At 54.5% G+C, this 56,331-nt stretch carries 41 protein-coding genes and 4 pseudogenes; 27 read left to right on the top strand and 18 right to left on the bottom strand.

Translation table 11 applies throughout. The annotated features are described in order from the left end of the window. The 4 genes from ACLRGG_RS01365 to glmS all read left to right on the top strand — a co-directional run. Positions 1 to 1,784 (top strand): T6SS phospholipase effector Tle1-like catalytic domain-containing protein (locus ACLRGG_RS01365; protein ID WP_416248068.1); only part of this gene is annotated, 1,784 nt, incomplete at its 5' end. A 184-nt stretch (positions 1,785 to 1,968) separates the two neighbouring features. Further along, positions 1,969 to 2,211 (top strand): type II toxin-antitoxin system ParD family antitoxin, encoded by a 243-nt coding sequence (locus ACLRGG_RS01360; RefSeq protein WP_416248067.1) that lies wholly within the window; start codon positions 1,969 to 1,971, stop codon positions 2,209 to 2,211. A gap of 218 nt (positions 2,212 to 2,429) precedes the next feature. Further along, entirely contained in the window at positions 2,430 to 3,800 is a 1,371-nt protein-coding gene (gene glmU, locus ACLRGG_RS01355) for a bifunctional UDP-N-acetylglucosamine diphosphorylase/glucosamine-1-phosphate N-acetyltransferase GlmU (RefSeq protein ID WP_416248066.1), read from the top strand. A gap of 180 nt (positions 3,801 to 3,980) precedes the next feature. Continuing rightward, on the top strand, positions 3,981 to 5,813 hold the full coding sequence (gene glmS / locus ACLRGG_RS01350; protein ID WP_416248065.1) for a glutamine--fructose-6-phosphate transaminase (isomerizing): 1,833 nt from the start codon (positions 3,981 to 3,983) through the stop codon (positions 5,811 to 5,813). 187 nt (positions 5,814 to 6,000) lie between these two features. Here the strand turns inward: glmS and ACLRGG_RS01345 are convergent, their stop codons facing one another. Next, positions 6,001 to 7,539, bottom strand: coding sequence for an HrpF/NolX family T3SS translocon protein (locus tag ACLRGG_RS01345; protein WP_416248064.1), 1,539 nt, complete (start codon positions 7,537 to 7,539; stop codon positions 6,001 to 6,003). Between the two features lie 573 nt (positions 7,540 to 8,112). Between ACLRGG_RS01345 and ACLRGG_RS01340 the strand changes: the two genes are divergently transcribed. From ACLRGG_RS01340 to phoU, 12 genes and pseudogenes are all read left to right on the top strand, one after another. Beyond that, on the top strand, positions 8,113 to 9,666 hold the full coding sequence (locus tag ACLRGG_RS01340; RefSeq protein WP_416248063.1) for a pyridoxal phosphate-dependent decarboxylase family protein: 1,554 nt from the start codon (positions 8,113 to 8,115) through the stop codon (positions 9,664 to 9,666). A gap of 10 nt (positions 9,667 to 9,676) precedes the next feature. Continuing rightward, the gene (locus ACLRGG_RS01335; RefSeq protein WP_416248062.1) at positions 9,677 to 10,969 is read left to right on the top strand and encodes a lysine N(6)-hydroxylase/L-ornithine N(5)-oxygenase family protein; all 1,293 of its coding nucleotides are present in this window, start codon (positions 9,677 to 9,679) and stop codon (positions 10,967 to 10,969) included. Position 10,970: 1 nt separating this feature from the next. Further along, positions 10,971 to 13,325, top strand: a complete 2,355-nt coding sequence (locus ACLRGG_RS01330; RefSeq protein ID WP_416248061.1) for a GNAT family N-acetyltransferase — start codon at positions 10,971 to 10,973, stop codon at positions 13,323 to 13,325. 167 nt (positions 13,326 to 13,492) lie between these two features. Further along, positions 13,493 to 14,728, top strand: a complete 1,236-nt coding sequence (locus ACLRGG_RS01325) for an MFS transporter (RefSeq protein WP_416248060.1) — start codon at positions 13,493 to 13,495, stop codon at positions 14,726 to 14,728. Between the two features lie 74 nt (positions 14,729 to 14,802). Next, positions 14,803 to 15,886, top strand: a pseudogene (gene dsdA / locus ACLRGG_RS01320) (D-serine ammonia-lyase). Position 15,887: 1 nt separating this feature from the next. Further along, positions 15,888 to 17,009, top strand: a complete 1,122-nt coding sequence (locus tag ACLRGG_RS01315) for a serine hydrolase domain-containing protein (protein WP_416248059.1) — start codon at positions 15,888 to 15,890, stop codon at positions 17,007 to 17,009. A gap of 225 nt (positions 17,010 to 17,234) precedes the next feature. Then, positions 17,235 to 19,352 (top strand): TonB-dependent siderophore receptor, encoded by a 2,118-nt coding sequence (locus ACLRGG_RS01310; RefSeq protein ID WP_416248058.1) that lies wholly within the window; start codon positions 17,235 to 17,237, stop codon positions 19,350 to 19,352. Positions 19,353 to 19,634: 282 nt separating this feature from the next. Further along, positions 19,635 to 20,675: a phosphate ABC transporter substrate-binding protein PstS gene (gene pstS / locus ACLRGG_RS01305; protein WP_416248057.1), complete on the top strand. Its 1,041-nt coding sequence runs from the start codon at positions 19,635 to 19,637 to the stop codon at positions 20,673 to 20,675. Positions 20,676 to 20,748: 73 nt separating this feature from the next. Beyond that, the gene (gene pstC, locus ACLRGG_RS01300) at positions 20,749 to 21,711 is read left to right on the top strand and encodes a phosphate ABC transporter permease PstC (RefSeq protein ID WP_416248056.1); all 963 of its coding nucleotides are present in this window, start codon (positions 20,749 to 20,751) and stop codon (positions 21,709 to 21,711) included. Beyond that, the gene (pstA, locus tag ACLRGG_RS01295) at positions 21,708 to 22,595 is read left to right on the top strand and encodes a phosphate ABC transporter permease PstA (RefSeq protein WP_416248055.1); all 888 of its coding nucleotides are present in this window, start codon (positions 21,708 to 21,710) and stop codon (positions 22,593 to 22,595) included. Before pstC ends, pstA begins: the two co-directional genes overlap by 4 nt. Positions 22,596 to 22,638: 43 nt before the next feature. Further along, a complete protein-coding gene (pstB, locus tag ACLRGG_RS01290; protein ID WP_345829566.1) occupies positions 22,639 to 23,409 on the top strand; it encodes a phosphate ABC transporter ATP-binding protein PstB in 771 nt (256 codons plus the stop codon). Positions 23,410 to 23,425: 16 nt separating this feature from the next. Further along, positions 23,426 to 24,163: a phosphate signaling complex protein PhoU gene (phoU, locus tag ACLRGG_RS01285; RefSeq protein WP_416248054.1), complete on the top strand. Its 738-nt coding sequence runs from the start codon at positions 23,426 to 23,428 to the stop codon at positions 24,161 to 24,163. 65 nt (positions 24,164 to 24,228) lie between these two features. On the opposite strand, the gene yieH is transcribed toward phoU, so the two are convergent. After that, complete coding sequence (yieH, locus tag ACLRGG_RS01280) at positions 24,229 to 24,891, bottom strand: 6-phosphogluconate phosphatase (protein ID WP_416248053.1); 663 nt, start codon at positions 24,889 to 24,891, stop codon at positions 24,229 to 24,231. A gap of 207 nt (positions 24,892 to 25,098) precedes the next feature. On the opposite strand from yieH, the gene ACLRGG_RS01275 reads away from it, so the two are divergent. Next, a complete protein-coding gene (locus ACLRGG_RS01275; protein WP_416248052.1) occupies positions 25,099 to 26,412 on the top strand; it encodes an NCS2 family permease in 1,314 nt (437 codons plus the stop codon). 417 nt (positions 26,413 to 26,829) lie between these two features. Here ACLRGG_RS01275 and ACLRGG_RS01270 read toward each other — a convergent pair whose 3' ends face one another. The 7 genes and pseudogenes from ACLRGG_RS01270 to rpmH form a co-directional block, all read right to left on the bottom strand. After that, entirely contained in the window at positions 26,830 to 27,009 is a 180-nt protein-coding gene (locus ACLRGG_RS01270) for a hypothetical protein (protein ID WP_416248051.1), read from the bottom strand. A 299-nt stretch (positions 27,010 to 27,308) separates the two neighbouring features. After that, positions 27,309 to 28,031: a 4'-phosphopantetheinyl transferase family protein gene (locus ACLRGG_RS01265; protein ID WP_416248050.1), complete on the bottom strand. Its 723-nt coding sequence runs from the start codon at positions 28,029 to 28,031 to the stop codon at positions 27,309 to 27,311. A gap of 117 nt (positions 28,032 to 28,148) precedes the next feature. Next, positions 28,149 to 29,513 (bottom strand): tRNA uridine-5-carboxymethylaminomethyl(34) synthesis GTPase MnmE, encoded by a 1,365-nt coding sequence (mnmE, locus tag ACLRGG_RS01260; RefSeq protein WP_416248049.1) that lies wholly within the window; start codon positions 29,511 to 29,513, stop codon positions 28,149 to 28,151. A gap of 85 nt (positions 29,514 to 29,598) precedes the next feature. Beyond that, positions 29,599 to 31,245, bottom strand: coding sequence for a membrane protein insertase YidC (gene yidC, locus ACLRGG_RS01255; RefSeq protein ID WP_416248048.1), 1,647 nt, complete (start codon positions 31,243 to 31,245; stop codon positions 29,599 to 29,601). 2 nt (positions 31,246 to 31,247) lie between these two features. Further along, positions 31,248 to 31,506 (bottom strand): annotated as a pseudogene (yidD, locus tag ACLRGG_RS01250) (membrane protein insertion efficiency factor YidD). After that, positions 31,470 to 31,829 (bottom strand): ribonuclease P protein component, encoded by a 360-nt coding sequence (gene rnpA, locus ACLRGG_RS01245; protein WP_416248047.1) that lies wholly within the window; start codon positions 31,827 to 31,829, stop codon positions 31,470 to 31,472. Before rnpA ends, yidD begins: the two are co-directional and overlap by 37 nt. Positions 31,830 to 31,846: 17 nt before the next feature. Next, the gene (gene rpmH / locus ACLRGG_RS01240) at positions 31,847 to 31,987 is read right to left on the bottom strand and encodes a 50S ribosomal protein L34 (RefSeq protein WP_003849659.1); all 141 of its coding nucleotides are present in this window, start codon (positions 31,985 to 31,987) and stop codon (positions 31,847 to 31,849) included. 602 nt (positions 31,988 to 32,589) lie between these two features. On the opposite strand from rpmH, the gene dnaA reads away from it, so the two are divergent. From dnaA to gyrB, 4 genes are all read left to right on the top strand, one after another. Next, positions 32,590 to 33,984 (top strand): chromosomal replication initiator protein DnaA, encoded by a 1,395-nt coding sequence (gene dnaA, locus ACLRGG_RS01235; RefSeq protein WP_416248046.1) that lies wholly within the window; start codon positions 32,590 to 32,592, stop codon positions 33,982 to 33,984. A 4-nt stretch (positions 33,985 to 33,988) separates the two neighbouring features. Beyond that, complete coding sequence (gene dnaN / locus ACLRGG_RS01230; protein WP_416248045.1) at positions 33,989 to 35,089, top strand: DNA polymerase III subunit beta; 1,101 nt, start codon at positions 33,989 to 33,991, stop codon at positions 35,087 to 35,089. Positions 35,090 to 35,278: 189 nt separating this feature from the next. After that, complete coding sequence (recF, locus tag ACLRGG_RS01225; protein WP_416248044.1) at positions 35,279 to 36,364, top strand: DNA replication/repair protein RecF; 1,086 nt, start codon at positions 35,279 to 35,281, stop codon at positions 36,362 to 36,364. Positions 36,365 to 36,381: 17 nt separating this feature from the next. Further along, positions 36,382 to 38,790, top strand: coding sequence for a DNA topoisomerase (ATP-hydrolyzing) subunit B (gene gyrB, locus ACLRGG_RS01220; RefSeq protein ID WP_416248043.1), 2,409 nt, complete (start codon positions 36,382 to 36,384; stop codon positions 38,788 to 38,790). 61 nt (positions 38,791 to 38,851) lie between these two features. Here gyrB and ACLRGG_RS01215 read toward each other — a convergent pair whose 3' ends face one another. Continuing rightward, the gene (locus ACLRGG_RS01215) at positions 38,852 to 39,448 is read right to left on the bottom strand and encodes a helix-turn-helix transcriptional regulator (RefSeq protein WP_416248042.1); all 597 of its coding nucleotides are present in this window, start codon (positions 39,446 to 39,448) and stop codon (positions 38,852 to 38,854) included. A gap of 410 nt (positions 39,449 to 39,858) precedes the next feature. On the opposite strand from ACLRGG_RS01215, the gene yidA reads away from it, so the two are divergent. Continuing rightward, positions 39,859 to 40,668, top strand: coding sequence for a sugar-phosphatase (gene yidA / locus ACLRGG_RS01210; RefSeq protein WP_416248041.1), 810 nt, complete (start codon positions 39,859 to 39,861; stop codon positions 40,666 to 40,668). 128 nt (positions 40,669 to 40,796) lie between these two features. Then, a complete protein-coding gene (locus ACLRGG_RS01205) occupies positions 40,797 to 42,068 on the top strand; it encodes a YidR family protein (RefSeq protein ID WP_416248040.1) in 1,272 nt (423 codons plus the stop codon). On the opposite strand, the gene ACLRGG_RS01200 is transcribed toward ACLRGG_RS01205, so the two are convergent. Beyond that, positions 42,065 to 42,445 (bottom strand): YceK/YidQ family lipoprotein, encoded by a 381-nt coding sequence (locus ACLRGG_RS01200; RefSeq protein WP_416248039.1) that lies wholly within the window; start codon positions 42,443 to 42,445, stop codon positions 42,065 to 42,067. The two genes, ACLRGG_RS01205 and ACLRGG_RS01200, sit on opposite strands and share 4 nt — an antisense overlap. Positions 42,446 to 42,750: 305 nt before the next feature. On the opposite strand from ACLRGG_RS01200, the gene ibpA reads away from it, so the two are divergent. Beyond that, the gene (gene ibpA / locus ACLRGG_RS01195; RefSeq protein WP_067700519.1) at positions 42,751 to 43,167 is read left to right on the top strand and encodes a small heat shock chaperone IbpA; all 417 of its coding nucleotides are present in this window, start codon (positions 42,751 to 42,753) and stop codon (positions 43,165 to 43,167) included. A gap of 109 nt (positions 43,168 to 43,276) precedes the next feature. Here the strand turns inward: ibpA and ACLRGG_RS01190 are convergent, their stop codons facing one another. The 6 genes from ACLRGG_RS01190 to ACLRGG_RS01165 all read right to left on the bottom strand — a co-directional run bounded on the left by ACLRGG_RS01190 (position 43,277) and on the right by ACLRGG_RS01165 (position 52,081). After that, positions 43,277 to 44,524 (bottom strand): valine--pyruvate transaminase, encoded by a 1,248-nt coding sequence (locus tag ACLRGG_RS01190; RefSeq protein WP_416248037.1) that lies wholly within the window; start codon positions 44,522 to 44,524, stop codon positions 43,277 to 43,279. A gap of 237 nt (positions 44,525 to 44,761) precedes the next feature. After that, entirely contained in the window at positions 44,762 to 45,736 is a 975-nt protein-coding gene (gene ghrB, locus ACLRGG_RS01185; RefSeq protein ID WP_416248036.1) for a glyoxylate/hydroxypyruvate reductase GhrB, read from the bottom strand. A gap of 37 nt (positions 45,737 to 45,773) precedes the next feature. Next, the gene (locus tag ACLRGG_RS01180; protein WP_416248035.1) at positions 45,774 to 47,057 is read right to left on the bottom strand and encodes an MFS transporter; all 1,284 of its coding nucleotides are present in this window, start codon (positions 47,055 to 47,057) and stop codon (positions 45,774 to 45,776) included. Positions 47,058 to 47,128: 71 nt separating this feature from the next. Beyond that, the gene (locus ACLRGG_RS01175; protein ID WP_416248034.1) at positions 47,129 to 48,085 is read right to left on the bottom strand and encodes a sugar kinase; all 957 of its coding nucleotides are present in this window, start codon (positions 48,083 to 48,085) and stop codon (positions 47,129 to 47,131) included. Positions 48,086 to 48,088: 3 nt separating this feature from the next. Then, a complete protein-coding gene (locus ACLRGG_RS01170) occupies positions 48,089 to 48,838 on the bottom strand; it encodes a sugar phosphate isomerase/epimerase family protein (RefSeq protein ID WP_416248033.1) in 750 nt (249 codons plus the stop codon). Between the two features lie 195 nt (positions 48,839 to 49,033). Further along, on the bottom strand, positions 49,034 to 52,081 hold the full coding sequence (locus ACLRGG_RS01165; RefSeq protein ID WP_416248032.1) for a Tn3 family transposase: 3,048 nt from the start codon (positions 52,079 to 52,081) through the stop codon (positions 49,034 to 49,036). Between the two features lie 147 nt (positions 52,082 to 52,228). Between ACLRGG_RS01165 and ACLRGG_RS01160 the strand changes: the two genes are divergently transcribed. The 3 genes and pseudogenes from ACLRGG_RS01160 to ACLRGG_RS01150 all read left to right on the top strand — a co-directional run. Continuing rightward, entirely contained in the window at positions 52,229 to 52,822 is a 594-nt protein-coding gene (locus tag ACLRGG_RS01160; RefSeq protein WP_416248031.1) for a recombinase family protein, read from the top strand. A gap of 79 nt (positions 52,823 to 52,901) precedes the next feature. After that, a complete protein-coding gene (locus ACLRGG_RS01155) occupies positions 52,902 to 55,580 on the top strand; it encodes a hypothetical protein (protein WP_416248030.1) in 2,679 nt (892 codons plus the stop codon). 120 nt (positions 55,581 to 55,700) lie between these two features. Then, a pseudogene (locus ACLRGG_RS01150) lies at positions 55,701 to 55,927 on the top strand (Tn3 family transposase); the annotation flags it as partial. Between the two features lie 295 nt (positions 55,928 to 56,222). Here the strand turns inward: ACLRGG_RS01150 and ACLRGG_RS01145 are convergent. Beyond that, a pseudogene (locus ACLRGG_RS01145) lies at positions 56,223 to 56,315 on the bottom strand (IS3 family transposase); the annotation flags it as partial. Between the last annotated feature and the right edge of the window lie 16 nt (positions 56,316 to 56,331).

Genomic DNA, 56,331 nt, shown 5'->3' with positions numbered 1-56,331 from the left:
TGGATGCGATTATCGCGGCCGCACACCGGGCGCAGCAATCCTGTGACTACCGGCTCGGTAACTGCTCACGAATACTGCATATCGGATTTTTCTTTGACGGCGTGGGGCGCAATATCGAGCAGGACGCGCCGGCGAAACGGCTGAGCAATATTGCCCGGCTGTACCGGGGATATCCAATGCCTGAAAAAAACACCTCTACAGAATCATATCAGGCACACTACATATCCGGACTGGGCACACCCTTTCGCGAAAGAGAGGGGGAAGCACTTCAGCAGGTGATGGACGGGACCGGCAGGTCGGTACTGGAGAGTGAGAAAGCTCAGCCCGCCGATGCACTGAAAGATATCGTCAAGGCAAAACTGGGCGGCGCCAGCAATCATGACGTCCGCGATGAGATGAAAAAGAAACTGCTGACGCCCAAGGGCCAGCTAAAGATGCTGAGGGATGCCACCCTGAAAGGGGTGATCCGGGCCGGTATCGAAGCCACGCCGTGGTTACGCGACAGTGAGGTGATGGCCTACAGCATGGTGACCGGCGCAGATACGCGTCTTAACAGCGCGAAAGCGCGCTTTGAACGGTCCTTTGAGGAGGCGGTAAAAGGCGGTGATGTTCCTGTCCGACTGATTTCCGTGTCGGTGTTTGGGTTTGACATGGGGGGCACGCTGGCGCGGGAATTTATCGATATGTTGTTGGGTGAAATATGTGACAGGAATACGGGGGATAAACCCGCCTTTCGCGGCGTTCCGGTGGATATCGTGTTTGCCGGGCTGTTTGACTGCTCGCGGGATACGCCGATGAGCAGTGATAACGGGCTGGACTATGCGGGCAGTGTCCTGGAATGGGTGCCGGAAAAACGCGCTGAAATGGCGGGGCAGATCATTTCGCTGTTCGGACGGAAGTTTCTCGACCATCAGTCACCGTTACCGGCGGCCGTCAAAAAATCGCTGCATCTGGTGGCGGCCCATGAGCGGCGGCGCTGGCGGTGCGTGTACCGCACCGGGCGGGACGGTGTTGAACATCAGGAATTGCTGATGCCGGGGTGCAGTGAGGATATCGGGGGCGGGCTGAAACCGGATGTACAAAAGCCGAGCGCGGAGCTGTGCCGGGTGTCGCTGCGGAAAATGTACACTGAGGCCATGAAGGCCGCCGTACCGTTCCATGATTTGAAGTCATTGAGAGACGTATCTGCGACAGTTGCATCATATTTTGACATGCAAGACAGCGTGGAAAGTCAGTCGGCTGAGCAGTGGGTGAAATCGTACCAGAGCGCGGTTAATGCCACTGAGCTGAGTTACCGGGCGATGAACCGGCATCTTGACGGTTATTTTGAGTGGCTGGGACGGCAGTTTTACGAATACAAGAGCGAGCTGCGGCGGCTGGAGACTATTCAGTCGGGCATTCGGTTGTCTCCCGGTGCATTGATGGGTTTTGCGGGCATGACCCCGCAGGCCAGGCAGGCGTCGGATGAGGTCGCTGAAGAAATCCATATCCTGAAAAAACACTGGGGCTGGCTGTCAGATGTTGCGAATGCGGCCCATATTTTGCTGACTCAGGAGTACCACTATCCCCCTCAGCTTTATCTGGACAATATCCTTATGCCCGCCCGTGTTCGTGCTGAATATTTTCTGGAATGCGGTGTTGCTGGACACGATGGAAAAACTCCGCCGATCAAATGGTGCGTGGACGCATCGGTGCTTTATGCGTGGTTTGTGCATGATGTGCAGCGTGCTGAAGGCATCAATGACGGGTATTTTTCCGTGCGCTGGACAGAGCCACGGGGATAACAGAACTGACGACCATTTAAAGGATCTGCTTGAGATCCTTTTTTTCGCCCTTACCTACTTTATCGCTAAAAGTAAGCTAAAAACCCGGTCTGGCAGAAAGGGGCAAAAATCCGTTAGGGTGTATTAGTTGAAACCATGAGCTGGTATTCCTGTCATTGCGTTAATAGTTCACACAGGGCTCGTTATGGCCAGAACAACAAGCGTTACGATTGGCGACCAACTCGATTCGTTTATCAGTCGATTAATAGACAGTGGCCGTTACGGCTCTGCGAGTGAAGTTATGCGCTCTGCTCTGCGATTGCTGGAGCAACAGGAAACAAACGATGAAGTTGTTCGCCAGGCTGTTATTGCCGGGCTGGAAAGCGGTGAAAGCTCACTATCACTACGGGATATTGCAGCACAAAGAAAGCTGAGACATCGTGTATAAACTCACCACTGAGCGGATTCACGTTTGAATTCAGGACTAAAATTTCTTCTTTTCATTGATGCACCTGTGTTGTTCTGAGGTGAGCATATCGCCTCTGTTCAGGTGGCCAAATTCAGTAAACCCCTACAGATACGTCTAAATTCGGACCGAGAAAAATGTAGTAAACTCACGGCTAAAGCGCTTTACTTCAGTTCATTAACGGAACGATCGGAATTTCTATGTCTAACAGTTCAATGAGCGTGGTGATCCTTGCCGCTGGCAAAGGTACCCGCATGTATTCAGACCTGCCCAAGGTATTGCACCCGCTGGCTGGAAAACCCATGGTGCAGCACGTTATTGATGCCGCCAACCAGCTTGGCGCCGCCCATATTCACCTGGTTTATGGTCACGGCGGCGATCGCTTACAGTCCACGCTGACCGACCCCGCGCTGAACTGGGTGTTGCAGGCGGAGCAGCTCGGAACCGGCCATGCGATGCAGCAGGCCGCGCTGCACTTTTCCGATGATGAAGATATTTTGATGCTCTACGGCGACGTGCCGCTGATCTCGGTCGGCACCCTGCAACGCCTGCAGGCCGCGAAGCCTGAGGGGGGAATTGCCCTGCTGACGGTGGTGCTGAACAACCCAACGGGCTATGGACGCATCATTCGTGAGGCGGGCTCGGTGGTGGGCATCATCGAGCAGAAGGACGCCTCAGCGCAACAGCTGGCGATTAATGAAATCAATACCGGCATCCTGCTGGCGAATGGCGCCGATCTTAAGCGCTGGCTAAGCAAGCTGACTAATAATAATGCGCAGGGTGAATACTACATTACCGATATCATCGCCCTTGCCCACCGAGAAGGACGCACGATAGCGGCGGTACACCCTGAACGGGCTACCGAAACCGAAGGCGTTAACAACCGTTTGCAGCTGGCAACCCTGGAGCGGGTCTGGCAGGCCGAACAGGCTGAGAAGCTGCTTCTGGCAGGGGTAATGCTCACGGATCCGTCACGCTTCGATCTGAGAGGCGAACTCATCCACGGCCGCGACGTGCTCATTGATACCAACGTGATTATTGAAGGTAAAGTCACCCTGGGAAACCGCGTGAAAATCGGCAGTGGCTGTATACTGAAAAACTGCACCCTTCATGACGATTGCGAAATCAGCCCCTACAGCGTGGTCGAAGAAGCGGAGCTGGCCGCCGCCTGCACCGTTGGACCTTTCGCCCGTCTGCGGCCCGGCAGCCAGCTGGCGGAGGGAGCGCACGTAGGCAACTTCGTGGAAATGAAAAAGGCCTCGCTGGGTAAAGGTTCGAAGGCCGGGCACCTCAGCTATCTGGGGGATGCGAAAATTGGCGCGAACGTCAATATTGGGGCCGGCACCATCACCTGTAACTACGATGGCATCAATAAATCGCTGACGGTGATTGGCGATAACGTCTTCATTGGATCGGATACCCAGCTGGTGGCGCCGGTATCGGTTGCCGATGGCGCGACCATTGCCGCAGGCACCACGGTAATGAAGGATGTCATCGCTGAAGGGCTGGTGTATAACCGTAAAGATCAGAACCTGAAAACAGACTGGCAGCGGCCAGTGAAGAAGAAATAGCACCCTATCCGGGCCAGCGTTGCCCACTTTTTTTGCCGGGCGGAAAATACCGCCCGCAGTCAGGCAGTAATAAAAATAATCCCCACTCTCTACAAGGCTCGGGGAACCGGAAATTCCGGACTTATCAGGTCAGAAGACAAAGTTAATGGCCAGAACGGCCATAACGACAGGAATAACATTATGTGTGGAATTGTAGGTGCAGTTGCCCAGCGTGATATCGCTGAAATCCTGCTTGAAGGGCTGCGTCGCCTTGAGTATCGGGGCTATGACTCTGCGGGTGTTGCCGTGGTTACCGCAGAAGGTCAGGTCACGCGTCTGCGTCGGCTGGGTAAGGTGCAGAAGCTGGTGGAAGCCGCGGAAACCACCCCTCTGGTCGGCGGGACCGGGATTGCCCATACCCGTTGGGCAACGCATGGCGAGCCATCTGAAGCCAATGCGCATCCCCATATTTCTGAGCATATCATCATCGTCCACAACGGCATTATCGAAAATCATGAGCCGCTGCGTGAGCTGCTGATCGAAAGAGGCTACCGCTTTGCCTCAGAAACCGATACCGAAGTGGTGGCGCATCTGATTCACTGGGAGCAGAAGCAGCAGGGCGGTTCGCTGCGCGATGTGGTGCTGCGGGTGATCCCTCAGCTGCGCGGCGCATACGGCATGGTCATTATGGACAGCCGCGATCCTTTCGTACTGGTCGCCGCCCGCTCCGGTAGCCCGCTGGTTATTGGCCGCGGCGTGGGTGAGAATTTTATCGCCTCCGACCAGCTGGCGCTGCTGCCGGTGACCCGCCGCTTTGTCTACCTGGAAGAGGGGGATATCGCCGAAATCACCCGCCGTAACTTCACCATCGTTAACCGCGAAGGGGAAGAGGTTCAGCGCGCTGAAATTGAATCGAATGTCCAGTACGATGCGGGCGATAAGGGCCTGTATCGCCACTATATGCAGAAAGAGATTTACGAACAGCCGATGGCGATTAAAAACACCCTGAGCGGGCGTTTCAGCCAGGGTGAAGTGGATCTCGCCGAACTGGGGCCGAAGGCGAACGACCTGCTGAGTCAGGTTGAGCATATCCAGATTGTCGCCTGCGGGACCTCCTATAACTCGGGAATGGTTGCCCGCTACTGGTTTGAAGCGCTGGCTAATCTGCCCTGTGACGTCGAGATCGCGTCGGAGTTCCGCTACCGCAAATCTGCCGTGCGTAAAAACAGCCTGATGATCACCCTTTCCCAGTCGGGCGAAACGGCGGATACGCTGGCCGCGCTGCGCCTGTCAAAGGAGCTGGGCTACCTGGGTTCGCTGGCCATCTGCAACGTGGCGGGTTCTTCGCTGGTGCGTGAATCCGATCTGGCGCTGATGACCAAAGCGGGAACGGAAATTGGCGTGGCCTCCACCAAGGCTTTTACCACCCAGCTGACCGTACTCCTGATGCTGGTGGCGAAAACAGGCCGCCTGAAAGGCGTGGATGCGCAGATTGAGCACGATATTGTGCACGCTTTGCAGGCGCTGCCGAGCCGCATTGAGCAGATGCTGTCGCAGGATAAGCTGATTGAGGCGCTGGCCGAGGAGTTCTCCGATAAGCATCATGCCCTCTTCCTGGGGCGTGGCGATCAGTACCCGATTGCGATGGAGGGGGCGCTCAAGCTAAAAGAGATCTCCTATATTCACGCCGAAGCCTATGCAGCCGGGGAATTGAAGCATGGCCCGCTGGCCCTGATCGATGCCGATATCCCGGTCATTGTGGTTGCGCCTAATAATGAGCTGCTGGAAAAGCTGAAGTCAAATATCGAGGAAGTGCGCGCGCGCGGCGGCCTGCTGTACGTCTTTGCCGACCGCGATGCGGGCTTCAGCAACAGCGAAGGAATGCGAATTATCCCTCTGCCGCATGTGGAAGAGATTATTGCACCGATCTTCTACACCGTGCCGCTACAGCTGCTCGCCTATCACGTGGCGCTGATCAAAGGCACCGATGTCGATCAGCCGCGTAATCTGGCGAAGTCCGTTACGGTGGAGTAAGCCCTAAACGCTGTGTCATTTCCGGCTATCGTGCTCAGGCAGCGCGTCAGCCGGGGTTAAAGGGTATAAAACCGGCCATGCAGCAAAAGCATGGCCGGTTTTTTTGGGTATCAGACGCGGTGTTTCAGGCCGCCAGGATGATCGGCCTGGGCCATATGCCAGTGCCCCATGCCGGGCGAAAATATTCTCAGCTCTGCGCCCAAACCCGTGGGGAGTTAAGGTCAGAGGCATCGCCCGACCCATTCTGCCCGTCATGCAAGGCGTTTTTAACGCCCTCCTTAGCCGCATCCTTAGCGCCCTCTTTTACCCCCGCTTTCACGCCTTCTTTGATGGCTGCCGTAGCGGCAGCGCGTCCCGCCGTTGCGGCCAGGCCCGCAGCACCTACGCCGGGGATCAACATCGTCAGACCGCTCACGACATAGCTCAGCGCTTCGAGCAGTTTCTTAAAGCCGCCCCCTTTCTTTTTCTTCTCATCGGGCTGGGTCTCCTGCCCTTCGGCCATCTCCTGCTGCGCAGAGAGATCGGCCGGGTTCAGTGAGGGCCGTGAGAGCTTATCCGGTGTGGCAATGGCGCTGTTCCCTTTACGAATAAAGGCATCCACATCGCCCTTGCTGATATTTTTATCGTTCGCTTCATTAAAGAAATTACCGCCCGCGCCGTGCTTGCCGTTATCCAGCATGGAAAACAGCATGGAGTTAGGCTGGCTGAGCAGATTTGCCGCATCGCGCACCTCCTGGCTGTTGCTGGAGTCGTTGGCAATATCCACCAGCTTGTCTTTCTTAATTCCGCCGCCCTTAAAGAAAATGTCTTCGTTATTTTTAACCGTTTCCAGTGCGTTATGCTCCTGAGGAGAGAGCGCGACATTGTAAGACGCAAGGTCACATAAACGGTCCCGTGAGACGCTGGCGGACGGGTCATCCTTTTTGGTTAGCTGCTGCCATTGATCGGGATGATCGGTAAAGAACTTCGCGGCGGCGGCGACCTGAGGCGGACATTTGCCCATATCCTGCGAGCCATCGGCGATTTTTTGCAGCGTTTCCTGATTGATTCTCTTCGGCAGGCTTTCTGAATAGAGATAGAGCTCACGCATCGCATCATTTGCGCTCATCTCCCGCGAGGCGGAACCCGGCTCGGCATCAGAGGGAACATAGTTGTGTGTGTAGTCTTCAGCTTTGGCATCGGCATAGCATCTTATCTGCGGATTTTGCTGCACCGTTTGAATATCTTTCGCGCTAATTTTACCGTCGGATTTTCCATTTTTAGCCTGATCGAGCGCCGCATACATCTCCGGATTATCCAGTATCGTACTCAGCGCCTGTTTCGCATCGGAGGGGGTTTGCGGGTCGTCGCGAAGTTTTTCCAGCCCCTCACGGTCAAGCGGTTTTTTGAGCAAATCTTCGTGGCGGCCAAGCGTGGTGGTCGCCTGCGCAAAGGACATCTGCCCATCCTGGCTGCTAAACAGCGGATTTTCTTCAGCACTGCTGTCGGATGTGGATGAAGCTGACGCGCCATCGCCAGACAGGCTGCCCGTGATTAACGCCAGTATCTGTTGTAGCAGGGAATCGATGGACGGATTGCTCTGCGACGGAAGCGCCGTTCCTGCTTCGCTGTCCGTTTTCTCGCCCGTCGCGAGTGAGGAACCATCGCCGCTTAACGGCAGACGCGACACAACGGAAAAGCCGTTTCCAGCCAGACGGGGTGATGCGCCTTGTAACGGGGTGCTCACTCCCTCATTACCAGGATTCCTGTTGTGCGGCGTCGTCAGATTTTGTGATGAAAAACCAGAAAGGCGCATAACTCATTCCTTAGTTGGACAAAGTATGAGCACTAAGTGGGCGACAAAAGGCAAAGGTTCCATCGGGCGGCATTTATCCCCTCCCTTTATCGCTTCACAGACAGCGCTCCCCCTTATGTCCCGCGTCCGCCTGTTGCCGCATTTCCCGAAGGGATTTTGTTTCATGCCAAAACCCTAAAGGTCACTCCGTTTTTGTGATTCAAATCACATTTATATCATTAACAACACTTATAACAAATTTGTCTCATTAATACTATTGAATGATAATGATTATTATTTATAATACTATTCTCAATAACAAATAGCAGGATTGCGCGCTAAAGCCACACAAAATGTCGTTTCTTTATCTTTTACAGATAGAAAAACTGGCGTGGTGGATCGTGGCGCTTCAGCTTTCCTGTCAGATACGGATAAATCAACACTCGCGACTCGTCGCCAGGCGTTTAACGCTGCCATTTTCAGATGGCGGCAGGGCCTTTTATGTCTTCAATAAAGGAACAGAATATGGTCTTACGTTCGCAAACTCAGGCAGTGCCTCGCCTGCACCTGCCTCATAGCGCTACCGATCCTCAGAATTATATTTTTAATGATCAGCAGCTGTCGGCCTGGGCGCAGCAGACGCAGGAGGTGCTGGCGCTGATGACCCGTACGCTGAAAGGTATCGAAAAACCGTTCAGCGGTATTCTGCCCCACGAGCTTGCTGCGGAATTCAGCGATGTCGATCTCGACCGGCCGCTGGGCAGCAACGATGCAGCGCTGGAGGAGCTAAAGCACCTCTACCTGCGCGATGCCGTCTGGTTCCACCATCCCAAATACGTGGCGCACCTCAACTGCCCGGTTGTGCTTCCTTCACTGCTGGCCGAGCAGATTATGGCGGCGGTAAACAGCTCGGTGGATACCTGGGATCAGAGCGCAGGCGGTACGCTGATTGAGCAGAAGGTCATTGACTGGACGCTGGGCCGGATTGGCCTGCCGTCCACCGCGGATGGGATCTTCACCAGCGGCGGCACCCAGTCCAATCTGATGGCGATGCTGCTGGCGCGAGACAGCTGGTGTGCGGCACATCATCCCGGCCACCTGATTAAGCATCAGGGATTGCCGCCGGATGCGGTTAAGTGGCGCGTTTTCACCTCAAAACTGAGCCATTTCAGCATTCAGAAATCGATGGCGATTCTGGGGCTGGGCTACGATGCCGTTATTGCGGTGGATCATGATGAACATTACCGCATGGATGCCGTACAGCTGGAGCAGGAAATTCAGCGCTGCCAGCAGGCGGGACTGATCCCTGTCGCCATCGTCGCCACCAGCGGCACCACCGACTTTGGCAGCATCGACCCGCTTGAGGATATCGCCAGACTTTCTGAGCACTACGGTTTGTGGATGCACGTTGATGCCGCATACGGCTGCGGCCTGCTGGCGTCGGAAAACCACCGCCAGCGGCTTTCCGGCATCGAAAAAGCCCATTCCGTGACCGTGGACTACCACAAGTCGTTCTTCCAGACCGTCAGCTGCGGCGCGTTCTTTGTGCGCGATAAGCAGCACCTGAGTCACGTTACGCACCATGCCGATTACCTCAACCCGCTTAGCGCGCAGCAGGAAGGCACACCAAACCTGGTCAATAAAAGTATTCAGACCACCCGACGTTTTGACGCTCTGAAAATGTGGCTGACGCTGCGCATTATGGGGCCATCCGCGCTGGGTGAGGCTTTTGATCGCATTCTGACCCTGACGCAAAAAGCGCACCAGCTACTGAGCGCCCATCCCTGCGTAGAGGTTCTTCATGCGCCGGAACTGACAACGCAGGTGTTTCGCTACGTGCCCCGTCCCGGCATGGCCGACGCTCAGCTTGATGAGATCAATGCCAGCATCCGTAAGGCGCTGTTCCGCTCCGGCAATGCGGTGATCGCCGGCACCCGGGTTGCGGGTCGTCAGTATCTGAAAATTACGCTTTTAAATCCCACCACCACGGCGGCTGACATCGAAGATGTCATTGCGCTGATTGTGCATTATGGCCGTGAGCGGGCGCGGGACGCTGCGCTGAATGCGGCTAACCAGTGAGAACTCCGTTATGAATAACACTCTCTATGATTTTATCGGCATTGGTATTGGTCCCTTTAACCTTGGTCTGGCCTGTCTGAGCGAGCCGGTTGAGGGGCTGAGCGGCGTCTTCCTCGATCAAAACCCCGGCTTTGACTGGCACACCGGTATGATGCTGGAGAGTGCGCATTTGCAAACGCCATTTATGGCCGATCTGGTGACGCTCGCCGATCCTACCAGTCCTTACAGCCTGCTTAACTATATGAAGCAGAAGGGCAAACTGTACTCTTTTTACATTCGTGAAGACTTTTTCCTGATGCGTAAAGAGTACAATCAGTACTGCCAGTGGGCCTGCTCTCAGCTGAGTAACCTGCGCTGGAATACGCGGGTGGATTACGTTAGCTACGATGATGCGCGGCAATGCTATTGCGTACGAGCCGTTGATACGGTCAGCGGCAAACAGCAGGAATGGCTGGCGCGCCACCTGATACTGGGCACCGGCCCCAGCGCGTGGATGCCGGAGTGTAGTCGTCCGCATCGTGACCGTTTCACCCACTCAAGCGACTACCTCAAAAATAAAGAGCAGCTCCAGAAAAAGCGTTCGATCACCGTATTGGGCAGCGGACAGAGCGCGGCTGAAATCTATTACGACCTGCTGACGGAGATCGACCGCTTTGGCTATCAGCTGAACTGGATCACCCGTGCACCACGCTTCTATCCGCTGGAGTACACCAAGCTGACGCTGGAAATGACCTCGCCGGAGTGGATTGACTACTTCCACAGCCTGTCGCCAGCAAAACGGGACGAGCTCAACGCGCGCCATAAAAACCTTTATAAAGGCATTAACAGCAGCCTGATCAACGACATCTATGACCTGATGTACGTTAAGCAGCTTGATGGCAGGCTGGACGTTAATCTCTTTACCCATTCCGGGCTAACCGATATGCGCTGGCTGCCGGAAGGCGAATTCGAGCTTTCGCTGCATCAGCAGGAGCAGGATCGCGCCTTTACCCGCCGTAGCGAAGGGGTCGTCATGGCCACGGGCTACCAGTATCGCCCGCCGATGTTTATTGAGGGGATAGCGCAGCGACTGCGCTGGGATGAGAAAGGCCGCTACGACGTCCAGCGTAATTACAGCATCGATAACCATAATCAGGTCTTCGTGCAGAACGCCGAGCTGCATACGCACGGCTTTGTCACGCCAGATTTGGGGATGGCCTGCTACCGCAATTCCGTCTTACTGCGCGAGCTGACCGGTCGGGAAATCTATCCCATTGAACGGCAGATTGCTTTCCAGACCTTCCCGGCACAATCGGAACGTTGATATGTCTCAGAACCCACTTTTCAGTACCGCCCGTCCGGCGGGTCATTTCACGCTCCGGCCGCTGCGCGCCGAAGATGCTTCACGCATTCACGACTGGGTCACCCGCGACTATGCCCGCTTTTGGGGGATGCAACACGACAGCCTTGAACAGGTTGCGGCCTTTTACAAACAGCTGACGGCCACCCATCCGCAGGCCGCGCTCATTGGCTGCTGCGATGAGGATCCGGTGTTCCTGATGGAATTTTACCGTGCCAGCGAGGACGAGGTCGGTAAGTTCTACTCCGCACAGCCCGATGATTACGGGATGCATATCCTGATTGCGCCCGCCAGCAGGCCGGTTAAGCAGTTCAGCTGGCAGGTTTTCACCGTGGTGATGGACTACATGTTCAGCCAGCCCGGGGTGGGCCGCGTGGTGGTCGAGCCGGATGTTCGCAATAACAAAATTCATCCACTCAACAAGCGCGCGGGCTTTCGCTACCAGCACACCATTGATATGGGCCATAAAACGGCCTGGCTGGCCTTCTGCCAGCGCGAAGATTATCAACAAGCCTTAACGAGGGAGTCGCTGAATATGAATAATATCACGCCGTTACTGACCGGAACCCATCTGTCAGGTAACAACTGGGCGCAGGCTAACCGTCTGCTTATCCGCAAAGCGATTGCCGAATTTGCCCATGAAAAAATCGTAACGCCAGTCGAAACCAGCGAGGGGCGTTACGTACTTGCCGTGCCGGGTGGCGAAGCGCAATACCTGTTTGAGGCACAGCGCCTGGCGCTGGATCACTGGGAAATTGCGGCTGATTCGCTGATCAAACAGGAGAACGGCCATCCTCTTACGCTGGATGCCCTGCAGTTCATTGTTGAATTCAATCAGCAGATAAACATTCCGCAGGCGCTACTGGCGACCTATATGGAAGAGATCAGCAGCACGCTGTGCAGCAGCGTCTACAAGTTGCAGAAGAACAACCCGGACAGCCAGGCGCTGGTCAACGCGGATTTCCAGACCGTAGAGGCCGCCATGACCGAAGGCCATCCCTGCTTTGTTGCTAACAATGGCCGCATCGGCTTTGACGCTCGCGACTATCTGGCGTTCGCGCCGGAAGCCGCCACGCCAGTCAACCTCGTCTGGGTGGCCGTGCATTTGCGCAACGCGCACTTTTCCAGCATCAGCAGCCTGGAATACGAGCAGCTGATGCGTGACGAGCTGGGTCAGTCAACTCTGGACCACTTCAACGCGCTTCTGACAGAGAAAGCGCTGCCGATCGATGACTATATTTTTATGCCGGTTCACCCCTGGCAGTGGCAGAACAAACTGCTGACCGTCTTTGCAGCGGATATCGCCAGTTACGATATAGTTTACCTCGGCACCGGCGATGACCAGTATCAGGCCCAGCAATCCATTCGCACCTTCTTTAACCGCAGTCAGCCCACTAAGCGCTATGTGAAAACCGCCTTATCGGTGCTCAATATGGGCTTTATGCGCGGCCTGTCGCCTTACTATATGGCTACCACGCCGGCGATTAATGAATGGCTGGAAGAGCTGGTGGCGAAGGATGCCTGGCTACAGCGCTGTGACTTCCGCATTCTGCGCGAGGTAGCAGCCGTGGGTTACCACAATCGCTACTATGAAAACGCCATTAAGGGTGACTCGGCCTATAAGAAAATGTTCGCAGCCCTGTGGCGGGACAACCCGGTCGCCAGTCTGCAACCGGGTCAGCGGCTGATGACCATGGCCTCCTTCCTGCACGTTGACCAACACCAGCAGCCGCTGCTGCCCGCGCTGATCGCTGATTCCGGCCTGTCAGCAGAACGCTGGGTAGCGCGCTATCTGACCTGCTACCTCAGCCCACTGCTGCACTGCTTCTATCAGTATGACCTGGTCTTTATGCCTCACGGTGAAAACCTGATCCTGCTGCTGGAGAATAACATCCCCGTTAGCGCCTATATGAAGGACATTGGTGAAGAGATCGCCGTCATGAACCCGGATGCGGTACTGCCGGAGAAGGTCCAGCGCCTGGCGGTGGACGTGCCGGAAAACCTCAAGCTGCTGTCGATATTCACTGACGTATTTGACTGCATTTTCCGCTTTATCAGCGCCATCCTGCACCAGTCCGGTACGCTGCCGGAAGATAAATTCTGGCAGGCCGTCGCCGACTGCGTAAAAGAGTATCAGCAGGCGCATCCGCAGTTTGCCAGTAAGTTTGCCCGTTACGACCTGTTCGCCCCCGCGTTCACCCGCTCCTGCCTGAACCGCCTGCAGCTGGCCAACAATCAGCAGATGATTAACCTGACTGACCCGGCGGAGAACCTGAAATTTGCCGGGACGCTGGATAATCCGATTGCCCGCTGGCGCTAAACAGCGGTTCAAACAGTGCATGGCGTAGTCGGGTACGCCACAACGTGGGCGGTATTACGCCCCGCTGTGCAGATATTTTACTCTGCCTGCTAAAAAAGTGGTGTATGTTGGCGCGGTCGCTTCGGTGGCCGCGTTTTTTATCGTTCTGTTTCGGGGAAGGAACCGCAATGTCTCTTTTTACACCCGTGTCGCGCCTCACCCGCCGACATTTGATTTTTCCACTGTCGCTGGTGCTGTTCGAGTTTGCCACCTATATCGCGCACGACATGATCCAGCCTGGCATGCTGCTGGTTACCAGCGAGTTTCACGTCGGGCCGGAATGGGTCTCCGCCTCGCTGACGGCTTACCTGATCGGCGGCATCGTCCTGCAGTGGCTGCTCGGGCCGCTTTCTGACAGGTTGGGCCGTCGTCCGGTGCTGCTCTCCGGCGTTGCCTTTTTCATGCTCACCTGCATGGCGACCCACTGGGTGCAAAGCATCGAGCAGTTTGTTCTGCTGCGCTTTCTGCAGGGAATAAGCCTGTGCTTTATCGGAGCGGTGGGTTACGCGACCATTCAGGAAGCATTCGATGAATCACTCAGCGTGAAGATCATGGCGCTGATGGCTAACGTGGCGCTGCTGGCGCCCCTGGCCGGCCCGCTGGCCGGGGCGGCATTTCTCTCCTTCAGCGACTGGCGCACAATGTTCTGGCTATTTGGCGGCGTGACCGCCGTGGCGCTGGTAGGGCTGTGGCGAACCATGCCTGAAACCTCGGGCGACAGAGATGCCTCGCTGTCAGTCAAATCGCTCGCGGCAGGCTATTACGCGCTGCTGAAGAACCGCCAGGTGATGGGCGGTTCGCTGGCGATTGGTCTGGTGACCATTCCCTGCCTCGCCTGGGTCGCGTTGTCGCCGGTTATCCTGATCCATGACGAAGGGCTAAGCCGGATGGATTATGCGCTGCTCCAGCTGCCGGTCTTCGTGGCGATGATCGCCGGTAACCTGACGCTGGGTCGCCTCGCCAGCCGCCTTCCCATTGAGCAGCCTTTGCGGCTGGGGGCCTGGCCGATCCTTGCTGGCCTGGCAATTGCGGCCATCAGCACGGCGATCAATACTCACAGCTATCTGTGGCTGACCGCCGGACTGAGCCTTTACGGCTTTGGCACCGGGCTGGTTAATGCCGGGCTTTACCGGCTGACGCTGTTTTCCAGCAGTGCCGGGAAAGGTAGCGTGGCAGCGATGTTAGGGATGGCGAGCATCGTGGTCTTTGCGCTGGGGATTGAGGCTGCTAAAGCGGCTTACTTCAGCGGAGGCAGCGCGTGGTTCAGCCTGTTTAATCTGGTCTGCGGCCTGCTCTGGCTGTGGCTGGTTCGGGCATTTCTGCGCGAGCGTCAGCGCCGCAGCCTGGCTATGCCGGTGACGTAACGGCAGGGAAGAGGGAGCCACGGGCGCAAAAAGCACAGCCGATTGATATCCCTGTCCGATGCGCGAACGCGACCCTGAAGGAGACGAACATGTCAGACATCACTGCCCAACTCAATGCAACACCGGTGGTTAACGACCTTAAATCCCTGCGTGAGGTCACCTGGTTTAATCATGGCGTAAAACCGGTCAGTGAAGGGCTCCAACAGGTCGGCCTCACGCGGGAAGAGGCTGAAGATGCAGAACGCAGGCTACAGCGCTTCGCGCCGTTTATTGCTCAGGCTTTCCCGGAAACGGCACCGGCTGGCGGAATGATTGAGTCCGACATGATCGCCATCCCGCGGATGCAGGAAAAACTGCAAGAGCGCGCAGCCATAAGCGGGGCGCTATGGCTCAAAAAAGACAGTCACCTGCCCATTTCCGGGTTAATCAAGGCGCGCGCATGGGGTAGAGGTCATTGAATACGCCGAGGTCTACGGCATGGCCGTTGCGCAGGGGCGACGCGCAGCGGAAGCCGATCCTGCCTGCTTCTTTATTGATGATGAGAATTCCCGAACGCTGTTTTTGGGTTATGCCGTGGCCGGGCTGAGATTACACCGTCAGATGCAGCAGAAGGGGATAACCGTTGATACGCAGCATCCCCTTTTTGTTTATCTTCCCTGCGGCGTAGGCGGCGGGCCGGGTGGAGTCGCCTTTGGTCTGAAGCTGGTATTTGGCGATAATGTTCACTGCTTTTTTGCTGAGCCTAACCATTCTCCCTGCATGACGCTCGGCATGAGCACAGGCCTGCATGATGCTGTCTCCGTACAGGATATCGGGATCGATAACAAAACCGCGGCGGACGGGCTTGCCGTTGGCCGCGCGTCGGGATTTGTTGGCAGAGCCATGCTGCCGTTAACAGACGGCTGCTATACGCTGAGCGATCGGACGATGTATGACCTGCTGGCGACGCTGGATCGCACTGAAAACATTCAGTTTGAACCCTCTGCGCTGGCGGGTATGGCGGGTCCGTGGCGCGTCTCGGCCAGCCCCGACTACCAGCATCTACACGGGCTAACGCCTGCGATGATGCGCCGGGCGACGCATCTTGTCTGGGCAACAGGCGGTGGAATGGTGCCTGACGCCGAGATGAGGTTATATCTGGATAAAGGAAAGCATTAAGATGACGTTATCTGAAACCCGGCTGCAAACGTTGCTTAACCGGATAACCGCAGAGGATTTCCCCGGGATCGCCGTGGCCGTCGGTAAAGGCAATAATATTATCTGGCAGGGTACTGCGGGCTATGCTGATATGACCCGTGAGGTGAACATCACGCCGGAGACCCGTTTTGGTATTGGAAGCATAACCAAAGTGTTCATTGCGGTGATCATACTTCAGTTAACGGAGGAGGGTTTACTGACGCTCGATGCCCCGCTGTCTCGCTGGCTGGAAAAAGCCTGCCTTGCAGGCATTGCCAATGCAGATAAGGTTACTCTCAGGCAACTGCTGTCACATCGCGCCGGTATACCCAGCTGGGAAAATGAACCTTCCTGGATTCACGCGGCGCGTGGAAAAAGTCTGGATCCGACCAAAATATGGCAACCTGATGAAAATCTGGCATACATACGGGGGATAGCCCCCTTATGTCGGCCTGGGGAGGCATTTCATTATTCAAATACCCATTTCACCCTGCTGGGGCTGTTAATCGAGCGCATCACTTTGCAAGGATTGCGGGAGGTCCTGGCAACCCGGATTTTCAACAGGCTTGCGCTGGCGAATACTTTTATGGTCTTTGATCCTCAGACCGATTCTCAGGGTATGTCCGGCAAATTCCACCGGGCGGACGATTCTTTTATAAAAAAAGCAGGCTTTGCAGATTGTTTTAAGCGAGAAAATAAAAACCTCCTCAATGTGTCTGCGACTAACCTTACCGTCGAATGGGCCGCCGGAGGGATCATTTCCACGTCACAGGATGTGCTAACGTTTATTCTGGCGCTCAAAAATGGACAGTTACTTAACGCAGCGAGTTTGAATGAAATGCAGAACTGGATCCCGGCTGACGGTGCGCAAATGGGGCTGAGCCTGTTCAGAATGAATACGACTCTCGGCATGGCTTCAGGCCATGGCGGCAATGTGCTGGGTTTTAGTGCAAGCGTATGGTGGTATGAAAAAACAGATTGTGCGGTGGCGATCCTGACAAACGTGGGTACGATGCATGCTCATCCGTCTGCCAGCTGTGCAAGCACGCTCTTCAGAGAAGGTAAAATAACTAAACTGGCGCAGGAGATGTGTGCACTTCATTAATGCGTGGCCCGGGCAGGGGGTCGCGCAGCCGAATCAGAGCCACCCACCAATATCCCCACACTATTAATCAGAAACTATTAGAGAAATCAACGCTTGAAATGTTGAATCGGAAAGATAATAATTCTCATTGAGATTACACATATTCTTACATCTCTTTAACGCGCGTCTTTCCGATGCACTCCTGCGAGGCGGGAGCGATAAGCCTACTTTTTTAAGGGATTGATAATGAGAATGCCTTTTATCCTGAAGCGTTCCGTTCTGCTCTGTTCTGTCGCACTTTGCACACCAGCTCTCACCTGGGCCGCCGATACCCTGGTCGTTACCGCGCAGCCTGTCGAAACAGCCACTTCGCCGACCGAAGGCTATACGGCGAAAACCAGCAGTGGCGCCACCAAAACCGATCGCCCACTGCTAACCACCGGCCAGTCGGTTTCCGTGGTGACCCGCCAGCAGATGGAAGATCAGGGCGCGATGGACGTCAATCAGGCGCTGAACTATACCGCCGGGGCCTTTACCAACTTCGCGGGGGCGGCCACGCGCTACGATACGGTTTCGCTGCGCGGCTTCCACGGCGGCGACGTGGACAACATCTTCCTTGATGGTCTGCGCCTGATGAGCGATCCGGGCAGCTACAACGTGCTGCAGGTCGATCCCTGGTTCCTTGAGCGTATCGACGTTATTAAGGGACCGTCTTCCGCACTTTACGGTCAGACCGTACCGGGCGGGCTGGTGATGGAAACCTCTAAGCGCCCGCAGTTTGCCCCGCAGGGCCATTTTCGCCTGTTCACCGGCACCAACAGCACCAACGGCGCGGCCTTTGATTACACCGACGCGATTAACGATCAGTGGGCGTTTCGCCTGACGGGTATTACCCGCAACAGCGATACCCAGTATGATCATACCCGCGAAGAGAAATATGCTATTTCCCCGTCCCTGCTGTGGCAGCCGGATGAAGATACCTCACTGCTGCTGCGCGCCTATCTGCAAAAAGATCCCTCCGGTGGCTACCACAGCGCGGTGCCGGGTGACGGCAGCATCACCGAACATAATGGCCGTAAGCTGAGCACCGGCTTCTATGACGGCGACAGTTCGCTGGATCAGTTCAAGCGCAATGAGCAAATCTACAGCGCCGAATTCTCGCATCGCTTTAACGATACCTGGGCATTCCGCTCGAATGCCAGCTACTCGCACTCAAATGTCGATCTCGATCAGGTGTATCAGATTGGCTGGGACACCGCCAATCCTGACCTGCTGAATCGCTACTACTCCGGCTCCCGTTCCTCGCTGGATGCCTTTGCCATCGACAACCAGCTGGAAGCAGACTTCGCCACCGGCGAGGTTGACCACAAGGTAGTGCTGGGCGCGGAGTATCATCAGTATAAAAATGATCTGAGCGACGCCAGCGGCTACGCCAGCCAGCTAAATGCCGTTACCGGTCGGGCTGTGGGGCTTAACCCGGACTACACCTTCAGCAAGTCGCAGCGCCGTTACTACCAGACTGGGGTCTATCTGCAGGATGAAATGGAGTGGAATAAGTGGCATCTGGACCTGTCCGGTCGCTACGATCGCATCGTCTCGCAGACGGAAAACTATGCTTACGACAGCAAATACCGTCGTCAGGATGACCATATTGGCGGTCGCGCGGCCCTGCTCTATGCCTTCGATAACGGCATTTCGCCTTACGCCAGCTACAGCCAGGCCATTACGCCGCAGTCCCTCTCCGGTCGGGACGGCAACCTGCTCAAGCCAACGACCTCTGAGCAGTATGAGGCCGGCGTGAAGTATCAGCCGGTGGGTACCTCCGATCTCTACTCCATCGCCGTTTATGATTTAACGCAGAAGGATGTCGGCAACCGCGTGGTGGTGGGCTCCTACTACGATCCGGCCGGAAAAGTGCATTCGCAGGGGCTGGAGCTGGAAGCACACAACCAGCTCACGCCACGCCTGAGCACCCTTGCCAGCTATACGCTGAACCACGTGCGCTATAAGGACTCCGTGGACGGCAACGACGGACATACCCCTTACGTCACGCCAAATTCCATGGCGTCGGCCTGGGCTAAATACCAGTTTGACTATGGACTGAGCGTCGGCGCGGGCGTGCGCTATATTGGCAAGCAGTGGGCAGATAATGAAAATACCACGCGCCTGCCCTCCGTCACGCTGTTTGACGCGTCAGTGCGTGCCGATCTGGGCGCCTGGAATAGCAGTCTGAAAGGCGCTTTCGTGCAGGTTAACGCCAATAACCTGACCGACCGTGACTACGTCTCCGCCTGTTATGGTACCGGTTACTGCTACTGGGGCGCTGAGCGTACCATTATGGCGACCGTCGGCTACGACTTCTGATGCGGCGTCGCTTTTTCCAAATAGAGCGCCAGGGTACGTGCAGCGGTAATCCGCGCAACAATTCAGCGTAACGCCTCTGCCGGTCCGATAACTCAGCGTGGAATAACCCCGCGCTGAGTTTTTTTATGCCCGGCTGCCTGGGATCCGGTTATTTCCCATGTCATAAAAATGTCATATTGCGTACATGTTACTGTCATCAAAATGTCCTATTTTCCCTCCAGCAGCAAAAAATACTGAGATTAAGACCGCGTGTAGTCTGACTTTTAATCCCCCGGAGGGAATATGACACTGGTACGCAAAACCCTGACGCAATGCGTCGCAGTAACCCTTTCACTCAGCACCCTTTCCGTCATGGCGGCCACCAATCTGACCGGCGCGGGCGGCACCTTCCCGGCGCCGGTGTATAACAAATGGGCCGCAGAGTACAACACGGCGACGGGCGCGCAGGTTAACTATCAGGGCATCGGATCCTCCGGCGGCGTAAAGCAAATCATCGCGAAAACCGTCGACTTTGGCGCGTCTGACGCACCCATGAAAGACGACGATCTGCAAAAAAATGGCCTGTTCCAGTTTCCTGCCGTGATTGGCGGCGTGGTACTGGCCGTTAATCTGCCCGGGGTGAAATCCGGCCAGCTGACGCTGGACGGTAAAACCGTTGGCGATATCTATCTGGGCACCGTCAAAAAGTGGAATGACCCGGCTATTAGCCGCCTGAACCCTGGCGTTAAACTGCCCGACAGCAATATCAACGTGGTGCGCCGCGCCGACGGCTCCGGCACCTCATTCGTCTTTACCAGCTACCTGGCAAAGGTAAACAGCGACTGGAACAGCAAAGTGGGCAAGGGTAATACCGTAAACTGGCCGGTTGGCCTGGGCGGTAAGGGTAACGACGGCGTTGCCGCCTTTGTTCAGCGGCTGCCAGGCTCAATTGGCTACGTCGAGTATGCCTATGCGAAACAAAATGGCCTGGCCTGGACCAAACTGCAGGATGCCGATGGCAAAGCGGTTGAACCCGGCGAGCAGAGCTTCAGCAATGCGGCGAAAGGCGCAGACTGGCAGCGCTCTTTTGCTCAGGATCTGACGTTTCAGAAGGGCGAAAATGCCTGGCCGATCACCTCCACCACCTTCATTTTGCTGCATAAAACGCAGGATAGCGCCGACAAGGGCGCAGCCGTACTGAAATTCTTCGACTGGGCTTACAAAAACGGCAGCAAAACCACCACCAGCCTGGACTATGCGCCGCTGCCGGATGCGGTCGTTGAACAGGTCCGTGCCGCATGGAAAACCAATGTTAAAGACAGCTCAGGAAAGGCCCTCTTTTAGTTAAGGGGCACGCTGACTGATCCCGTATGGGGCGATCCCAGGGCCGCGCCAACACTAACTTACTGAGAACGCTATGGCTGCAACCACGCCGACATTCAGGCCTCCCGGCAGGCGGGGCGATATTATCTTCAGCGCGCTGGTCAGGCTGGCGGCGCTGATTGTGCTGTTGCTGCTGGGCGGCATTATCGTCTCGCTTATTTTCTCCTCCTGGCCGAGTATCCAGAAGTTTGGCTTTGCATTTTTATGGACCAAAACCTGGGATGCGCCCAACGAACAGTTTGGTGCGCTGGTGCCGATTTATGGCACCGTCGTCACTTCACTTATTGCGCTGATCATTGCCGTACCGGTCAGCTTCGGTATCGCCCTGTTCCTGACCGAGCTGGCGCCCAACTGGATGCGTCGTCCGCTTGGCGTGGCCATTGAATTGCTTGCCGCGATACCGAGCATCGTCTATGGAATGTGGGGGCTATTTATCTTTGCCCCGCTGTTTGCCACCTGGTTCCAGACGCCGCTCGGCGAACTGATGGCGAATATTCCCATCGTCGGCGCGCTCTTCTCCGGCCCGGCCTTCGGCATCGGCATTCTGGCCGCCGGGATTATTCTCGCCATTATGATCATTCCCTATATCGCGTCGGTCATGCGCGACGTCTTCGAACAGACGCCGGTGATGATGAAGGAATCCGCCTACGGCATTGGCTGCACCACCTGGGAAGTTATCTGGCGCGTGGTGCTGCCGTTTACTAAAAATGGCGTGATCGGCGGGGTGATGCTTGGCCTCGGGCGGGCGCTCGGTGAAACCATGGCGGTGACCTTTATCATCGGCAATACCTACCAGCTCGACAGCCCGTCGCTGTTTATGCCGGGCAACAGCATTACCTCGGCGCTGGCGAACGAGTTTGCCGAAGCAGAATCGGGCGTGCATACCGCCGCGTTGATGGAGCTGGGGCTGATTCTCTTTGTGATTACCTTTATCGTGCTGGCCTGCTCGAAGCTGATGATCCTGCGGCTGGCGAAAAGTGAAGGAGGGCGCTCATGACCGCGCTGGATATGCATACGCCTGCCGCGATAGCGGCCTCACGTCGCAAAATGCAGGCCTGGCGACGGCTGAAAAACCGCATCGCGCTGACGCTTTCGCTGATGACGATGGCGTTTGGCCTCTTCTGGCTGGTGTGGATCCTGTTTGCCACCGTTACGCGCGGTATGGATGGCCTGACGCTGTCGCTGTTTACCGAAAATACCCCGCCGCCAAACACGGCCGGGGGGGGCCTGGCGAACGCCATCGCTGGCAGCGGACTGCTGATCCTCTGGTCGACGGTAGTGGGTACGCCGCTGGGGATCATGGCCGGGATCTACCTGGCGGAATATGGCCGTAAATCCTGGCTGGCGGAGGTTATCCGCTTTATTAACGATATTCTGCTCTCCGCGCCCTCCATCGTGGTCGGCCTGTTTGTCTACACGCTGGTGGTGGCGCGGATGCAGCACTTTTCCGGCCTGGCGGGCGTGGTAGCGCTGGCGCTGCTGCAGATCCCGATTGTCATTCGCACGACGGAAAACATGCTCCGGCTGGTGCCGGACAGCCTGCGCGAAGCGGCCTATGCGCTGGGCACGCCCAAATGGAAGATGATCTCGGCGATTACCCTCAAAGCCTCGGTTTCCGGCATTCTTACCGGCGTGCTGCTGGCGATTGCCCGTATTGCCGGGGAGACCGCGCCGCTGCTGTTTACCTCGCTCTCCAACCAGTTCTGGAGCACCGATATGATGCAGCCGCTGGCAAACCTGCCGGTGACGATCTTTAAATTCGCCATGAGTCCGTTCGCGGAGTGGCAGAGCCTGGCCTGGGCGGGCGTACTGTTAATTACGCTTTGCGTCCTTCTGCTGAATATTCTGGCGCGCGTGGTTTTCGCCAGGGGCAAACATTAATTAAGCGTGCGGCTGCGGCGGCATGAACCATGCGAGACGAACAATGGCTGACAACTCCTCCAGTAATATGATTCAGGTGCGAAATATGAACTTCTGGTATGGAAAATTCCATGCACTGAAGAATATCAACCTGGATATTGCCAGAAATCAGGTAACCGCTTTTATCGGTCCGTCGGGCTGTGGGAAATCCACGCTGCTGCGCACCTTCAACAAGATGTTTGCGCTCTACCCGGAGCAGCGCGCGGAGGGTGAAATCCTGCTCGACGGCGAGAATATCCTGACCGCCAGCCAGGATATCGCCCTGCTGCGCGCACGGGTGGGGATGGTCTTTCAGAAGCCGACGCCGTTCCCGATGTCGATTTACGAAAACATCGCGTTTGGTGTACGCCTGTTTGAAAAACTCTCGCGTGCCGATATGGACGAGCGGGTACAATGGGCGCTGACCAAAGCTGCACTGTGGATGGAAACCAAAGATAAGCTACATCAGAGCGGCTACAGCCTGTCCGGCGGGCAGCAGCAGCGGCTCTGTATTGCGCGCGGCATTGCCATTCGCCCGGAGGTGCTGCTGCTGGATGAACCCTGCTCGGCGCTGGACCCGATTTCCACAGGCCGTATCGAAGAGCTGATCACCGAGCTGAAGCAGGATTACACCCTGGTGATTGTCACGCACAATATGCAGCAGGCGGCGCGCTGCTCCGATCACACCGCCTTTATGTACCTGGGCGAGCTTATTGAGTTCAGCGATACCGACACGCTGTTCACCAAACCGCACCAGAAGCAGACTGAAGACTACATTACCGGCCGCTACGGTTGATCGACGGGAGAACACGATGGACAGCCTTAACCTCAATAAACATATCTCCGGGCAGTTCAACGCCGAGCTGGAGCATATCCGTACCCAGGTGATGACCATGGGCGGGCTGGTAGAGCAGCAGCTTACCGATGCTATCACCGCAATGCATAACCAGGATGGCGAGCTGGCGAAGCAGGTCATTGCGGGCGATCAGCAGGTCAACATGATGGAAGTGTCGATTGACGAAGCCTGTGTGCGGATCATTGCCCGGCGTCAGCCCACCGCCAGTGATTTACGGCTGGTGATGGCGATCATCAAAACCATTTCCGAGCTGGAACGCATCGGCGACGTGGCGGATAAAATCTGCCGTACCGCCCTGGAAAAGTTTGGTCAGCAGCATCAGTCGCTGCTGGTGAGCCTGGAGTCACTGGGCCACCACACTATTCAGATGCTACACGATGTACTGGATGCCTTCGCGCGTATGGATCTTAATGCCGCCGTCGAAATTTATCGCGAAGACAAAAAGGTTGACCAGGAATATGAAGGTATCGTGCGACAGCTAATGACCTATATGATGGAGGATCCGCGCACCATTCCTAGCGTACTCACCGCGCTGTTCTGCGCGCGTGCCATCGAGCGCATCGGCGACCGCTGCCAGAATATCTGCGAAATCATCTTTTACTTTGTGAAGGGGCAGGATTTCCGCCATATCGGCGGCGACCAGCTGGATAAGCTGTTAACGGATGACAGCGAAGGCAGCAATACGCCAGACTGAGACGGGTGACGACGAAGACCGTCACCCGTAGCGATAAATCAGGCGCAGGCCCCGTTTGTGCGCGGTTACTTCGTCAGATCCCAGTCGCGCGCCTTCCACAGTCCCGGGAGCTGTGCCATATCATCAAACGCGGTCACCAGCGGATGGTCAATCGGCTTATTATGGGCATCCGCACAGTAATAGAATACCGGGATACCCGCGGCAACGCCGGCGTTAGCGCCCGCTTCGGAGTCATCCACCAGAATGCAGTTCTCCAGGGGGACACCCATCTGTTTCGCCGCGTAGACCATCAGGTCCGGATCCGGTTTCCAGCTGTTGATATCGTAGCCGCTATACAACCGGTCATCAAAAAAGGGGCGCATCTTCGTCAGGCCCAGCGAATGCTGCATTTTCGGCACGGTGCCGTTTGACACCACGCAGACGGGCACGGTTATCTGCTCCAGCAGGGCATAAGCGCCTGATATCGGCTTAAGTTCAAGGTCAAAAAGGCGTGTAACCTCTGCCCGCCAGGCAGATTCAAACTCCTCCACCGGCACGGTCAGGTTAAACCGGTTAGCCACGGTGGGGATAATCTCGTACAGTTTAACGCCCTTATATTTCTCAAACATCTCCTGCAATGGCAGCTCCGCGCCAAAGCGGGCAAAGATGTTGACGTAGGCCTGGGCACAAAGTAATTCGCTGTCAACCAGCGTCCCGTCGCAATCAAAAAACACACAGCTAACAGACATGGTGGGTTCCTGTATTCATTATCCTTATGCCACTTTACCTGTCTGACACCGAAATGCGACCCGCAATTGTCATTTCCGGTTAGCGGCGGCAATCTGAAGGCAAATGAGGCGCAATCGGTTGCGAAAAAACCGCCTGGCCGTCTACCATTAATAAATTTTTAGGTTAGGATAGCCGACGATAACTTCTCTTCGTTCTGGAATCACACAATGAATAATCCTGGCCTGTTACAGCGGATCTTTAAACTGCAGGAGCACGGCACGACTGCGCGCACGGAAGTGATTGCGGGATTCACCACGTTTCTGACGATGGTCTACATCGTTTTTGTGAATCCCCAGATCCTGGGTGCAGCGGGCATGAATACCCAGGCGGTGTTTGTCACCACCTGCCTGATTGCCGCTTTCGGCAGTATTCTGATGGGCCTGGTGGCCAACCTGCCGGTTGCGCTGGCACCGGCAATGGGACTGAATGCCTTTTTTGCCTTTGTGGTGGTGGGGGCCATGGGCATTTCATGGCAGGTCGGCATGGGCGCGATATTTTGGGGGGCGACGGGGCTGCTGCTGCTGACTCTTTTCCGCGTCCGCTACTGGATGATCGCCAATATTCCTCTCAGCCTGCGGGTGGGCATTACCGCCGGTATCGGCCTGTTTATTGCGATGATCGGTCTGAAGAACGCCGGCATTGTGGTGGCTAATCCGGAGACGCTGGTTGCCGTCGGCCACTTAACCTCCCACAGCGTACTGCTGGGGGCGCTGGGCTTCTTTATTATCGCCATTCTGGCGTCACGTAATATCCACATCGCAGTGCTGGTATCCATTGTGGTGACCACGCTGATTGGCCTGGCCCTTGGTGATGTGAAGTACGGCGGCGTATTCTCCGCGCCAACGGGCGTCACCTCGATTATCGGCCAGGTCGATCTGGCCGGTTCGCTGAACGTTGGCATGGCGGGGATCATCTTCTCCTTTATGCTGGTCAATCTGTTCGACTCCTCCGGTACGCTGGTCGGCGTCACGGATAAAGCCGGTCTGACCGATGAGAAAGGCACCTTCCCGCGTATGAAGCAGGCGCTCTATGTCGACAGCATCAGCTCGGTGGTTGGCTCATATATCGGCACCTCTTCGGTAACCGCCTACATTGAAAGCTCATCGGGCGTCGCGATCGGCGGTCGCACCGGTCTGATGGCGGTGGTCACCGGGATCCTGTTCCTGCTGGTGATGTTTCTTTCCCCGCTGGCGGGTATGGTGCCGCCCTATGCGGCAGCCGGTGCGCTGATTTACGTTGGTGTGCTGATGACCTCAAGCCTGACGCGGATAAAGTGGGAAGATCTGACCGAAGCCGTTCCGGCTTTCGTTACCGCCATCATGATGCCGTTCAGCTTCTCCATCACCGAGGGGATCGCCCTCGGTTTTATCTCCTACTGCGTAATGAAGCTCGGCAGCGGTCGCTGGCGTGAAATTACGCCTTGTGTGGTCATTGTGGCGCTGCTGTTTATACTGAAAATCGTGTTTATAGACGCATCCTGAGTGATAGCCGGGAAGTTTTTTTCTCAATATTTCCTGGCTAATACTTAATTCATTCAACATAAGGTGATGATTTAACAGCGTGCTTATCTAAGCGTTACTGGTGAGCGGGTGCGATATTGAATTATCAGGATATGATTTTTTGAGATCTCAATAATCTCTTTGAATGGAATTATGAGAATAAAGCACCCTGACGCCGTTATCTCAATTTGACGATGAAAGAGGAGAGTGAAAATGCCAGGGGAAACTAATGATGCGGAATAAGATAAATTGAGATTACTGTTTTTTTTAGACTAGTCTAAAAAAACAGAGCAGACTGACAAAGGTCGTCTACTCTGTGGCTAAATATCTCAGTTGAGATTTTTTGAGTTATATATTTGTTACGTTGCTACTCTCGGAAAAATTCCGATCAGAGAGGCATTACTCGGCTGAAGAAGTTTGCTTAAAACGAAAATCCATTGAACTTATCGTCCCATTATCAAAGGATGGGGGCAGTACTTCAAAATTATTTGAGTTATTCAGGAAAAACTCGTTTAAAAAAGTGAACAGAAAACCTGCACCGGATACGGCTGAAATTTCATTGGCATTAAGTTCTTTCATTTTTCATTCCTTATTTAGTTGTTGCTATTTCATAAGCATGGGAAAGCATTATATCGAGGAGCAACTTTAACATTAGCGCGTTCCCCGATTTGAATGCTAATATACAGGCCAGCAAAAAAGAATAGTATTATGTCGAATAATCAGACAGGCTAAACCATATATGATTACTGAGTCATGGATCTTAAAGGTATGCATCCCGACGGAAACAACATAATAAATATTCTCCCTGGGAAAGGATATTTATTTTTATTAAACGTTGGCTTTTATTATAGCGTTCATGCGGGTGTTACCAGGTGGCATCAAAAGCTTCTGCTGGTCAGACGCAGAACATGCTGGCCTATATTGACTTTATTGACCAGAATATTCTGTAACTGAACCCAGTTCTCATCTTCATCATATTCCCATAGATGTAGCCGCTCGCTGCCGGATGAAAAGGCGCAGGACCAGAGCAGCAGCGGTTCAACGTTTGAAACCGCCTGAATATCCGGGAAGCCGTTCGCTCTGAACCGACCGGAGGCGGGATGCAGGTGCAACAGGTCACCCGGATCTGGCGCCCGGCCCGTGAGTTTCAGCAGGCTTTTACGCATAGCCCAAAGCTGAATTGCCGCCTCAGACGGGTCGAGCTGTGCGTTAATCCAGGCTTTTTCGCCAGAAGAGAGGTCGCGCAGATACCGATCCATGACCTGTCGGCTATGAGCCCGGACAATCTCCATTCCCAGCCCGGCCCTGCCGCCTTCCTCCGCCAGCAGTACGCCAACCACGGTGCCAGCATAAGCGATACTGAAATCGGGCAGATGGCGATCGACAAAATGCGGACGACCGTAGGAAGAGATCGTTAATTCAGGAAGTTCAGCTATACCATAAATCCGCAGCATCAGCTCGGCCAGCAGTGAACGCGCGGTAAGAAATCGCGAACGCCGCTTTTCAGGCAGCGTAGCGGCGAAATCGATCAGTTTGTGGGGAAGCCGCAGCGCCTGGAGAGTGTTATGGACAAGCGTTCGACGTGCAAAATGTGCTGCCATCTGTCGCTCCATGATAATGGTCGGAAATCCTTAGTTTAATTGTAAGAATGTTCTTAGCAAATAGCATCCCACATTATCAGGATTTAGTGAATTTCAGATAAGGCTCAGGCCAGCCGTTTATTTGCCAATACAGAAACTGGAGAAGATACGGCCCAGCAAATCATCGGAGGTGAATTCACCGGTGATTTCGCTCAGCGCCTGCTGTGCGACACGTAGCTCTTCTGCAAGCAATTCACCCGCGCGTGCGCCCAGCAACTGCTCGCGTCCCTGTAATAAGTGAGTGGCTGCTAACTCCAACGCCTGAAGATGACGGCGGCGCGCCAGGAAACCCCCCTCTGTATTGCCGGAAAAGCCCATGCTGGCTTTGAGATGATTGCGCAGCACATCGATCCCATCGCCGGTGCGGGCAGAAAGGCGAATAAGTGAGTGACCATTAACTTCCGTCAGACCCTGCGCCTCGCCCGTTACATCAGCTTTATTACGCACTACGGTAATGGGTAAACCAGGCGGAAGACGCGCCACAAAATCGGGCCAGATATCTGCTGGCCCGGTGGCGTTGGTGGTGGTGGCGTCGACCATAAACAGTACGCGGTCGGCATGCTGAATCTCTTTCCACGCGCGCTCAATACCGATACGCTCCACTTCGTCGCTAGCCTCACGCAGCCCTGCCGTATCAATCACATGCAGCGGCATGCCGTCGATCTGAATATGTTCACGCAGCACGTCACGCGTGGTACCGGCGATATCGGTTACGATAGCTGCCTCACGCCCCGCCAGCGCGTTAAGCAGGCTGGATTTGCCGGCATTAGGACGACCAGCAATAACAACTTTCATGCCTTCCCGTAGCAGGCTTCCCTGTCGGGCTTCGTTACGTACCGCGTCAAGATCGTTAATGACCTGGTATAACTGCGCTTCAATTTTGCCGTCGGAAAGAAAATCGATCTCCTCATCCGGGAAGTCGATAGCCGCTTCCACGTAGATCCGCAGGTGAGTAAGTGCTTCCACCAAATTATTGACGCGCAGCGAAAAAGCGCCCTGTAGGGAGTTCAACGCAGAGCGTGCCGCCTGTTCAGAACTGGCATCGATCAGATCGGCAATGGCTTCCGCCTGCGCCAGGTCAAGTTTGTCATTGAGAAATGCACGCTCGGAGAACTCTCCCGGCCGGGCAATGCGCACGCCGGGCAGGGCAACAATGCGCTTTAACAGCAGATCGAGGATTACCGGCCCGCCATGTCCCTGCAATTCCAGCACATCCTCTCCGGTAAAAGAGTGGGGGCCGGGGAACCACAGCGCGATGCCCTGATCCAGCGCCTGCCCCTCACCATCACGAAAAGGCAGATAATCGGCATAGCGCGGCCTGGGAAGTTTGCCCAGCAGCGCCTGAGCGACTTCAGATGCCCTGCTGCCGGAAACCCGAAGGATACCTACGCCGCCGCGGCCTGGCGGCGTAGCCTGAGCAACAATTGTTTCGCTGTGGTTCATAGTTAACTCTCTTTTCTGGGCAAAAAAATAAGGCGGTCAGATGACCGCCTTATTTTACTGGGTTATTTGCGGTTATTCGCGCAAATTACGCTTTCTTCTTGTCGCGGCTGTGAAGACCGCGTTTTTCCAGGCCGCGATAAATCAGCTGCTGCTGGAGGATGGTCACCAGGTTACTGACGATGTAATACAGTACCAGACCTGCCGGGAACCACAGGAAGAACACGGTGAAGATGACCGGCATAAAGGTCATGATCTTCTGCTGCATCGGGTCGGTCACGGTGGTCGGCGACATCTTCTGGATGAAGAACATCGTGATGCCCATCAGGATCGGCAGGATGTAGTACGGGTCCTGTGCAGAGAGGTCATGGATCCACAGGGCAAACGGCGCATGGCGCAGCTCAATGGAGCCCATCAGCATGTAATACAGTGCCAGGAAGATAGGCATCTGAATAACCAGCGGCAGACAGCCACCCAGCGGGTTCACTTTCTCGGTTTTATACAGCGCCATCATCTCCTGACTCATACGCTGTTTGTCGTCACCGAGACGCTCACGCATCGCCTGGATTTTCGGCTGAAGCATACGCATCTTCGCCATCGAGGTGTACTGCGCCCGGGTCAGTGGGTACATGATGCCACGTACGATAAAGGTGATAACGATGATGGAGAAGCCCCAGTTACCGATAAAGCTGTGGATGAACTTCAGCAGCTTAAACAGCGGCTGAGAGATAAACCACAGCCAGCCGTAATCGACAGTCAGGTCCAGATGCGGCGCAATCGCGGCCATCTTGTCCTGAATTTCCGGGCCAACCCACAGAGTGGCAGACAGATTCTGCTGCGAGCCTGGCGCGACGGTCACCGGCGCTGACTTGTAGCCGATAGCGGCAATACCGTTACCGAGGTTGCTGGTATAGAGCGTATTGGTTCCGGCGGTGCGCGGTACCCATGCGGTGGCGAAATACTGCTGCAGCATTGCCACCCAGCCGTTGCTGGTGGTGGTGCTCAGGTTTTCGTTATCGCTGATTTTGTCGAATTTGTACTTCTCGTAGTTGGTCTCACTGCTGGAGTAAGCCGCGCCACGGAAAGTGTGCAACGCAAAGTTGTTGCTGCCGGTATCACGATGCTTAGGCAGGTCAATGGTCTGCTTCAGCTGGCCGAACATCGCCACTTCCAGCGGCTGCTGGGTAGTGTTGTTAACCTGATAGTCAACGCCGACCGCATAGTCGCCACGTTTAAACACGAAGGTTTTGGTGTAGGTCGCGCCGTTTTCAGCAGTGAACGTCAGCGGGATACGCAGTTCGCTCTGACCGTCAGCCATCTCATAGTTATCCTGAGAGGCAGTAAACAGTGGACGTGCGCCATTAGCCGGATTGTCCGGGCCGTTACGACCGGTCAGACCGCTTTGCGCCTGATACAGAAAGCCTGGGGTCGTTTCCAGCAGCTCAAATGGCTGTGAAGAACCCAGTTTATCAGGGTAAGCCAGCAGCAGTGCCTGCTCGATATCACCACCGCGGGTGTTGATATGTAAAGACAGGACATCAGTCTTAACGGTGATCGTTTTGCCCTGGCCGCTGGCAGGTACACCCTGATTAGCAGCATCACCGACTGCGCTGGTCGTGTTCTGTGTGGTCTGGGTCTGCACAGGCTGCGGAGCATGGTCCGTTTGCCAGGCTTGCCAGATCATAAAGGACACGAACAGAAAAGCGATGAGAAAGAGATTGCGTTGCGAATCCATCGTTAATGTTCTCTGGTATCAATGGTTATTTGGCGGCACCGGATCGTCACCACCCGGATTTAAAGGATGGCATTTTAATACGCGTTTCATCGTCAACCAACTGCCTTTTATTACGCCGAACCTGCGCAATGCCTCAATGCCGTATTGAGAGCACGTTGGATGAAAACGACAGTGGGGTCCTAAGAGGGGGCTGATTACGCGCTGATAGACGCGAATCAGCCCAATCAGGAGCCGCGAGCCAGGCGACAGTGTCGACGCCATATCTTCTCCAACGCTTCCGCCAGCGCCTGGTTATCCAGGTCGGCAACCCCTTTTTTCGCCACCACTACAAAATCCATAGCGGGCAGGTCATGCTGACGCAGACGAAAGCTTTCGCGGGTCAATCGCTTGATCCGGTTGCGTTCATGCGCGCGCTTAACGTGTTTTTTGGCGACGGTAAGACCGATGCGGGGATGCCCCAGCGAGTTCTGGCGGCCGAGAATGGTAATTTGCGGCGTGCCAGCTCTTTGTGGCTGCTGGAAGACGAAGGTGAAATGAGTGGGAGTTAACAAACGTAACTCCCTGGGAAATGCGAGCTTAACCACTCAGCGGTTAGCTTTTATTACTTAGAAACGGTCAGACGTGAACGGCCTTTAGCACGACGACGTGCCAGAACCTGACGACCATTTTTTGTTGCCATACGAGCACGGAAACCGTGTGAACGGTTACGCTTCAGTACGGACGGTTGAAAAGTGCGTTTCATGGCGATTTCTACCTAAACTTGGAAAATTTCACTTGGTGACGCGTTTTCATGGTCAGAAAATCGACCGACGCCTCAGTGTGTCTTTAATAAAGAGGCGGGATTGTAATAATTGTACAGTCCGGAGTCAATTTACTTCGCGTTAAAGTCGCGTCTGGATGTCCCGTTCGACCGCAAAACCAGCCGGTTCGGGCCAGAGCGCTACACGCCGGGGCGGGAATTATACGGCGTTGGGGATAAATCGCAAGGATCGACCAGGATCTTCTGGCGATCTCATTGCAGAAAGCATGCAATAATAACGTGATGGAAGCGTAAAACTCCTGTGAATGCTGAGGATCCTGGCTGCCTTTTGGCCATGAAGAGGTACACTTATCACCGCGCGTCAGTGCCTGTGGATAAAATGGATCAAAACTGTGTAGAAAGTGAAGATCTCTGCGGCGCTTTACGCTATGATCCGCCCTTCCGTTAGCGATCCTCGTGGTCTGCCTGCAACGGAGTAACCGTGGATAGCGGTTCGTATGTGCGTCATCTGCATGCGTCAACAATGATGAATTTATCGCTTCAGCGCCTTTTTTCTTATCGAATTTTTTCGAGTGGAGTCCGCCGTGTCACTTACGCTTTGGCAACAGTGTCTTGCCCGTTTGCAGGATGAACTACCTGCCACAGAATTCAGCATGTGGATACGTCCATTGCAGGCCGAATTAAACGACAACACGCTGGCCCTGTATGCACCAAATCGCTTTGTGCTCGACTGGGTTAGGGATAAATACCTCAATAATATCAACGGTCTGCTTAACGATTTCTGCGGCAGTGACGTTCCCCTGCTGCGTTTTGAAGTCGGTAGCAAGCCCGTGACGCGCCAGATTAGCCAGCCGGTGATGGCCAGCGCCCATGCCAGTGCGCCCGTGAACCATGGCGCCCGCCCGGCTCCTGCACGGCCAAGCTGGGACAGCATGCCCGCCCCGGCAGAACTGTCATACCGCTCAAACGTGAATACCAAACATAATTTCGATAACTTCGTTGAGGGTAAGTCGAACCAGCTGGCACGCGCGGCGGCGCGTCAGGTGGCGGACAACCCCGGCGGCGCGTATAACCCTCTCTTCCTTTACGGCGGTACGGGCCTGGGTAAAACCCACCTTCTGCACGCCGTGGGGAACGGCATTATGGCGCGTAAGCCGAATGCTAAAGTGGTCTATATGCACTCCGAGCGCTTCGTGCAGGATATGGTTAAGGCGCTGCAAAACAATGCTATCGAAGAGTTCAAGCGCTACTATCGATCGGTTGATGCGCTGCTTATTGATGACATTCAGTTCTTTGCTAACAAAGAGCGTTCGCAGGAGGAGTTTTTCCACACCTTCAATGCGCTGCTGGAAGGTAATCAGCAGATCATCCTGACCTCGGATCGCTATCCAAAAGAGATCAACGGCGTGGAAGATCGCCTGAAATCGCGTTTTGGCTGGGGTCTGACGGTGGCCATTGAGCCGCCCGAGCTGGAAACCCGTGTGGCGATCCTGATGAAAAAGGCGGACGAAAATGACATTCGCCTGCCGGGCGAAGTGGCCTTCTTTATTGCCAAGCGTTTGCGTTCCAACGTGCGCGAGCTGGAAGGGGCGCTGAACCGGGTGATTGCTAACGCCAACTTCACCGGGCGCGCCATCACCATTGATTTTGTCCGTGAAGCGCTGCGCGATCTTCTGGCGTTGCAGGAAAAGCTGGTTACCATTGATAATATTCAGAAGACGGTAGCCGAGTACTACAAAATCAAAGTGGCTGATTTGCTGTCCAAACGGCGTTCCCGCTCGGTGGCGCGGCCGCGTCAGATGGCGATGGCGATGGCTAAAGAGTTGACCAACCACAGTTTGCCGGAGATCGGCGATGCTTTCGGGGGTCGTGACCATACCACGGTACTGCATGCCTGCCGCAAAATCGAGCAGCTGCGTGAAGAGAGTCACGATATTAAAGAAGATTTCTCAAATCTAATCAGAACATTATCTTCCTGACGCTATGAAATTTATTGTAGAACGCGAGCACTTACTTAAGCCCTTACAGCAGGTCAGCAGCCCACTGGGCGGTCGTCCGACGTTACCGATCCTCGGCAACCTGCTATTACAGGTTACCGAAGGCAGCCTGTTGCTGACCGGGACCGATTTAGAGATGGAAATGGTGGCCCGCGTCGCCCTGATGCAGGATCACGAGCCGGGCGCCACTACCGTACCGGCGCGCAAATTTTTTGATATCTGCCGCGGCCTGCCCGAAGGCGCGGAGATCACGGTTATTCTGGATGGGGAGAGAATGCTGGTCCGCTCAGGACGCAGCCGCTTCTCACTCTCCACCCTGCCCGCCAGCGACTTTCCGAACCTGGATGACTGGCAGAGCGAGGTTGAGTTCACGCTGCCGCAGGCCACTATGAAGCGCCTGATCGAGGCCACGCAGTTCTCCATGGCGCATCAGGACGTACGTTATTACCTCAACGGCATGCTGTTTGAAACCGAGGGGGAAGAGCTGCGCACCGTGGCAACTGACGGCCACCGTCTGGCGGTGTGTTCCATGCCGGTGGGCCAGGCGCTGCCCAGCCATTCGGTGATCGTACCGCGCAAAGGCGTGATTGAGCTGGTGCGGCTGCTGGACGGCGGCGAAACGCCGCTGCGCGTGCAGATTGGCAGCAACAACATCCGTGCGCACGTGGGCGATTTCATTTTTACCTCGAAGCTGGTCGATGGGCGTTTCCCTGACTATCGTCGGGTACTGCCGAAAAACCCGGATAAAACGCTTGATGCGGGATGTGACCTGTTAAAGCAGGCTTTCTCACGCGCGGCGATCCTCTCTAACGAGAAGTTTCGCGGCGTTCGCCTCTATATCAGCGAAAATCAGCTTAAAATCACGGCGAATAACCCTGAACAGGAAGAAGCCGAAGAGATGCTGGATGTCACCTACGGCGGTACCGATTTAGAAATCGGTTTTAACGTCAGCTACGTGCTGGATGTACTGAATGCGCTGAAGTGCGAAAACGTCCGCCTGCTGCTGACGGACTCCGTGTCCAGCGTGCAGATTGAGGATGCGGCCAGTCAGAGCGCGGCCTACGTCGTGATGCCAATGCGGTTGTAGTAAATTATCGGGTTAACTTACTTGCCATCTCAGGGTTGGACAGTGCTCAAAATCCTCACGTACTTTGTGTACGCTCCGTTTTTTGCGCGCTGGCTGCCCCCAGACTGGCTACGCCGTTGACGCCCTGGCCTGTCGTAAAGAAAGGGCAGGATGCTGCTCTATCATCGCCTGTTTTGGAATTCCGTCTGTATGGCTTTAACCCGCCTTCTTATTAAAGACTTTCGCAATATCGAAAACGCAGACCTTTCGCTGGCACCCGGATTTAATTTTTTGGTGGGGCCAAACGGCAGCGGTAAAACCAGCGTTTTGGAAGCGATTTACACCCTGGGTCACGGCCGCGCTTTTCGCAGCTTACAGGCGGGGCGGGTGATCCGTCACGACCAGGACGCTTTTGTGCTGCACGGGCGGATCGCGGGGGCTGAGCGGGAAACCTCCGTTGGCCTGACCAAAAACCGCGCCGGAGACAGCAAGGTGCGCATTGACGGCAGTGACGGCCATAAGGTCGCCGAACTGGCGCATATGCTGCCTATGCAGCTGATCACGCCCGAGGGCTTTACCCTGCTTAACGGCGGCCCTAAATATCGCCGGGCCTATATCGACTGGGGCTGTTTTCATAACGAGCCGGGCTTCTTTACCGCCTGGAGCAACCTCCGACGCCTGATGAAGCAGCGTAATGCCGCGCTTCGGCAGGTGTCCCGCTATCAGCAAATTCGCGCCTGGGATCAGGAGCTGGCCCCGCTTGCCGGGCAGATCAGCGCCTGGCGCGCGGCCTACAGCGAGGCGATAGCAGAGGATATTAACGCCACCTGTGCGCAGTTTTTACCCGAATTCCAGCTGAGCTTCTCTTTCCAGCGCGGCTGGGACAAAGAAAGTGATTACGCTGAGCTGCTTGAACGCCAGTTTGAGCGCGACAGAGCGCTTACCTACACCGCCAGCGGGCCACATAAAGCCGATTTTCGCATTCGCGCCGATGGCACGCCGGTGGAAGATTTACTGTCACGCGGCCAGTTAAAGCTGCTGATGTGCGCCCTGAGACTGGCGCAGGGTGAGTTTCTCACCCGACAGAACGGGCAACGCTGCCTGTATCTGATAGACGATTTTGCCTCCGAGCTGGATGAAACGCGTCGGCTGCTGCTGGCTTCGCGTTTAAAAGCCACGCATGCCCAGGTTTTTGTCAGCGCTATTGGTGCCGAACACGTGTTCGACATGGCTGACGAAAAGGGCAAGATGTTCCGCGTGGAACAGGGTAAAATAGCGGTTCAACCTGAAGATTAAACGAGCGAGAAACGTTGATGTCGAATTCTTATGACTCCTCAAGTATCAAAGTTCTTAAAGGGCTTGATGCAGTACGCAAACGCCCGGGTATGTATATCGGCGATACGGATGACGGCACCGGTCTGCATCACATGGTATTCGAGGTCGTGGATAACGCCATCGACGAAGCCCTCGCGGGCCACTGTAAAGATATTGTTGTCACCATCCACGCCGATAACTCCGTTTCCGTGCAGGATGATGGCCGTGGGATCCCTACCGGCATTCACGAAGAAGAGGGCGTCTCGGCGGCTGAAGTGATCATGACCGTGCTGCACGCAGGCGGCAAGTTCGATGACAACTCGTATAAAGTATCGGGCGGTTTGCATGGCGTGGGCGTCTCGGTGGTGAATGCCCTGTCTGAAAAGCTGGAGCTGACCATCCGTCGTGAAGGCAAAGTCCACCAGCAGGTTTACGTTCACGGTGTGCCGCAGGCGCCACTGAACGTAACGGGTGAGACGGACCTGACCGGAACGCGCGTGCGCTTCTGGCCAAGCCACGAAACCTTTACCAACGTTACCCGCTTTGAATTTGAGATCCTGGCAAAGCGCCTGCGCGAACTTTCCTTCCTGAACTCAGGCGTGTCTATCAGGCTGGAAGACAAGCGTGACGACAAGCAGGATCATTACCACTATGAAGGCGGTATCAAAGCCTTCGTGGAATATCTGAACAAAAACAAAACCCCTATCCATCCGAACGTATTCTATTTCTCAACGGAAAAAGACGGCATCGGCGTGGAAGTCGCGCTGCAATGGAACGACGGTTTTCAGGAAAATATCTACTGCTTTACCAACAACATTCCGCAGCGCGACGGTGGTACGCACCTGGTGGGCTTCCGTACCGCCATGACCCGTACGCTGAATGCCTATATGGATAAAGAGGGCTACAGCAAAAAAGCCAAGGTCAGCGCCACCGGTGATGATGCACGTGAAGGGCTGATTGCCGTGGTATCGGTTAAGGTGCCGGATCCGAAGTTCTCCTCACAGACTAAAGACAAGCTGGTCTCCTCTGAGGTGAAAACGGCGGTCGAGCAGCAGATGAATGAACTGCTGGCGGAATACCTGCTGGAAAACCCCACCGATGCGAAAATCGTCGTGGGTAAAATCATTGATGCCGCCCGCGCCCGCGAGGCCGCGCGCCGTGCTCGTGAGATGACCCGCCGTAAGGGCGCGCTGGACCTGGCCGGTTTACCGGGCAAGCTGGCTGACTGTCAGGAACGTGACCCCGCGCTGTCTGAAATCTACCTGGTGGAGGGTGACTCCGCAGGCGGTTCTGCCAAACAGGGCCGTAACCGTAAAAATCAGGCCATCCTGCCGCTGAAGGGCAAAATCCTGAACGTCGAAAAAGCGCGCTTCGACAAGATGCTGGCTTCGCAGGAAGTGGCGACGCTGATCACCGCGCTGGGCTGTGGTATTGGCCGCGACGAATACAACCCGGATAAACTGCGCTATCACAGCATCATTATCATGACCGATGCGGATGTCGACGGCTCACATATCCGTACGCTGCTGCTGACTTTCTTCTACCGTCAGATGCCGGAAATCATTGAGCGCGGTCACGTCTATATTGCTCAGCCGCCGCTGTATAAGGTGAAAAAGGGTAAGCAGGAGCAGTATATTAAAGATGACGACGCGATGGATCAGTATCAGATAGCGATCGCGCTTGACGGTGCCACGCTGCACACCAACGCCAGTGCGCCTGCGCTGGGCGGTGAGCAGCTGGAAAATCTGGTCTTCGAGTTTAAGAGTACGCGTAAGATGATCAAGCGCATGGAGCGCCGTTATCCGGTGGCGCTGCTGAACGCACTGATCTACCATCCAACCCTGAGCGACGTCAGCGTTGAAGCGCCGGTGAAGCACTGGCTGGATGGGCTGGTGACTTACCTGAACGAGAACGATCAGCACGGTAGCTCTTATCTCGGCCTGGTACGCGAAAACCTTGAGCAGCATACGTTTGAACCGATTCTTCGCGTGCGTACCCACGGCGTGGATACCGATTACCCGCTGGATAATGATTTCGTGGTGGGCGGTGAGTATCGCAAACTCTGCACGCTGGGTGAGAAGCTGCGCGGCCTGATTGAGGAAGATGCCTTTATCGAGCGCGGCGAGCGCCGTCTGCCGATCGAAAGCTTCGAGCAGGCGGTAGAGTGGCTGGAAAAAGAGTCGCGTCGTGGCCTCTCCGTTCAGCGTTACAAAGGTCTGGGCGAAATGAACCCGGAGCAGCTGTGGGAAACGACCATGGATCCCGAAAGCCGCCGCATGCTGCGGGTAACGGTGCGGGATGCGATCGCCGCCGATCAGCTGTTTACCACGCTGATGGGGGATGCGGTTGAACCTCGTCGTGCCTTTATTGAAGAGAATGCCCTGAAAGCCGCCAATATCGACATCTAATCGTCGTATGGTGTCCCGGCTGCTGACGCCAGGCCTTTTGGTCTGGCGTCAGCGACCCGATTTAATTATTCAAATACCCCGCCAGCGCATACTGATAAAACTCACTGTTATTCTTTATGCCCAACTTACGCATCACCGCCCGTTTATGGGTGCTGATGGTTTTTACGCTCAGCTGAGTCAGCCGCGAAATATCCGTCAGTGACATCCCCTCGCTGGTATACCGCACCACCATCTCCTGCTGTTTGCTTAACGGCGAACGCAGCTGGCTACGATGCGACGGATTAGCCTTCATAATCGCCGGATCCCGCCGGGTAAACAGCAGCTGCAAACCCTTAGCCGACTCGCGCTTATGCAGATAAATATGGTGCAGCGGGCAGTAGTCGCCACGTTCCTTATGACACTGTCGGGCGAAAAAAATTGTCACATGCCGCAGGATGGTCCTGCCGGCCAGGGGGAATGCGTGGGGAAAACAGGTTTCCAGCACGGGTGATGTGTGATTCACATCGGTGATGATAAGGTCGGGAGCGAGGAACGAATCTTCGGTCTCTGAAATGATGAAAACCGGACTGGTTATCAGACTGTTGGGCCAGGCCTGCGAAACCAGCGCCACGGCTCCGGATATAAAAAAGTGGTCAGTACTGACAATGAGTACATTCATGCATCTTTCCTCCATGAAAGGGTATTTCCTTTGTGCCGCTCAACGTGTATGCCCGTCTGGGCAATAACGGCAACGGTGTGCTAAATAGAGAATAACATCAGGGAGCAACCTTGTTCCCTGATGTTATTTTCCAGACCCGCAGCAGATGCAAAGTTGCCAGATATGGTAAATATCACCTTCTGCTTAATCTTTATGCAGATTACTTTACGCGTAAAACAGGTATCTGCGCTACATTTTCCGTTAAGTATTCTCACTGCCGCGACGTTGTGACACATCCAGCCTGTCCAGCCGCAGCCCCACATTCCGCATCGGCAAAACCTGACGGCGCAGCCTCACAACGCATTATCATGCTGGTCATGGTGCGCGTAATCGCGTTAGCATGAGGAAAATCTTTAGCTGACGAGGATGTAATGGCGATAAAACTGATTGCAATTGATATGGATGGCACCCTGCTTACCCCTCAGCATGAGGTCAGTCCGCGCGTCCGGCAGGCGATTGCAGCGGCGCGTGATAAAGGCGTGGCTATCGTGCTGGCTACCGGACGCCCGTTTATCGGCGTACAGCAGTATCTGCAAACGCTCGACCTGCAGCAGGAAGGGCAGTTCTGTATCACCAATAATGGCGCGCTGGTACAGCAGGCTGAAGATGGCCGGTGCGTGGCGGAGGTGGTGCTGACGTTCAGTGATTATCTCTATTTCGAAAAAATGGCCCGTGAGCTGGGCGTCCATTTCCAGGCGCTGACAAAAACCCTGCTGTTCACGCCAAATAAAGACATCAGTCAGTACACCGTCCATGAGTCTTCAGTAACCGGCATCCCGCTGCGCTATCGCGCGGTTGATGAGATGGATACGAACAGCACCTTTCCAAAAGTGATGATGATCGACGACCCGGATAAGCTGGACGAAGCAATATCGCGTATTCCTCAGGAAGCCCGCGATCGCTATACCATCATGAAAAGCTCGGCTTACTATCTGGAGATTCTGGATAAGCGCGTCAATAAAGGCGCGGGCGTTAAAGCGCTTGCAGACCGCTTAGGCCTGTCGTCTGAGCAGGTGATGGCGATTGGCGATCAGGAAAATGACATTGCCATGCTGGAATTCGCCGGCACCGGCGTAGCGATGGGTAACGCCATTGAGAGCGTTAAGAATGTCGCTCAGTTTGTGACGAAAACCAATATCGAAGATGGTGTGGCTCACGCCATCGAGAAATATGTACTGTAGCGCCAGTCGATAATACGGGCAGGTCGGTTCTCCCAGCCTGTCTTTATCGCGCGCAGCCGGGCACAGGGTAAAGCGGGATCCGCCACGCTGACCCTCTGCCCATAGCAAAAGGGCAAAGGGCAGGCATTATGACGGAACATCAGCTGACGTTTGATCAACGAAATCATCATCTCACCAATATCAATAGCTGGACGGCTGACGGCCAGTGGCTGGCTTATGACGTGCGTCCTGACGGGGCCACTTTTGCCAGCCTGACCATTGAGCGTGTCAATCTTAGCGGGCAGACCGAGGTGCTGTATCAGGCTAAAGAGGGTGCACACGTTGGCGTGGTCACGGTCAGCCCCGATCTGCCTCCCCGCTACGTCTGTATACACGGACCGGAGCACCCGGACAGCCAGTGGAAATATGATTTTCATCATCGCCGTGGCGTTATCGTTCAGCATGGTCGGGCGGAAAATCTCGACGCCTGTGATATTACCGCACCTTTTACTCCCGGCGCCCTGCGCGGCGGGTCGCACGTCCACGTTTTCAGTCCTGACGGTACGCGGCTCAGTTTTACCTACAATGACCATGTTATGCATGAGCTGGACCCTAAAGAGGATTTGCGCAGCATCGGCGTGGCGGTGCCTCTGCATGCGGTCTGTCCGCACAAGCAGCATCCCCGGGAGTATGACGGCAGCCATTTTTGCGTACTGGTCAGCCAGACCACCTCGTCGCCCCAGCCGGGTAGCGACGAAATAGGTCGCGCCTTTGAAGAGGGCTGGATAGGCACTGAAGGGTATCTGCGGCATAACGGCCATCGTCAACGCTGGGCGCTGGCGTTTATTGGCGAGACGCGCTCGCAGCAGGGTGAGAAAGTTTGCGAGGTGTTTATCGTCGATTTGCCGGAGACGCTGTCAGACTATGCGCAGCCAGGCGATCGTCCTCTGGAGGGAACCGCGACCCATCTCCCAGCGCCCCCACGCGGCGTACAGCAGCGCAGGCTGACCTTTACCCACTCGCGCGCGTACCCCGGCGTGGTGACGATGCCGCGTCACTGGCTGCGTTGCTCACCGGATGGTCGGCACATTGCCTTCCTGATGAAAGACGAGGGGGGCATTGTTCAGCTGTGGACTATCTCACCCGCTGGGGGTGAACCGCATCAAATCACCCACGTCACCAGCAATATTCAGTCGGCATTTACCTGGCACCCGGACGGACGGTCGATAGCGCTTGTTCAGGACAACAGCGTGATGCTGTGTGAAATACCCACTGGCAAAATGAAGCGCCTGACCGGTCGAACGGCGCAGGCCCCGCTTGCCGACGCCGTTGTCTGTTCGCCAGATGGGCAGCACGTCGCGTTTCTGCGCAATATTGATGGCTGGCAGCAGATATTTATTACTGAAACAGCCCAGGATTAAGGCGCTGTACTGACGGGCTTCCCGTTGATAATCAGCGGTGCAGCTCCCGCCAGGCTTTCATCGGTATGGTTCTGCTGTTCGCTGCGCATTACGCGCTCACGCGGGGAGTCGCCGGTTCTGTCACTTCCTGAGCGGAAGTAATCCCACGGCAGCAGCAGCGTGTCCAGCACGGCGGTAAAAGGCAGATCGAGAGCTGCCAGCGGGCGCATGACCCAACCGTTGCTGCTGTCGGCGACCACCTTTGCACCGGCGCGGGTACCGGGATAGTAACCCTGATCGGGCCCGCTATGGGACATTATGCTGGCACAGCCGGACGTTCCCGCCAGCGAAAGGCAGGCCAGCAGGCCAGCGAAACGACATTTATTTATTGCTATCATAGTCATCATCCCTTCATCCACGGCAATTGCCGATCTGGTTTTGCTCCTCGACGTGCCGGGAAACCCACGGTTACTCTGCGGTAACTCATGCAACGTCTCTAAAAATTCCTTCCTGAGTGTAAGATATTCACCGATTTTAAGGTTAAAAAATCGCATATTTGCCCCTTGAAAGCCGCCAGGCCGTCACCATTTTATTAGCAGGGTCACAAAAGCGAACGCCGACAGGGTTCCGCAATTGCGACCGGCGGCCTGTCCAGTATGGAAGGTCAGAAACAGTATCTCGCTGACTATCAGGAGTTATCACCATGCGTAATTTCGACCTTGCCCCACTCTATCGTTCATCCATTGGTTTTGATCGTCTGATTAACCTGCTGGAATCCAATCAGGGCCAGAGCAACGGGGGTTACCCGCCCTATAACGTTGAGCTGGTGGCAGAGAATCAGTACCGTATCACCATCGCCGTCGCGGGCTTCGCCCAGAGCGAACTGGATATAACCGCCCACGATAATTTACTGACCGTGCGCGGGGCGCATCCCGAAGAGCAGCAGGAGCGTACCTACCTTTACCAGGGTATTGCAGAGCGCAACTTTGAGCGCAAATTTCAGCTGGCCGAACACGTAAACGTGCGCGATGCCCGACTGGAAAACGGCCTGCTCTATATTGACCTGGAGCGTATCGTTCCTGAAGCGAATAAACCGCGCCGTATAGAGATCGTTAAATAACGCGCAGCCTGCAAGGCAGGCCGCTGGAGCAAAGTGATATCCACCCCGGACGCTTTCTTTAGCGAACAGAGCCGGAGCCCGTCATCCCGACGGGCTCCGGCAATTTGACTCAGCCCTGATGCGCCCGTTCAACTTCCTCCGCCAGTATCACAATGCCCTTCTCAATGGTTTCGCTATCCGGCACATAATTCATACGCATACACTGATGCGTGTGCGGCCATGCCTGCTCCAGGCCGGGAAAGAAGAAATGCCCCGGCACCATCAGTACGCCCCGCTTTTTCAGGCGCTGATAGAGGATTTCCGTGGAAATGGGCAAATCTTTAAACCACAGCCAGAGAAAAATCGCCCCTTCGGGTTTATGGATCAGACAGCGATCTTCCGACAGGTAGCGGCGAATAATCGCAATAGTTTGATTAACGCGCTCAAGGTAGAACGGCTTGATGACCGTTTCCGACAGGCGAAGCAGATCGCCACGTACGATCATCTCATGGGCAATGGCCGGGCCGATACTGCCGGGGGCCAGGCTAATAATGCCATTCATATTACCGATGGCGGAAATCGCCTTCTCGTCGGCAATAATAACGCCGCATCGCGCGCCCGGCAGGCCCAGCTTGGAGAGGCTCATGCACAGGATGATATTGGGATTCCACAAAGGACGCGCTTCGCTAAAAATAATGCCGGGGAATGGAACGCCGTAGGCGTTATCGATCAGCAGAGGGATATCATGCTGCTGCGCCAGCGTATCAAGCTTTATCAGCTCTTCATCGGTGATAACGTTCCCGGTCGGATTGGTCGGACGGGAAACACAGATAAGGCCGGTATCGTCGGTGATATGCAGGTTTTCAAAATCAACGTGATACTTGAACTGCCCGTGCGGGAGCATTTCAATATCAGGGCGGGTTGAAACAAATAGTTCCTCATCCAGCCCGGCATCGGCATAGCCCAGATATTCTGGTGCCAGCGGAAACAAAACGCGCTTTTTACTGCCGTCGGCGCAGCGTCCGGCAAAAAGGTTAAACAGATAAAAAAAGGCGCTCTGACTGCCGTTGGTCAGGGCGATATTCTCCGGACCAATCTGCCAGCCCAGCTCGTCACGCAGCAGCGTGGAAAGCGACGCCAGCAGGGTACTTTTACCACGCGGTCCGTCATAGTTACACAGCGCCCCGGACAGGGTTCCCTCGTCATGCATCTGCTGTAACAGCTGCTGGAAGTATTCATCCATCGCCGGAATATGTGCCGGATTTCCCCCGCCCAGCATGACGGCACCTGGCGTACGCAGGCCTTCACCCATATCTTCCATCAGGCGGGCAATGCCCGAATGGCGCGTAAATTTGTCCCCGAAAGCGGAAAAGCGCATAGCCTGTTAATCACTTGTTATATTCAAACAGACAACCACCTTAACGCCCCCGTCGGAGTGATGCAATCTTCAACGTCAGCCCTTATTTCTGACCGTGCTGATGATTAAACCGTTTCTTCAGCGTCGTGAGATAGCACCACCACATCGGCAAATATGCTATTGAGAAGCCCGTTTGCCACGCTGCCCGGCAACTCAGGAAAGATGAGGGCGAATTGTTTATCCGCCCCGGAGAAGCGATTATTTCAGCACCTGCGGATTGACGCAATTTTTCCCGACCTTGCCGGTCAGCGCGGTAATCAGGTTATCGACCGCATCCTTCGCCATGCCGTAGCGGGTTTCATGCGTGGCAGAGCCGATGTGGGGCAGGGCCACCACGTTTGGCAGCGTAAGCAGCGGTGAGTCAGCGGAAAGGGGCTCTTTCTCGAATACGTCCAGACCGGCGGCGTGCAGAGTGCCGTCGCGCAGCGCGGCGATCAGCGCCTCTTCGTCAACAACCGGCCCGCGTCCGGCATTAATCAGTACCGCGCCCGGTTTCATCTTCGCCAGCTGTTCGCGGCCGATCAAATGATGCGTTTCTTCGGTCAGCGGCAGGCTGATGCAGAGGAAATCAGACTCACGGAGCAGCCTGTCAAGATCGCACCAGGTGGCGTCAAAGCGCTGTTCGGCCTCTTCATGATGCCTGCGGGCGTTATACAGAATGGGCATACTGAAGCCAAGGTGAGCGCGCTGTGCCAGCGCCATGCCGATACGGCCCATCCCGAGGATGCCCAGCTTTTTATGGTGGACGTCAACCCCAAACCAGTCTGCGCCGATGCTGCCCTGCCACTCACCGGCTTTCACCCGATCGGCAACCTCAACAATGCGTCGTGCGGAAGTCAGCACCAGCGCCATCATGGTATCGGCGACGGTTTCCGTCAGCACGGTTGGCGTGTGCATCAGTACCACCCCGCGCGCATTCAGGGCATCAACGTCGAAATTATCGTAGCCTACCGAGACGGTAGAGGCCGCGCGCAGCTTTGGCGTTTTTTGCAGGAATTCGGCGTCAACTTTGCCACCGGAGCCCAGGATACCCTCCGTCTGCGCGAACGCGTCGGCATGCCTGCTCAGCGTTTCCGGACTCAGGTCGCTGAGCTCGGTTACCGTAAAATGGTCGTCGAGCTTTGCGCGTAAATCATCGGGTAAGGTCTTATACAACACCACTGAAGGTTTCATTCTTTGCTCCCTGTTTGCAAAAGATTGGGGATCGGGCTCAGGCATGTTTAGCGCCATTAGCCAGCGGCGGCTGTGTATTCGCGGCGGGCTTTACGATAAGCGTCAGCCACACGGAGATCAGCAGTGACGCCCCCATAAATATATACGATGCAGAAGGGCTGCCGGTGGAGCCATTCAGATAGCCCACCACCCAGGAGCCGAGGAACGACCCCAGTGCGCCCATGGCGTTAATCAGCGCCATCGCCCCACCGGCAACGTTGCGCGGCAGCATCTCCGGGATAATGGCGAAGAATGGCCCATAAGGGGCATACATTGCCGCGCCCGCTACCACCAGCAGCGAGAAGGAGAGCCAGAAGTGGCTGGCACCGATAAACCAGGAGCCTAAAAACGCCAGCGCACCAATCAGCAGCAGGGGCCAGACGAACAGTTTGCGATTTTGTAATTTGTCAGATGCCCATGAAACCACCAGCATGGCGATTGTGGCGGCCAGATAAGGCACGGCGGAAAGCCAGCCAGCCTCAACCATCCCCATCTGGGTACCGTTGCGCAGAATCGACGGCAGCCACAGCACAAAACCGTACACCCCGATACTCCAGGTAAAATACTGCATGCACAGAATAATGACGTTACGGGATTTAAAGGCTTCGCTGTAGTTGCGCACCGCCTTGATATTCTCCTGCTCCTTTTGCAGCTGCGCCTGCAAAGCGGCCTTTTCGTCGGCGCTCAGCCATGCTGCCTGTGCCGGTTTATCCTGCACCATAAACCACCAGGCTACCGCCCAGATCACCGCCGGAATACCCTCGAAGATAAACATCTCCCGCCAGCCGAAGGCGTTAATCAGATAGCCAGACACCACCGACATCCACAGGACGGTGACCGGATTACCCAGAATAAGAAAGGTATTGGCGCGGGAACGCTCGGATTTCGTAAACCAGTTGCTGATATAGATTAGCATGGCGGGCATGACGGCAGCCTCCACCACGCCGAGGACAAAACGGATCACCGCCAGCATCGGGATATTACTGACCATACCGGTCAGCGAGGCGCAGACGCCCCACAGAAGCAGGCAGACAAACACCAGTTTCTTGACGCTGCGGCGCTCTGCATATACCGCGCCGGGGATCTGAAAGAAGAAATAACCCAGAAAAAACAGCGCGCCCAGCAGGGATGACATGCCTTTGGTAATGCCGAGATCATCGTTGATCCCCGCTGCCGACGCAAAGCTGAAGTTCGCTCTGTCGAGATAGGCCAGGCTGTAGGTAATAAACACGATGGGCATGATATACCACCAGCGTTTAGGCGCGATTTTACTCTTTTCCATCGTAATACCTCTTGAGTGAGGGGCTAACGTCGGCTGTGTCACTGAGTGAGTTAAGCGTTATTTTCCGGGTATCAATAGCTGTCACCCAGCGCGTCGCGGGTCGGTAAGCCTTCACTGTCACCGATGGCCTGAATCGCCAGCGAGCCGATTTTGTTGCCGCGTCGGATAGCCTGCGGCAGCGTTTTGCCTTCCAGCAGGGCGCTAATCACGCCAACCGCGAAGCCGTCACCGGCCCCCACGGTATCCACCACGTTGTCGGTTTTGATCGCGTCAACGGCGCCTTTTTCGCCCTGCGAGGTCTTGTACCAGGCCCCGTCGCAGCCGGTTTTCACAATCACCGCTTTCACCCCCTTATCGAGGTAGAAATCAGCGATGGCTTCCGGCTGGTCGTGACCGGTCAGTATTTTACCTTCGCTGATGCCGGGCAGCACCCAGTCAGCATAGGCCGCCAGCCTGTTAAGCTGTTTGACCATCTCGCGCTCGCTCGGCCACAGCACCGGACGCAGATTAGGATCGAACGATATCGTTTTGCCTGACTGCTTCATCTGCTGCGCAGCGTGCTCAGACAACGCCAGGGATGAAGCCGACAGGGCTGCCGACACGCCGCTAAGGTGCAAATGGCGGGCAGCACCAAAGTAGTCACGGTCAAAATCCGCTACGGAGAGATGGCTCGCGGCCGATCCTTTACGAAAATACTCAACCAGCGGGTCGGAACCGTCATCAACCTTCGATTTCAGCTGGAAGCCGGTAGGAAAGCGATCGTCCGTTGTAACCCGGCGGTGATCCACGCCCTCTTTTTCCAGCTGCTGGCGGGTGAATCGGCCAAATGAGTCATTGCCCACGCGGCTGACCCAGCCAACCTTCAGCCCCAGTCTGGCCAGGCCGATGGCGACGTTAAGCTCGGCACCGGCAATACGCTTAACGAAGCGTTCAGCCGCTGCGAGATCACCGGTATCGCTGGCGACAAACATCGCCATCGCTTCGCCAATCGTAACCGCGTCGAGCGTACCGTTTTTATGGGGGGTCATCGGTTATACCTCTCGCAGCAGATCAACGTAATGTCGGGTGACGGCAACCAAATCGTTGCCCTCCAGGGGGAATTCTATCGCGCGTGGCACATCGTCAGGCAGCCGCGCAAGGGTTTCACGCCAGAGGTTATCAGCCTCATCCAGCGCAATGGCGCGCCAGCCTGATTTATCTGCTACCGCCGCCTTAACGTGGATATAGCGGACAAAGCGGCTGAGGCGCGCCGCCGCTGCCAGGGGATCGTCTCCGACCCACAGCCAGTTGCCCATATCGAAGGTCATGCCCGTTTCATTCTGCGCGCCACCGCCGTCGTTAAACCAGCCCTCCAGCGCAGCAAGTTTGCCATCGTCGGTCTGATCGTTTTCCACTAACAGCTCCACCGGCTGCCCGGAAAGAGGCTGCTGTAGCGGCTGACGACATACATCACGCGGGTAGTGTCCTAAGGCATATTTTAGCCGCTGCGCACCTAACTGCTGCGCCTCCGCAAGATGGCGGTCGATATGCGGATTCAGCTCACCCTGCGCGGTAAACAGCGCTTCCGGCACCGAATAAACGGCCTTAAGTCGCGCCCGGGCAATGGCTTCACCTGTTTCAGAAAGATGATTCAGGGCCTCTGCTGTAAAAAGCTCACGGCGGATCTCCACGCCATCTGCACCTGCCTCCGCAACGATCGGCAGTAAAGCCTGCTGGCCACCCCGTTGAGCAACACACTCGCGGCCATAGGCAGCGGTTACCACTATTATGTCTCTTTTCATTGCATTCTCCTGGCTCACACGGCAATGGCGTTACAAAAACGTTAAATGGAACCGGTTCCAAAGCAAAGGAGAAGAGTGTGGTTTTATGATCGCGCTCACGATGTAAACAATTTATTTTAAGGAAGTTCTGAAAAGCGAAGAAGGGTGACGTTCGGATGATTATGGGGTTCTACGCCGGAACCGCCGAAATTTCCGTTACCCCAGTTTCAGTCCTGCAACCAGTGCATCCAGGTCCATGATTTCATTGATACTATGAAAGGTGTAATGCCCGTTCAACAAAATGTGCTGCCAGGCTACCGGTGATATCCGGGTCAGCGCTTCAATACCTTTAGCGTTGCCTTCCGCTTCCAGTCGCTCCAGTAATCGCGACAGGATCGCGGAGTTGTAGTAAACGATCGCGTTGGAGATCAACCGCCCGCACTGGTTACTGATTTCCGTTTCAAGGTCATTTTTCCCGCTCAACTCTTTCTTTCCGCCGACTTTGGATACTGCGGCGCGTAGCTGGTGATAAGATTCTATCCGGTTCTGGGAACGGCGGATATTGCGTTCCAGTTGCGGATCGCGCAGATACTTCAGCGTGTAAATGCTACGAACCAGCCGGTCATATTCAAATATCGCCTGTCTTGTCGGGTTGGTTGTTGTGTACGTACATAGCTTGCGCATCAGCGTTCCCTGCGTCATCTCCTTCAGTCCCAGCGTAGCGACAATACGATCGAGATTGCTTTTTTCGCGGATGATAATGTCCTGATTAATCTGCCCAACTGGCTGAATCAGACATTTTTTATAGGCCGATAGCTCCCTGGTACAATACAGCTCCTTCAACTGTTTATTCAGGTCGGTGAAATGAGGTTCAAAGCGAAGCCCAAACCAGTGTAGGATCGCGAAGTTGGCTTTGTTGATGCTGTGCATGTCACCAGTAATGGCCGTGGGTTTCACTGCTGAAGTGTTGCGGTACCAGATATCGAAGACATGGTGGCCTTCGTAGTCGTTTGTGCCAATCAGGTATCCATTGATTGGGATGTGGTTGCACAGCAGCGTGTAAGCCACCATGCCTTTACCACGACCAAAATATTTACGTGAATACCGTGCTTTCACTGTCGGTCGCTCAACACCAAATTTTTGCCCGTCAACAGCCCCATAAAGCGTCTCCGGATCAAACGAATAGAGCGGAAAAACCGGCAGTGCTTCTATAGCATCGGTTATACAGTCATTGGCCATAAGCAGCGACGCCAGACGAAGGTACTGTTCGTAGGTGGTCTCCAGCTCATGGAGGGGTATATCGCTGGTTCGCGCCATCACATGGTTGCCATGGTTCATAGCCTGGGCAACGATGACCGCCATCAGACTGTCTGCATCAGCTTCTTTTTTGGCGTAACGGGGTTGCAGCGGCTTCATGGCGGGGAGGAACCGGCATTGCCCGTTAACAAAGCGGAAGACATCCGTCACATCGCAGAATGGCAGCTGCTCATAAAAACGCTTATTCTGCGCCTTATGACGGCTGGCCACCGATTTATGCCAGGTCAGCTTCTGCGTTTCTTTATCGTATTCCAGATGTTTCAGTTTCCCCTGCTTCAGCTCGCGGTTAAACGCTTTCCACTGTCGGTGCAGCTCGGATGCCAGTTCTTTTAGCTGTGTTTTAATGGGCTTCTGCAGGAACGGGATGTTCATTTCAGCCAGCACCACGGCCTGTTCCCCTTCCGGTACCAGTTCATCAGAAAGATGGCGGTGTCGGAGGCTGTTGTTGAGGTGGAATTCTCCCGCCTGAAAACGCTTTCTTATTTGACGATAGAGCCAAAACTCATAGCGCCCGGCATTCAGGCCTGTGGGCTCACCATCCTCACCGAATTCCAGCAGGTACGGGCGCAGCCGCACTGGTAACGTTTCTGGCGGGCACTCCTCAAGTGGCCGCTGCAAAAGCGTCTGCTTTTTGCTGAACACCATTCTGAGCCAGTTAAGCGCTTCAGCCCACGGGCTGTCCCGGACCACGCTGGTGAGATCGAGTGAAAGATATAATGGTCGCAGGTGACGCCGTATTAATGCCGTCATGCCATCCACGGCCTGCCACTGCAATGCCAGTCTGCTGACGGGCTTCACACTCATGCGTTGTGCTGTGGTTTTCAGCGTCTCCCTGGGCATTATTTTCCAGGCCCGACGGCGGACCTCACCAAAAGTAGTGAGGTCAGGAACGCTGTCATCAACATAAAGCGACAGCAGACGCCCAACTTTAGACGTTTCGCACCGGTGTTTTTCCTGCATATCAGCCATGAGTTGTCTGGCCACACTGCGGCTCTCATCCTCAAGCTGTTTCATATGGAAAAACATCGCATCCACCAGGTTGTCACTGAACTGGCGATAGCGAACCCAGGCATAACACAGCAGGTAAAGGCGGGTCTGCTCCGGCTTCAGGTTGCGAAGATCGTAAACGGTATAGAAATTAGCCAGGCTGGCGTAATACAGCAGATTTTGCTGCGAAATATTCAGTGCTGGCAAGATATCGCAGGCTTTATGGTGCAGCGGCTCCAGGATAGCCCGCTTTTCCCGTTCGTGAACCATCTGGCGCCAGCCAAAGTCACGCGCATCCTGTCTGAGGGCTGCGAGCCGGGAAAGGGTATCATCACGTTCAGTAAGTTTGTCCAAGTCAGCAATAGTTGCATCATCAAGCTGTTCCGCCAGTATACGCCCCAGTCGCTGCCTTTCTTCAGAAAGAACCCGGCTCACAAGCTCCTGAAGCGTGGTATAACCGGGTCGGATAATTTTATGTTCGTTGAGCCAGATAATCAGCTCCGTGGCAACAAAACCGGGGGTTACATCCCAGTGAACAATGTGAGCGGCCTGCTGTTCAAGCTGTGAAGACAGCGAAGATGACCACGGGCGGTAACCAAACAGTGCACATATTCTTTCGCGTTGAGCATAGCGTTCATGCTTAGTGAGAGGCAGACCCTGAAGTGACTCCCCCTGGAAATAACGGCTCAGGATAAAGTTGGTGTCGTCTTTAATATCACTCCATCCGAAGCGGAAAAACAGGTGTTTAGCTTTAAAGTAAGCGATCTGAAGGATGCAATAAATCTGAGCGTGAAGACCCTGACGACTACTTGCAAGCGCCAGTTCAGATTCATCCAGAGCCAGAAATTCCAGCTGCTGTGCATCATTGAAATCAGGAAGTCCATACAGCGCTTCCTGTTCGGCATTGCTTAAAACCGCCAGCCGTTCACTTTTGCCTGTCGCTTTGACACGCGCTGTCATCCTGACCCCGATTAATCGTGTCCGTAAGAGGATCGTTCAACGGACAGTAAAAATAATTTTGGTGGTTCAGAGAAAATCACTGCTGACGTTGTCTCATATAACTGGTACGGTATCAATCTCTTTCATGGCCCCTTAAACGTACACTCTATGACTGAAATACGGATTGGTTATGCCCGTTGCTCCACCGACAGACAGGATTTGACCGCACAGCAGGAAGCATTGGTGAAACTCGGAGTCACCCCGGACAGAATTTACATCGATAAAGGGCTGACCGGTTCAAATCGCCAGCGCCCCGGTCTGGATCAAGCTCTGGCGGCTGTTCGCCAGGGAGACACGCTGGTCGTACCGAAACTGGACAGGCTGGCCCGCTCAGTTCCGGATGCAAGAGAAATTGCTGATGCCCTTCAGGCCCGAGGCGTGAAGCTGGCTCTGGGCAGCAGCCTCTACGATCCTGCGGACCCTATGGGTAAGATGTTCTTTAACGTGCTGGCGACGTTTGCCGAGTTTGAAGGTGACCTGATACGGCTGCGTACCCGGGAAGGAATGGCCATTGCCCGGGCGAAAGGGAAATTACGGGGGAAACAACCAAAGTTGTCAGAGAAACAACAGAGGGAGCTGTGCCGGATGCATGAAACCGGGCAATACTCGATTAGCGACCTGGCTGAATTGTTTTCAGTGTCACGGCCAACAGTATACCGGACGTTAATACGGAGTCGGACACTTCCGGAAGGGAGTAAATAAGCGAAAGAATCGTTAATTGAAAGTAATACAGGTACAGATATGCAATTAAGTCATTTTTAACATGGACCAGGACTTAATCATGCCAGTATCAGCATCGCAGCACAGAGTTACAGCCGGAACTTATCAGAATAAACTTCACGATAATATCAGGGGAAGCTCCACAACACAGGCTCAAAGCCTAAACTCAGACCGCTCTGGCTTCCCGGATGAAATACTTCGTGCAGGAAGCAGAATAGAAAGAGTAGTCAATTCTCACGAAGAACTGATCAGGCAATCGTACCAGACGACATCTCCGCGACAGGGCATAGCCGCACCGCTGTTGATGCTGTTGAGCCAGGTAAGACTTGATGGTATCCCGATTTCATCAACAGCTAATATCTCCGCATTCACCTCAGAGAGAAGCGTGTCCCCTCCTGTTTCCCGAGATACAGCGCATTCAGATAACAGCGGTAATGGCTTCAGTACCATGCTAAGTCCGGTTGCCAATGCTCTGTATGAAACAGGTCAGTTTATAGCCCGGAATGACCCACTGAAGTTCCCGGTTGCGGATGCATCGCCAGTGCCACTGGCTGAAACAGAATCAACGACGGTCGCAAGTGTTGTCCGGGATTCAAAAGGCGACAGCTATATCATTACGGGTGAGCAGAAGAAAAAAGAACTGATTTCCAGCGTGGTGCAGTATCTGGTATCTGACGGGCAAATGACTGCAGATGAAGGTAAAGATGTTGAACTGCGGCTGCTGTCGGAAGCAGCCGGCATGCCGATGGTTGCTGCCCGTCTGGACAATGAAGAAGTGAGTTCCGGCCGATCGAAACGAGCACTGGCCGCGGAGAATGACCCACGGACAGCAGAGCATATAAAAGAACACTGTGCATTTGAAGAGGAGGTGCTGGATGCGCAGGGTGAAAACCGGGGAAAAGTGCTTATATTTCAGGCTCAGAGAGCAGAAAACCCGTTCCGTATGATTTATGACAACAATCCACATGGCAGGCCCTCTCCGGAGGAGCGGGGGGTTGCTGATGGCCTCAACATATCTGCTGACATTCTGACGCTGGGAGTTAAGTACTTAATCGGGAAGCTTATAGCAAATGCCAAACGACGCGAATATTATCAGAATCAGGGGGATGAAATCTGTGCGGAACGATTCAAAAGGCTTTTTATTGCGGAGATGGCAACGTCCCTGGACGTGGGTGGACTGGCGTTTACGCGCCGGGGAAGTGCCGGAAAAGTGAGACCTTCAGAACTTCGCCATGCTTTGCCGGAGCAGGAGAGAGCAGCCTTTTTCACCCGTAACCCGCACACCGGTATCAGAAAGGAAATTCTGCTGGAGCTGAAACAGGGGAATAGTGCAATAAATGATAATGGACGCAAAGTTTATCTGAAACCAACTAAAAGAAAGAATGAATTTATTACGTATCACCCTGATGCGGTAAAGCCGGAATTGCTGGAGAGAAGAGTCATTGTTGATGAAAATAATCTTTCATGGCGATATGCAGATAGTTTTGATACATCGGGACTCAACGTTGAAATCAGTGAGGGAAAACGACAGATAAGGCTGCATGGTGAAAACTATGAGCTTCATCAGAATGGTGAGGGCAAATATGAAATCGTTGTAAACAAAGCATCAGGGATAAAAGAATATGTTCCGGTTTATATGGAACCATTATCACGAACATGGCATCTCAACACACATAATGAACACCCTGTTTTCAGTAATAAGCAGGCTGACATTGTAAAGGATATAAAAGTAAATAAAGAAGATGGATTTTATTATATCTCTAGAGTAAATGTTAACCAGAACTACTACGGAAACGGTAATATATATGTACAGGAAAAAATGGGTGATTCCGGTCACTATCCCTATGGCAGTTACGTTGAAATGAACGGCGAGCTGGTTCCTGTTAAAGAAATCGGAACACCGGGGCATGGAGTCCGTTACGAAGTTTACGCCCTGAAGTTCCCTGAGAAGGCAGGCCATCCGATTGAGTGGGATGGTAACCGCTGGTTGTTTGAGCGAAAAACCTCGGTTCATGTATCTAAAGATTTAAAAAATCTTATTTCACCAAAAATGGTTGATGAAAAAGTGGATGCAGGCAAGCTTTCAGCCCCTGACCATCAGGGATTAAGATATGATGCAGATGGGAACAACTATCTGAAAATTAATGGGAAGTATGTAGGAATAAGAGAAATATCAGATGGTATATTTAAATTACAATTAGCTAATGACAATAATATTATTCTGCGTTTTAAAAAAAATAAATTCCATATTGACACAACGGCTGAGCGATTATGGCGAATTAAGACATCAGGTCTATCTGGCAGGGGGAGTGTACGAAATACTCTTGATTATGATAAAAATTGTGTTGCCATGGCACTTTCAAAAACTTTAAAAAAAGGGACTTCTGATGTTTATGCATTTTTGGTTGGTAAGGGGCTTATAAAGAACCCAAAACAACTGGAAAATTTAAATACAATACAGTCAATAATGTCTGGTTTAAAAATGGATAAATTTTCTTCTGATGCTTCGTGGTCTTCAACTAAGGAAATTATGAAATCAAAACCAGACGGTAGGTACTTTGCAATTAATAGCGGAAAACACAGTTTACTCGATGATAAAGCAGCACATGCATTCTCTATCATTATGAATAAAAAAAGCTTGGGTGTTGCAGGGAATAATGCTGAAAGTACTGGACATCCATATAATCAAGTAATTAATGATGAAGATTTAATTACGGTATGGGGGCCATTTAAAGAATGAAATGACGCTGTTGAGGTGTAATAGCGGCACTGAACAGGAGTGCAGGAAAAACCTTGGGGCGAGCCACCGAATGGCTCGCCAGCTGGAGCTAAAATAACCAGCATCCTTTGGTCACCATGCCAGTGCGGGCGATTAATTTGTAACGCGATCGTTATTACAACTCGGCGATCCTGCCACGATTACTGGAGCGACTGGAAGCAGAAGGCAACGACAAGGGCTTTGAGGCGCAGTCCCGGATATCCCCGGTGGTCTGACAGCACATTCTGCTGAACGGACATTATACCTTCCAGAGCAGCAGTGAAATTATTGACCTGGATGCACTGGTTGCCGCGCTGAAACTGGGGTAACGGAAATTTCGGCGGTTCCGGCGTAGAACCCCAGATAAGACTAAAACTAAAGTAAGTGCATATAAAAATAAATATACTGAACAGGGAGGGGCGCCTTTTCTTGGATCGGGTGGAAAAACAAAGATGTTTGAACCAAGTCGAAGTAAGACTCAACAAAAAATTAATAATGTGGGAAATAAAGTGTTAGGTGCACCCATGAGCGCTGTGCATAGGGTAGTATCACAATTTAAAAATGACAGGTCATCAAAATAATTCGGGACTCACTTGATCCTGCCCGCATAATGTGGATATGGCCCTAAGCGAGGGTTCGGTTTTCAAACTGTTCCGGGCTGATACCGCCATATGCACTGTGACAACGCCAGCGATTGTAATCACACTCGATATAATTTGTATTAGCTCAGACC

Source organism: Erwinia sp. PPS120 (assembly GCF_047918655.1).
Taxonomy (GTDB): Bacteria; Pseudomonadota; Gammaproteobacteria; order Enterobacterales; family Enterobacteriaceae; genus Erwinia; species Erwinia tasmaniensis_A.
This window is presented reverse-complemented; position numbering and strand designations above follow the sequence as displayed.

Excerpts from the sequence above, each read along its gene's own strand:
- ACLRGG_RS01360 (WP_416248067.1), top strand. The coding sequence starts at position 1,969 with ATGGCCAGAACAACAAGCGTTACGATTGGCGACCAACTCGATTCGTTT.
- glmU (WP_416248066.1), top strand. The coding sequence starts at position 2,430 with ATGTCTAACAGTTCAATGAGCGTGGTGATCCTTGCCGCTGGCAAAGGT.
- glmS (WP_416248065.1), top strand. The coding sequence starts at position 3,981 with ATGTGTGGAATTGTAGGTGCAGTTGCCCAGCGTGATATCGCTGAAATC.
- ACLRGG_RS01340 (WP_416248063.1), top strand. The coding sequence starts at position 8,113 with ATGGTCTTACGTTCGCAAACTCAGGCAGTGCCTCGCCTGCACCTGCCT.
- ACLRGG_RS01335 (WP_416248062.1), top strand. The coding sequence starts at position 9,677 with ATGAATAACACTCTCTATGATTTTATCGGCATTGGTATTGGTCCCTTT.
- ACLRGG_RS01330 (WP_416248061.1), top strand. The coding sequence starts at position 10,971 with ATGTCTCAGAACCCACTTTTCAGTACCGCCCGTCCGGCGGGTCATTTC.
- ACLRGG_RS01325 (WP_416248060.1), top strand. The coding sequence starts at position 13,493 with ATGTCTCTTTTTACACCCGTGTCGCGCCTCACCCGCCGACATTTGATT.
- ACLRGG_RS01315 (WP_416248059.1), top strand. The coding sequence starts at position 15,888 with ATGACGTTATCTGAAACCCGGCTGCAAACGTTGCTTAACCGGATAACC.
- ACLRGG_RS01310 (WP_416248058.1), top strand. The coding sequence starts at position 17,235 with ATGAGAATGCCTTTTATCCTGAAGCGTTCCGTTCTGCTCTGTTCTGTC.
- pstS (WP_416248057.1), top strand. The coding sequence starts at position 19,635 with ATGACACTGGTACGCAAAACCCTGACGCAATGCGTCGCAGTAACCCTT.
- pstC (WP_416248056.1), top strand. The coding sequence starts at position 20,749 with ATGGCTGCAACCACGCCGACATTCAGGCCTCCCGGCAGGCGGGGCGAT.
- pstA (WP_416248055.1), top strand. The coding sequence starts at position 21,708 with ATGACCGCGCTGGATATGCATACGCCTGCCGCGATAGCGGCCTCACGT.
- pstB (WP_345829566.1), top strand. The coding sequence starts at position 22,639 with ATGGCTGACAACTCCTCCAGTAATATGATTCAGGTGCGAAATATGAAC.
- phoU (WP_416248054.1), top strand. The coding sequence starts at position 23,426 with ATGGACAGCCTTAACCTCAATAAACATATCTCCGGGCAGTTCAACGCC.
- yieH (WP_416248053.1), bottom strand. The coding sequence starts at position 24,891 with ATGTCTGTTAGCTGTGTGTTTTTTGATTGCGACGGGACGCTGGTTGAC.
- ACLRGG_RS01275 (WP_416248052.1), top strand. The coding sequence starts at position 25,099 with ATGAATAATCCTGGCCTGTTACAGCGGATCTTTAAACTGCAGGAGCAC.
- ACLRGG_RS01270 (WP_416248051.1), bottom strand. The coding sequence starts at position 27,009 with ATGAAAGAACTTAATGCCAATGAAATTTCAGCCGTATCCGGTGCAGGT.
- ACLRGG_RS01265 (WP_416248050.1), bottom strand. The coding sequence starts at position 28,031 with ATGGCAGCACATTTTGCACGTCGAACGCTTGTCCATAACACTCTCCAG.
- mnmE (WP_416248049.1), bottom strand. The coding sequence starts at position 29,513 with ATGAACCACAGCGAAACAATTGTTGCTCAGGCTACGCCGCCAGGCCGC.
- yidC (WP_416248048.1), bottom strand. The coding sequence starts at position 31,245 with ATGGATTCGCAACGCAATCTCTTTCTCATCGCTTTTCTGTTCGTGTCC.
- rpmH (WP_003849659.1), bottom strand. The coding sequence starts at position 31,987 with ATGAAACGCACTTTTCAACCGTCCGTACTGAAGCGTAACCGTTCACAC.
- dnaN (WP_416248045.1), top strand. The coding sequence starts at position 33,989 with ATGAAATTTATTGTAGAACGCGAGCACTTACTTAAGCCCTTACAGCAG.
- recF (WP_416248044.1), top strand. The coding sequence starts at position 35,279 with ATGGCTTTAACCCGCCTTCTTATTAAAGACTTTCGCAATATCGAAAAC.
- gyrB (WP_416248043.1), top strand. The coding sequence starts at position 36,382 with ATGTCGAATTCTTATGACTCCTCAAGTATCAAAGTTCTTAAAGGGCTT.
- ACLRGG_RS01215 (WP_416248042.1), bottom strand. The coding sequence starts at position 39,448 with ATGAATGTACTCATTGTCAGTACTGACCACTTTTTTATATCCGGAGCC.
- yidA (WP_416248041.1), top strand. The coding sequence starts at position 39,859 with ATGGCGATAAAACTGATTGCAATTGATATGGATGGCACCCTGCTTACC.
- ACLRGG_RS01205 (WP_416248040.1), top strand. The coding sequence starts at position 40,797 with ATGACGGAACATCAGCTGACGTTTGATCAACGAAATCATCATCTCACC.
- ACLRGG_RS01200 (WP_416248039.1), bottom strand. The coding sequence starts at position 42,445 with ATGATAGCAATAAATAAATGTCGTTTCGCTGGCCTGCTGGCCTGCCTT.
- ibpA (WP_067700519.1), top strand. The coding sequence starts at position 42,751 with ATGCGTAATTTCGACCTTGCCCCACTCTATCGTTCATCCATTGGTTTT.
- ACLRGG_RS01190 (WP_416248037.1), bottom strand. The coding sequence starts at position 44,524 with ATGCGCTTTTCCGCTTTCGGGGACAAATTTACGCGCCATTCGGGCATT.
- ghrB (WP_416248036.1), bottom strand. The coding sequence starts at position 45,736 with ATGAAACCTTCAGTGGTGTTGTATAAGACCTTACCCGATGATTTACGC.
- ACLRGG_RS01180 (WP_416248035.1), bottom strand. The coding sequence starts at position 47,057 with ATGGAAAAGAGTAAAATCGCGCCTAAACGCTGGTGGTATATCATGCCC.
- ACLRGG_RS01175 (WP_416248034.1), bottom strand. The coding sequence starts at position 48,085 with ATGACCCCCCATAAAAACGGTACGCTCGACGCGGTTACGATTGGCGAA.
- ACLRGG_RS01170 (WP_416248033.1), bottom strand. The coding sequence starts at position 48,838 with ATGAAAAGAGACATAATAGTGGTAACCGCTGCCTATGGCCGCGAGTGT.
- ACLRGG_RS01165 (WP_416248032.1), bottom strand. The coding sequence starts at position 52,081 with ATGACAGCGCGTGTCAAAGCGACAGGCAAAAGTGAACGGCTGGCGGTT.
- ACLRGG_RS01160 (WP_416248031.1), top strand. The coding sequence starts at position 52,229 with ATGACTGAAATACGGATTGGTTATGCCCGTTGCTCCACCGACAGACAG.
- ACLRGG_RS01155 (WP_416248030.1), top strand. The coding sequence starts at position 52,902 with ATGCCAGTATCAGCATCGCAGCACAGAGTTACAGCCGGAACTTATCAG.